The sequence below is a fragment of the Streptomyces sp. NPDC052020 genome, from assembly GCF_040680575.1.
Lineage (GTDB): Bacteria > Actinomycetota > Actinomycetes > Streptomycetales > Streptomycetaceae > Streptomyces.
This window is the reverse complement of record NZ_JBFAWY010000008.1, coordinates 222,766-278,184: the sequence shown is the minus strand read 5'-3', so window position 1 is coordinate 278,184 and position 55,419 is coordinate 222,766. Positions and strand designations below refer to the sequence as shown.

The 55,419-nt window shown below is 72.8% G+C and carries 41 protein-coding genes and 1 tRNA gene (1 of these 42 only partly in view); 23 read left to right on the top strand and 19 right to left on the bottom strand.

Annotated elements, in window-relative coordinates:
- Positions 1–245 precede the first annotated feature (245 nt).
- The 7 genes from AB0L74_RS11455 to AB0L74_RS11425 all read left to right on the top strand — a co-directional run bounded on the left by AB0L74_RS11455 (position 246) and on the right by AB0L74_RS11425 (position 9,567).
- A complete protein-coding gene (locus tag AB0L74_RS11455) occupies positions 246–2,525 on the top strand; it encodes an FdhF/YdeP family oxidoreductase (protein WP_365648886.1) in 2,280 nt (759 codons plus the stop codon).
- 54 nt (positions 2,526–2,579) lie between these two features.
- Positions 2,580–3,068 (top strand): hotdog fold thioesterase, encoded by a 489-nt coding sequence (locus AB0L74_RS11450; protein ID WP_365648883.1) that lies wholly within the window; start codon positions 2,580–2,582, stop codon positions 3,066–3,068.
- A gap of 759 nt (positions 3,069–3,827) precedes the next feature.
- Entirely contained in the window at positions 3,828–5,060 is a 1,233-nt protein-coding gene (locus AB0L74_RS11445; RefSeq protein WP_365648880.1) for a branched-chain amino acid ABC transporter substrate-binding protein, read from the top strand.
- Positions 5,061–5,172: 112 nt separating this feature from the next.
- Positions 5,173–6,105 (top strand): branched-chain amino acid ABC transporter permease, encoded by a 933-nt coding sequence (locus AB0L74_RS11440; protein ID WP_365648877.1) that lies wholly within the window; start codon positions 5,173–5,175, stop codon positions 6,103–6,105.
- A 5-nt stretch (positions 6,106–6,110) separates the two neighbouring features.
- Positions 6,111–7,937 carry a branched-chain amino acid ABC transporter permease gene (locus AB0L74_RS11435; RefSeq protein ID WP_365648874.1) on the top strand — a complete coding sequence of 609 codons (1,827 nt, stop codon included), beginning with the start codon at positions 6,111–6,113 and terminating at the stop codon, positions 7,935–7,937.
- Between the two features lie 5 nt (positions 7,938–7,942).
- Entirely contained in the window at positions 7,943–8,854 is a 912-nt protein-coding gene (locus AB0L74_RS11430) for an ABC transporter ATP-binding protein (RefSeq protein WP_365648870.1), read from the top strand.
- A complete protein-coding gene (locus tag AB0L74_RS11425; RefSeq protein WP_365648867.1) occupies positions 8,851–9,567 on the top strand; it encodes an ABC transporter ATP-binding protein in 717 nt (238 codons plus the stop codon). Before AB0L74_RS11430 ends, AB0L74_RS11425 begins: the two co-directional genes overlap by 4 nt.
- A gap of 57 nt (positions 9,568–9,624) precedes the next feature.
- On the opposite strand, the gene AB0L74_RS11420 is transcribed toward AB0L74_RS11425, so the two are convergent.
- A complete protein-coding gene (locus tag AB0L74_RS11420; RefSeq protein ID WP_365648865.1) occupies positions 9,625–10,281 on the bottom strand; it encodes a response regulator in 657 nt (218 codons plus the stop codon).
- 105 nt (positions 10,282–10,386) lie between these two features.
- Between AB0L74_RS11420 and AB0L74_RS11415 the strand changes: the two genes are divergently transcribed.
- Positions 10,387–10,459: transfer RNA gene (locus AB0L74_RS11415), tRNA-Leu, on the top strand.
- Positions 10,460–10,542: 83 nt separating this feature from the next.
- On the opposite strand, the gene pyk is transcribed toward AB0L74_RS11415, so the two are convergent.
- The gene (gene pyk / locus AB0L74_RS11410; RefSeq protein ID WP_365648862.1) at positions 10,543–11,970 is read right to left on the bottom strand and encodes a pyruvate kinase; all 1,428 of its coding nucleotides are present in this window, start codon (positions 11,968–11,970) and stop codon (positions 10,543–10,545) included.
- A gap of 352 nt (positions 11,971–12,322) precedes the next feature.
- Here pyk and AB0L74_RS11405 point away from each other — a divergent pair, with 352 nt between their 5' ends.
- Complete coding sequence (locus AB0L74_RS11405; protein ID WP_365648921.1) at positions 12,323–14,125, top strand: 5'-nucleotidase C-terminal domain-containing protein; 1,803 nt, start codon at positions 12,323–12,325, stop codon at positions 14,123–14,125.
- Positions 14,126–14,229: 104 nt separating this feature from the next.
- On the opposite strand, the gene AB0L74_RS11400 is transcribed toward AB0L74_RS11405, so the two are convergent.
- Both AB0L74_RS11400 and AB0L74_RS11395 read right to left on the bottom strand, forming a co-directional pair.
- Positions 14,230–15,660 carry a SidA/IucD/PvdA family monooxygenase gene (locus tag AB0L74_RS11400; RefSeq protein ID WP_365648859.1) on the bottom strand — a complete coding sequence of 477 codons (1,431 nt, stop codon included), beginning with the start codon at positions 15,658–15,660 and terminating at the stop codon, positions 14,230–14,232.
- Positions 15,657–17,015: an aminotransferase class V-fold PLP-dependent enzyme gene (locus AB0L74_RS11395; protein ID WP_365648856.1), complete on the bottom strand. Its 1,359-nt coding sequence runs from the start codon at positions 17,013–17,015 to the stop codon at positions 15,657–15,659. The genes AB0L74_RS11400 and AB0L74_RS11395 overlap by 4 nt, the downstream gene beginning before the upstream one ends.
- A gap of 346 nt (positions 17,016–17,361) precedes the next feature.
- Here AB0L74_RS11395 and AB0L74_RS11390 point away from each other — a divergent pair, with 346 nt between their 5' ends.
- Positions 17,362–18,174: an alpha/beta hydrolase gene (locus AB0L74_RS11390; RefSeq protein WP_365648853.1), complete on the top strand. Its 813-nt coding sequence runs from the start codon at positions 17,362–17,364 to the stop codon at positions 18,172–18,174.
- Complete coding sequence (locus AB0L74_RS11385) at positions 18,171–19,460, top strand: SpoIIE family protein phosphatase (RefSeq protein ID WP_365648850.1); 1,290 nt, start codon at positions 18,171–18,173, stop codon at positions 19,458–19,460. Before AB0L74_RS11390 ends, AB0L74_RS11385 begins: the two co-directional genes overlap by 4 nt.
- 82 nt (positions 19,461–19,542) lie before the next feature.
- On the opposite strand, the gene pepN is transcribed toward AB0L74_RS11385, so the two are convergent.
- Entirely contained in the window at positions 19,543–22,035 is a 2,493-nt protein-coding gene (gene pepN / locus AB0L74_RS11380) for an aminopeptidase N (RefSeq protein WP_365648847.1), read from the bottom strand.
- Between the two features lie 242 nt (positions 22,036–22,277).
- Entirely contained in the window at positions 22,278–22,628 is a 351-nt protein-coding gene (locus tag AB0L74_RS11375; RefSeq protein ID WP_365648844.1) for a chorismate mutase, read from the bottom strand.
- A 297-nt stretch (positions 22,629–22,925) separates the two neighbouring features.
- Here AB0L74_RS11375 and AB0L74_RS11370 point away from each other — a divergent pair, with 297 nt between their 5' ends.
- The 4 genes from AB0L74_RS11370 (at position 22,926) to AB0L74_RS11355 (ending at position 29,886) form a co-directional block, all read left to right on the top strand.
- On the top strand, positions 22,926–23,822 hold the full coding sequence (locus tag AB0L74_RS11370; protein WP_365648841.1) for a hypothetical protein: 897 nt from the start codon (positions 22,926–22,928) through the stop codon (positions 23,820–23,822).
- A gap of 162 nt (positions 23,823–23,984) precedes the next feature.
- Positions 23,985–29,102, top strand: coding sequence for a caspase family protein (locus AB0L74_RS11365; protein ID WP_365648838.1), 5,118 nt, complete (start codon positions 23,985–23,987; stop codon positions 29,100–29,102).
- A complete protein-coding gene (locus AB0L74_RS11360; RefSeq protein ID WP_365648835.1) occupies positions 29,099–29,437 on the top strand; it encodes a hypothetical protein in 339 nt (112 codons plus the stop codon). The genes AB0L74_RS11365 and AB0L74_RS11360 overlap by 4 nt, the downstream gene beginning before the upstream one ends.
- A complete protein-coding gene (locus tag AB0L74_RS11355) occupies positions 29,434–29,886 on the top strand; it encodes a hypothetical protein (protein ID WP_365648832.1) in 453 nt (150 codons plus the stop codon). Before AB0L74_RS11360 ends, AB0L74_RS11355 begins: the two co-directional genes overlap by 4 nt.
- A 133-nt stretch (positions 29,887–30,019) precedes the next feature.
- On the opposite strand, the gene AB0L74_RS11350 is transcribed toward AB0L74_RS11355, so the two are convergent.
- The 3 genes from AB0L74_RS11350 to AB0L74_RS11340 all read right to left on the bottom strand — a co-directional run bounded on the left by AB0L74_RS11350 (position 30,020) and on the right by AB0L74_RS11340 (position 37,186).
- Positions 30,020–31,483 (bottom strand): glutamate synthase subunit beta, encoded by a 1,464-nt coding sequence (locus AB0L74_RS11350; RefSeq protein ID WP_365648829.1) that lies wholly within the window; start codon positions 31,481–31,483, stop codon positions 30,020–30,022.
- On the bottom strand, positions 31,476–36,071 hold the full coding sequence (gene gltB, locus AB0L74_RS11345) for a glutamate synthase large subunit (protein WP_365648826.1): 4,596 nt from the start codon (positions 36,069–36,071) through the stop codon (positions 31,476–31,478). The genes AB0L74_RS11350 and gltB overlap by 8 nt, the downstream gene beginning before the upstream one ends.
- 383 nt (positions 36,072–36,454) lie before the next feature.
- Positions 36,455–37,186 (bottom strand): VIT1/CCC1 transporter family protein, encoded by a 732-nt coding sequence (locus AB0L74_RS11340; protein ID WP_365648823.1) that lies wholly within the window; start codon positions 37,184–37,186, stop codon positions 36,455–36,457.
- A 304-nt stretch (positions 37,187–37,490) separates the two neighbouring features.
- Between AB0L74_RS11340 and AB0L74_RS11335 the strand changes: the two genes are divergently transcribed.
- Genes AB0L74_RS11335 through AB0L74_RS11305 form a run of 7 tightly spaced genes read left to right on the top strand, consistent with a single transcriptional unit; the run spans position 37,491 to position 45,581 of the window.
- A complete protein-coding gene (locus tag AB0L74_RS11335) occupies positions 37,491–38,636 on the top strand; it encodes an ADP-ribosylglycohydrolase family protein (RefSeq protein WP_365648820.1) in 1,146 nt (381 codons plus the stop codon).
- On the top strand, positions 38,633–39,997 hold the full coding sequence (locus tag AB0L74_RS11330) for an ADP-ribosylglycohydrolase family protein (RefSeq protein ID WP_365648817.1): 1,365 nt from the start codon (positions 38,633–38,635) through the stop codon (positions 39,995–39,997). Before AB0L74_RS11335 ends, AB0L74_RS11330 begins: the two co-directional genes overlap by 4 nt.
- A gap of 8 nt (positions 39,998–40,005) precedes the next feature.
- Positions 40,006–41,205: an ADP-ribosylglycohydrolase family protein gene (locus AB0L74_RS11325; protein WP_365648814.1), complete on the top strand. Its 1,200-nt coding sequence runs from the start codon at positions 40,006–40,008 to the stop codon at positions 41,203–41,205.
- Positions 41,193–42,560, top strand: a complete 1,368-nt coding sequence (locus tag AB0L74_RS11320) for an ADP-ribosylglycohydrolase family protein (protein WP_365648811.1) — start codon at positions 41,193–41,195, stop codon at positions 42,558–42,560. Before AB0L74_RS11325 ends, AB0L74_RS11320 begins: the two co-directional genes overlap by 13 nt.
- Positions 42,557–43,450 (top strand): ribokinase, encoded by an 894-nt coding sequence (rbsK, locus tag AB0L74_RS11315; RefSeq protein WP_365648808.1) that lies wholly within the window; start codon positions 42,557–42,559, stop codon positions 43,448–43,450. The genes AB0L74_RS11320 and rbsK overlap by 4 nt, the downstream gene beginning before the upstream one ends.
- Entirely contained in the window at positions 43,447–44,664 is a 1,218-nt protein-coding gene (locus tag AB0L74_RS11310) for a CoA transferase (RefSeq protein ID WP_365648805.1), read from the top strand. The genes rbsK and AB0L74_RS11310 overlap by 4 nt, the downstream gene beginning before the upstream one ends.
- On the top strand, positions 44,661–45,581 hold the full coding sequence (locus AB0L74_RS11305) for a CoA ester lyase (protein WP_365648802.1): 921 nt from the start codon (positions 44,661–44,663) through the stop codon (positions 45,579–45,581). The genes AB0L74_RS11310 and AB0L74_RS11305 overlap by 4 nt, the downstream gene beginning before the upstream one ends.
- A gap of 67 nt (positions 45,582–45,648) precedes the next feature.
- On the opposite strand, the gene lgt is transcribed toward AB0L74_RS11305, so the two are convergent.
- From lgt to hisI, 10 genes are all read right to left on the bottom strand, one after another.
- Positions 45,649–46,623 carry a prolipoprotein diacylglyceryl transferase gene (gene lgt / locus AB0L74_RS11300; RefSeq protein ID WP_365648799.1) on the bottom strand — a complete coding sequence of 325 codons (975 nt, stop codon included), beginning with the start codon at positions 46,621–46,623 and terminating at the stop codon, positions 45,649–45,651.
- A 102-nt stretch (positions 46,624–46,725) separates the two neighbouring features.
- Positions 46,726–47,493 carry a thioredoxin domain-containing protein gene (locus AB0L74_RS11295; protein ID WP_365648797.1) on the bottom strand — a complete coding sequence of 256 codons (768 nt, stop codon included), beginning with the start codon at positions 47,491–47,493 and terminating at the stop codon, positions 46,726–46,728.
- An 88-nt stretch (positions 47,494–47,581) separates the two neighbouring features.
- On the bottom strand, positions 47,582–48,397 hold the full coding sequence (trpA, locus tag AB0L74_RS11290; protein ID WP_365648795.1) for a tryptophan synthase subunit alpha: 816 nt from the start codon (positions 48,395–48,397) through the stop codon (positions 47,582–47,584).
- On the bottom strand, positions 48,394–49,680 hold the full coding sequence (trpB, locus tag AB0L74_RS11285) for a tryptophan synthase subunit beta (RefSeq protein ID WP_365648793.1): 1,287 nt from the start codon (positions 49,678–49,680) through the stop codon (positions 48,394–48,396). Before trpB ends, trpA begins: the two co-directional genes overlap by 4 nt.
- 325 nt (positions 49,681–50,005) lie before the next feature.
- The gene (trpC, locus tag AB0L74_RS11280; protein ID WP_365648791.1) at positions 50,006–50,815 is read right to left on the bottom strand and encodes an indole-3-glycerol phosphate synthase TrpC; all 810 of its coding nucleotides are present in this window, start codon (positions 50,813–50,815) and stop codon (positions 50,006–50,008) included.
- A 170-nt stretch (positions 50,816–50,985) separates the two neighbouring features.
- On the bottom strand, positions 50,986–51,450 hold the full coding sequence (locus AB0L74_RS11275; RefSeq protein ID WP_365648789.1) for a DUF2752 domain-containing protein: 465 nt from the start codon (positions 51,448–51,450) through the stop codon (positions 50,986–50,988).
- Positions 51,451–51,666: 216 nt separating this feature from the next.
- Complete coding sequence (locus AB0L74_RS11270) at positions 51,667–51,933, bottom strand: HGxxPAAW family protein (protein WP_365648786.1); 267 nt, start codon at positions 51,931–51,933, stop codon at positions 51,667–51,669.
- Positions 51,934–52,177: 244 nt separating this feature from the next.
- A complete protein-coding gene (locus AB0L74_RS11265; RefSeq protein ID WP_365648784.1) occupies positions 52,178–52,816 on the bottom strand; it encodes a TIGR02234 family membrane protein in 639 nt (212 codons plus the stop codon).
- Between the two features lie 41 nt (positions 52,817–52,857).
- On the bottom strand, positions 52,858–54,351 hold the full coding sequence (locus tag AB0L74_RS11260; RefSeq protein ID WP_365648782.1) for an anthranilate synthase component I: 1,494 nt from the start codon (positions 54,349–54,351) through the stop codon (positions 52,858–52,860).
- Between the two features lie 11 nt (positions 54,352–54,362).
- A complete protein-coding gene (hisI, locus tag AB0L74_RS11255) occupies positions 54,363–54,761 on the bottom strand; it encodes a phosphoribosyl-AMP cyclohydrolase (RefSeq protein ID WP_365648780.1) in 399 nt (132 codons plus the stop codon).
- A gap of 82 nt (positions 54,762–54,843) precedes the next feature.
- On the opposite strand from hisI, the gene AB0L74_RS11250 reads away from it, so the two are divergent.
- Positions 54,844–55,419, top strand: partial view of a TIGR03085 family metal-binding protein gene (locus tag AB0L74_RS11250; RefSeq protein ID WP_365648778.1) — the 5' portion only. It continues 60 nt past the right edge of the window; only the first 576 of its 636 coding nucleotides appear in the window; its start codon is at positions 54,844–54,846; its stop codon lies off the right edge, out of view.

The window sequence follows — 55,419 nt, the reverse complement described above, 5'->3', positions numbered from 1 at the left end:
TCCGCCTGGTCAGCGTCGGCCACACCTATGTCGAGGCATGGTGCCGGCGCTCCGAGGCGCGGCGGACCTTCCGGCTCGACCGGGTCGCCGAGAGGCTCTGCGAGCCGGAGCACCGGGCGGGGCGGCCCGGCCCCCGGACCCCCGGCGGCCCGCGAGCCTCGCTCACGCCCGGCCCGCCGCGTCGTCACCGGCGCGTGGGAGGATCGGAGACGTACCTCACACGTGTACACGAAGGAGAGCGCGCGATGGCCACCAAGCCGCCCAAGGGCGATCCGGTTCAGGACGCGCCGCAGGTCGCCGGGCCGAAGCATGCCGCGGCGGGGCTGCCGGCCATCGGTCACACGCTCCGTGCCGCCCAGCGGCAGATGGGCGTCAAGCGCACCGCGCTGACCCTGCTGAGCGTCAACCAGAAGGACGGCTTCGACTGCCCCGGCTGCGCCTGGCCGGAGCCGGAGCACCGGCACACGGCGGAGTTCTGCGAGAACGGCGCCAAGGCCGTGGCCGAGGAGGCCACCCTGCGCCGCGTCACCCCCGAGTTCTTCGCGGCGCACTCCGTCACCGACCTCGCCGGCCGCAGCGGCTACTGGCTGGGCCAGCAGGGCCGCCTCACCCACCCCATGTACCTGCCCGAGGGGGCCGACCACTACGAGCCGGTCACCTGGGAGCGCGCCTTCGACATCGTCGCCGAGGAGATCGCCGCCCTCGGCTCCCCCGACGAGGCCGTCTTCTACACCTCCGGGCGCACCGGCAACGAGGCCGCCTTCCTCTACCAGCTCTTCGCGCGCGAGCTCGGCACCAACAACCTGCCCGACTGCTCGAACATGTGCCACGAGTCGTCCGGCTCCGCCCTGTCGGAGACGATCGGCATCGGCAAGGGCAGCGTCCTGCTGGAGGACCTGTACCGGGCCGATCTGATCATCGTCGCCGGGCAGAATCCGGGCACCAACCACCCGCGCATGCTCTCCGCCCTGGAGAAGGCCAAGGCGAACGGCGCGCGGATCATCAGCGTCAACCCGCTGCCCGAGGCGGGCCTGGAGCGCTTCAAGAACCCGCAGACCCCCAGGGGCCTCACCGCCGGCTCGGCCCTCACCGACCTGTTCCTCCAGATCCGCATCGGCGGCGACCAGGCCCTCTTCCGCCTCCTCAACAAGCTGATCATCGACACGGAGGGCGCGGTCGACGATGCCTTCGTCCGCGAGCACACCCACGGCTTCGAGGAGTTCGCCGCGGCGGCCCGCGCCGCCGACTGGGACGAGACGCTCGCGGCGACCGGTCTCACGCGCGGGGAGATCGAACAGGCCCTGCGCATGGTGCTGGCCTCCGAGCGCACCATCGTGTGCTGGGCGATGGGCCTGACCCAGCACAAGCACTCCGTCCCCACCATCCGCGAGGTCGTCAACTTCCTGCTGCTGCGCGGCAGCATCGGCCGTCCGGGCGCGGGCGTGTGCCCGGTGCGCGGCCACTCCAACGTGCAGGGCGACCGCACGATGGGCATCGTCGAGCGCCCTCCGGCCGCCTTCCTGGACGCTCTGGAGCGGGAGTTCGGCTTCGCCCCGCCGCGCGAGCACGGCTACGACGTCGTACGGGCCATCCGCGCGCTGCGGGACGGGGCGGCGAAGGTGTTCTTCGCCATGGGCGGCAACTTCGTCGCGGCCTCTCCCGACACCCAGGTCACCGAGGCGGCCATGCGGCGCGCGCGGCTGACCGTGCACGTGTCGACGAAACTGAACCGCTCGCACGCCGTCACGGGCGCGCGTGCGCTGATCCTCCCCACCCTCGGCCGCACCGAGCGCGACCTCCAGGCGAGCGGCGAGCAGTTCGTGACCGTGGAGGACTCCATGGGCATGGTGCACGCCTCGCGCGGCCGGCTCGACCCGGCGAGCCCGCACCTGCTGTCCGAGCCGGCCATCGTGTGCCGGCTGGCCCGCCGGGTGCTCGGCGAGGGCAGCAGGGTGCCGTGGGAGGAGTTCGAGAAGGACTACGCGGCGATCCGTGACCGCATCGCGCGCGTGATCCCCGGGTTCGAGGACTTCAACGCGCGTGTGGCCCGCCCCGGAGGTTTCGCGCTCCCGCACGCCCCGCGCGACGAGCGGCGCTTCCCCACGGCCACCGGCAAGGCCAACTTCACCGCCGCGCCGGTGGAGTACCCCGCACTGCCGGAGGGGCGGCTGCTGCTGCAGACCCTGCGCTCCCACGACCAGTACAACACCACCATCTACGGCCTGGACGACCGCTACCGCGGCATCAAGAACGGCCGCCGGGTCGTCCTGGTCCATCCCGAGGACGCCCGGAAGCTGGGCGTCCGCGACGGCTCCTACGTCGACCTGGTCAGCGAGTGGCAGGACGGGGCGGAGCGGCGGGCGCCCGGTTTCCGGGTCGTGCACTACCCGACCGCCCGGGGCTGTGCCGCCGCCTACTACCCGGAGACCAACGTCCTGGTCCCGCTGGACGCCACCGCGGACACGAGCAACACCCCGGCCAGCAAGTCCGTCATCGTCCGTCTGGAACAATCGGCGACCGACTGAGCGTTTGCTCAGCCGACGCAGAGCCGAACGACCACGACGAACGGAGCCGGGCCCATGGGCGAGCAGCAGCATGTGACGTTCCCGCGGGAGGTCATCGACGAGTACGCCGCGCTCGGCGTCGACCTGCCCGCCCTGTTCTCCGCCGGCCACCTGGGGACCCGGATGGGCGTCCGGATAGTCGAGGCGTCCGCCGAGCGGGTCGTCGGCACCATGCCGGTGGAGGGCAACACCCAGCCCTACGGGCTGCTGCACGGCGGTGCGTCCGCGGTGCTGGCCGAGACGCTCGGCTCGGTCGGCTCGATGCTGCACGGCGGCAGTTCCAAGATCGCCGTAGGGGTCGACCTCAACTGCACCCATCACCGCGGCGTCCGCTCGGGCCTGGTCACCGGCGTCGCCACGCCCGTCCACCGGGGCCGCACCACGGCGACGTACGAGATCGTCATCAGCGACGAGGAAGGGCGCCGGGTGTGCAGCGCCCGGCTGACCTGCCTGCTGCGGGACGTCAGCCCCGGCGACGCCGCCCGCGTCACCGCCGCGGGCTGACCGGCTCGCGCGCCGGCGGGGGCCATCGCCCCTCCCGGCCGCCCGGCACCCCGGCGTCGGGGCGCGGGAGGCACCCTGACCGGCCGGCTGGCCGGGGCGGCGACGCGAGGCACCGGCCGCCCCGGACCCGCCCGGCGAGGAGTGGTGCGCCCGCCTCGTCTCCCACCGGGCGCACGAGACGATCGAGGGCCACCCCGGGGCGCGGGCCGCCCGGCCCCGCGCCGGATGCCCGGCGGCCCCGGCGCCCGCCCCGCCTTTCCGGGTGAGGACAGGCCCTGCCCACAAGATCGATTTCACCGCCCCGGGCGACGGCAGGCGGAAAAATGCCGCGGAATGCGGGACTCCCTTTCACGGAAGTAACCCTGTGTAATGTGCGCGCAATACAAGCGCACAGTTTCATCCCCGGCCCACGCTGCGCACAGCACCTCTCCGACGCCCCGCAGGTCGCCCGCGGCAACGAATCCAGGTCATTACCAAAACGCCCCAGACGCCTGAACCACCCCCCGCGAATCCTGCGGGTTCTCACCATACGGACAGGGCGAATCGGCCTGAATTCCGCCCTTCTCCCCCGGCAGTACCGCTCTTCATAACGCCGTGTCATAACAAGAGCGTCACAGCCTCTCACAGACTCTCCTCCACGTTCCCCACACCCGCTTAGAGTCACCGCCAGTCACCGCGCCGTCGGATTGTCACTTCCGCCCAGCGCTCGACTCGGCCGTTTCCACCGGGAAGCGGCTGTGCCAGGGGAAAGGACTGATCGTGCGTCAACGTTCGCTCATCGCCATCACCGCCGCGCTGGCGGCGGGAGCACTCACCCTCACCGCCTGCGGCTCGCGTGACGACGACGGTGGCGGCTCGGACTCCGGCAACGGCGGCACCAAGGTCGTCATCGGCGTCGACGCCCCGATGACCGGCGACCTGTCCGCGATGGGCCTCGGCATCAAGAACTCGGTGGACCTCGCCACCAAGATCGCCAACAAGAAGAAGTACGTCGAGGGGGTCACCTTCGAGATACAGGCCCTCGACGACCAGGGCCAGCCGTCGGCCGGCCAGCAGAACGCCACCAAGTTCGTCGCGGACAAGGACGTCCTCGGCGTCGTCGGCCCGCTGAACTCCTCCGTCGGCGAATCCATGCAGAAGGTCTTCGACGACGCCAAGCTGGTCCAGGTCTCCCCGGCCAACACCGGGCCTTCCCTCACCCAGGGTCCCGACTGGCGCACCAAGAAGGTCCGCCAGTACAAGTCCTACTTCCGCACCGCCACCACCGACGCCGTCCAGGGCCCGTTCGCCGCCCAGTACGTCTACAACGACTACAAGAAGAAGAAGGTCTTCGTCATCGACGACAAGAAGACCTACGGCGCCGGACTCGCCGCCACCTTCACCGACGAGTTCAAGAAGCTCGGCGGCAAGGTCGTCGGCACCGAGCACATCAACCCCGACAGCAAGGACTTCTCCGCCGTCGCGACCAAGGTCAAGAATTCCGGCGCCGACGTCGTCTATTACGGCGGTGAATACCCGCAGGCAGGGCCCCTCAGCAAGCAGATCAAGGAAGCCGGGGCCAAGATTCCGCTCGTCGGCGGTGACGGGATCAAGGACCCCGCCTTCATCGAGCTCGCCGGCCCCGCCAGCGAGGGCGACCTCGCCACTCTCGTCGGCGCGCCCGTCCAGGGCATCGCCTCCGCCAAGCAGTTCGTCGCCGACTACAAGGCGGAAGGCTACAAGGAGGACTACGCCGCGTACGGCGGCTACTCCTACGACTCCGCCTGGGCCATCATCGAGGCCGTCAAGAAGGTCGTCGAGGACAACGGCGGAAAGCTCCCCTCCGACGCCCGCGCCAAGATCACCGAGGCCATGCAGAACATCTCCTTCGACGGAGTGACCGGCAAGGTCTCCTTCGACGAGTTCGGTGACGCCACCAACAAGCAGCTCACCGTCTACGCCGTCAAGAACGGCGACTTCACCGCCGTCGACTCCGGTACCTACACCGGCTGATCACACCGCACCACTGCCCACGAGCCGCGCGGGGCGCTGTTCCACAGGCGCCCCGCGCGGACTCGCATCCGGCCACATCCGTCGAACATCCGAAAGTCTCGGAGGACATGCGGTGAACGAACTGCCGCAGCAGCTGGTCAACGGCCTGCTCCTGGGATCCATGTACGGGCTGGTCGCCATCGGCTACACCATGGTCTACGGCATCGTCCAGCTCATCAACTTCGCCCACGGCGAGATCTTCATGACCGGAGCCTTCGGCGCCCTCACGGTCTACGTGTACATCCTGCCCGACGGAACCACGATGTGGGTCGCCCTGCCGCTCATGCTCCTGGGCGCCATCGTCGTCGCGGTGACGGTCGCCGTCGGAGCGGAACGATTCGCCTACCGGCCGCTGCGCGGCGCTCCCCGCCTGGCCCCCCTGATCACCGCCATCGGCCTCTCCCTCGCCCTCCAGCAGGCCGTGTGGGCGTGGTACCCCGAGGCGAAGTCCGCCCGCAGCTTCCCCCAGATCGACGGCGGCCCCTTCCACATCGGCAGCGTCACCATCCAGACCGGCGACATCTTCCTCCTCGTCGCCGCGCCCGTCAGCATGGCCGTCCTCGCCTACTTCGTCATGAAGACCCGCACCGGACGCGGTATGCAGGCCACCGCCCAGGATCCGGACACCGCCAAACTCATGGGCGTCAACACCGACCGCATCATCGTCATCGCCTTCGCCCTCGGTGCCGTCTTCGCCGCCGTCGGAGCCCTCGCCAACGGCCTCAAGTACGGCCAGATCGACTTCCGCATGGGCTTCATCCTCGGCCTCAAGGCCTTCACCGCGGCCGTCCTCGGCGGCATCGGCAACATCTACGGCGCCATGATCGGCGGCGTCGTGCTCGGCATCGCCGAAACCCTCGCCACCGCCTACGTCGCCGACATCCCCGGCATGGACCAGTTCGGCAGCCAGTCCTGGGCCGACGTCTGGGCCTTCATCCTCCTCATCCTCGTACTGCTGCTGCGGCCCCAGGGCCTGCTCGGCGAACGCGTTGCGGACAGGGCGTGACACCGATGACCACACAGACCACCCCGCAGAAGACCTCCGGCACCCCCGCCGCCGCCCCGGCCACCGGCCTCATCGGCATACCCCCGCGCCTCGGGCGCGCCCTGGCGACCGGCGGCGGACTCCTCACCGTCCTGTCCACCTTCCTCGCCTGGACCTGGACCAGCGCCTTCCCGGGCGACCTCACCGTCTACGGCTACCCCGGCGGCCTCCAGGTCCTCGTCCTCATCGGCGGCGCCCTGACCACCCTGCTCGGGCTCGCCTCCTACGGAGTCAAGGGGCTGCGCCGGCTCACCCCCGCCGGCGCCGACCCCGCCGTCAGGTTCGCCGCCCTCGGCGCCTTCGCCACCACCTGGTACACCGTCCTCGCCATCAGCTACCAGCTCGGCGGCCTGGTCAACGTCGAACCCGGCGGCTGGATCGCCGCCGCCGCCACCCTCCTCGCCCTCCTGGGCGCGCTCGCGCTCCCCTGCCCCAAGCCCCAGCCCGACCCCATCGACCCCGACAGCACCCCCTGGGAACAGGTCAGGCACCGCCTCGCCCACACCGGGCACACCGTCAAGGCGGCCTTCGCCGCGCCCGCCCCCCGCCCGGTCCCCGCCCTGCCCTCCTACGCCGAGATCCTGATCATCGTCGGGATCATGGCCCTGGCCCTGACCGTCTTCACCTACGGCATCGGCACCGAGTACGACGAAGCCTTCGTCGGCTTCCTCATCACCGCCGGCCTCGGCTTCGCCGCCCTGCACAAGGCCGGCCTCATCGCCCACGCCTCCCAGATCACCGCGCGCCACCAGAACATCACCCTCTGCGGCGCCTTCGTCGCCGCCGCCCTCTTCCCCTTCACCCAGACCGACGACCAGTACGCCACCATCGGCGTCTACATCCTCATCTTCGCCACCGTCGCCCTGGGCCTGAACATCGTCGTCGGCCTCGCCGGCCTCCTCGACCTCGGATACGTCGCCTTCCTCGGCGTCGGCGCCTACGCCGCCTCCCTCGTCTCCGGCTCCCCCAGCTCGCCCCTCGACCTGCACCTCCCCTTCTGGGCCACCGTCCTCGTCGGCGCCGCCGCCTCCCTCGTCTTCGGCGTCCTCATCGGGGCCCCCACCCTCCGCCTGCGGGGCGACTACCTCGCCATCGTCACCCTCGGCTTCGGCGAGATCTTCCGCATCACCGTCAACAACCTCGACGGCACCTCCGGACCCGACGTCACCAACGGCTCCAACGGCATCTCCGCCATCCCCAACCTCAAGATCTTCGGATGGGACCTGGGAGCCGAGCACACCGTCGCCGGCTTCACCATCGGCCGGTTCGCCAACTACTTCTTCCTCATGCTGCTGATCACCGCCGTCGTCGTCCTCGTCTTCCGGCGCAGCGGTGACTCCCGTATCGGCCGCGCCTGGGTCGCCATCCGCGAAGACGAGACCGCCGCCCTCGCCATGGGCATCAACGGTTTCCGCGTCAAACTCATCGCCTTCGCCGTCGGCGCCTCCCTGGCCGGGCTGGCCGGCACCGTCCAGGCGCACGTCACCTACACCGTGACCCCGGAGCAGTACCTGTTCGCCGGCGCGATCCCGCCCAACTCCGCCTTCCTCCTCGCCGCCGTCGTCCTCGGCGGCATGGGCACCATCGGCGGCCCCCTCATCGGCGCCGCGCTGCTCTTCCTCATTCCCAACAAGCTTCAGTTCCTCGGCGACTACCAGCTCTTCGCCTTCGGACTCGCCCTCATCCTCCTCATGCGCTTCCGGCCCGAAGGGCTCATCCCCAACCGCCGCCGCCAACTCGAATTCCACGAAGAAGCCGACGCGCCCGCGGTCCTCGGCAAGACAGGGGCCTGACCACCATGACCACCGACACCACCACCAAGGGCGCCCCGGGCGGCGCCACCCCCGGCGAGACCGTCCTCGACGCCCGCGGCGTCACCATGCGCTTCGGCGGGCTCACCGCCGTACGAAGCGTCGACCTCACCGTCAACAGCGGGGAGATCGTCGGGCTCATCGGCCCCAACGGCGCCGGCAAGACCACCTTCTTCAACTGCCTCACCGGCCTGTACGTCCCCACCGAAGGCGAAGTCCGCTACAAGGGCCAGGTCCTCCCGCCCACATCCTTCAAGGTCACCGCCGCCGGAATCGCCCGCACCTTCCAGAACATCCGCCTGTTCTCCAACATGACCGTCCTGGAGAACGTTCTCGTCGGTCGCCACACCCGCACCAAGGAAGGATTCTGGTCCGCCGTCCTGCGCGGCCCCGGATTCCACCGGGCGGAGGCCACCTCACGAGCACGCGCCACCGAGCTCCTCGCGTTCGTCGGACTCGCCCACAAGGCCGACCACCTCGCGCGAAATCTCCCCTACGGAGAACAACGCAAGCTCGAAATCGCCCGCGCGCTCGCCAGCGAGCCCGGGCTGCTGCTCCTCGACGAACCCACCGCCGGCATGAACCCGCAGGAGACCCGGGCCACCGAGGAACTCGTCTTCGCCATCCGCGACCAGGGCATCGCCGTCCTCGTCATCGAGCACGACATGCGCTTCATCTTCAACCTGTGCGACCGCGTCGCCGTCCTCGTCCAGGGCGAGAAACTCATCGAGGGCGACAGCGCCACCGTCCAGGGCGACGAGCGCGTCGTCGCCGCCTACCTCGGCGAGCCCTTCGAGAACGCGCCCGGCGCCGAAGAACTCGCCGAGGTCGAAGCCGCCGAGGCACACGCCGGCGCCACCGCGACCGACACCGCGGCCAGCAAGGAGAACGACCGATGACCGCCCTCCTGGAAGTCGAGGACCTCCGCGTCGCCTACGGCAAGATCGAAGCCGTCAAGGGCATCTCGTTCACCGTCGACGCCGGCCAGGTCGTCACCCTCATCGGCACCAACGGCGCCGGGAAGACCACCACCCTCCGCACGCTCTCCGGCCTCCTCAAGCCGGTGGGCGGCCAGGTCAGGTTCAACGGGAAATCCCTCAAGAGGGTCCCCGCCCATCACATCGTCTCGCTCGGGCTCGCCCACTCCCCCGAAGGCCGCCATATCTTCCCCCGCATGAGCATCGAGGACAATCTCCGCCTCGGCGCCTTCCTCCGCGACGACAAACCCGGCATCGAAGAAGACATCCAGCGGGCCTACGACCTCTTCCCCATTCTGGGGGAACGCAGAAAGCAGGCCGCGGGCACCCTCTCCGGCGGCGAACAGCAAATGCTCGCCATGGGCCGTGCCCTCATGTCGCAGCCCAAGCTGCTTATGCTCGACGAGCCCTCCATGGGCCTCTCGCCGATCATGATGCAGAAAATCATGGCCACCATCGCCGAGCTCAAGGCGCAGGGCACCACCATTCTGCTCGTCGAGCAGAACGCCCAGGCCGCCCTCTCCCTCGCCGACCGGGGATACGTCATGGAAATCGGCAGAATCGTCCTCTCCGGAACCGGACAGGAACTCCTCCACGACGAATCGGTCCGCAAGGCCTACCTCGGCGAGGACTGACCCCGCACACAGGGCGAGGCCCGCGCCCCAGAAGGGACGCGGGCCTCGCCACGCGTCTCAGTCCTTGGACGCCTTCTTCTCCTCGGCGTCCTCGATGACCGCCTGCGCCACCTGCTGCATCGACATCCGGCGGTCCATCGACGTCTTCTGGATCCAGCGGAACGCCGCCGGCTCGGTCAGGCCGTACTCCGTCTGGAGAATCGACTTCGCGCGGTCCACCAGCTTCCGCGTCTCCAGCCGCTGGCTGAGGTCCGCGACCTCCTTCTCCAGCTCCTTCAGCTCCGTGAACCGCGATACGGCCATCTCGATCGCCGGTACCACGTCACTCTTGCTGAACGGCTTCACCAGATACGCCATGGCACCCGCGTCCCGGGCCCGCTCCACCAGATCGCGCTGCGAGAACGCGGTGAGCATCAGCACCGGGGCGATGCGCTCCTCCGCGATCTTCTCCGCCGCGGAGATACCGTCCAGCTTCGGCATCTTCACGTCCAGGATCACCAGGTCCGGGCGGTGCTCACGGGCCAGCTCGACGGCCTGCTCGCCGTCACCGGCCTCACCGACGACGGTGTACCCCTCCTCCTCCAGCATCTCTTTGAGATCGAGCCGGATCAGGGCCTCGTCCTCGGCGATGACGACACGGGTCGTCAGCGGAGGAACGTGCGACTTGTCGTCGTCGGGCACGTCGACGGGCTGGGGCGACTCGGGGGCGGTCACGTGGCGCTCCTTGTTCCGGGGCAGGCGGTACTGCTCCCAAGAGCGTACCCAGCTGCGGTAAGGTGGGGGCACGGCGGGTGACCGTCGTCCTTCGTTTTGAAGGGGGCCCCGGTAGCCCAGCGGTAGAGGCAATGGTCTCAAACACCATACAGCGTCGGTTCGAATCCGACCCGGGGTACTTTTCCTCCGGTTCCAAGGTCACCGCCCGCAAGCGGTGACCTCCTTTTCTTGAACCCCGTTTTTCTCCGCGGCGTGTCGCCGTCAGGACTTCTCCCCGATGCGGTGCACCCGCACCAGATTCGTCGTCCCGGACACCCCGGGCGGCGAACCGGCCGTGATCACGACCAGATCGCCCTCGCGGCAGCGGCCGTTCTCGGTGAGGAGCTCGTCGACCTGCTCCACCATCGCGTCGGTCGAGTCGACGTGCGGCCCCAGGTACGTCTCCACGCCCCAGGTCAGGCTGAGCTGGGAGCGGGTCGCCGGGGCGGGGGTGAAGGCGAGGAGCGGGATCGGGGAGCGGTAGCGGGACAGCCGGCGGGCGGTGTCTCCGGACTGGGTGAAGGCGACCAGGAACCTGGCGCCGAGGAAGTCGCCCATCTCGGCGGCGGCGCGGGCGACGGCACCGCCCTGGGTACGGGGTTTGTTGCGTTCGGTCAGCGGCGGCAGGCCCCGGGCGAGGATGTCCTCCTCGGCGGCCTCCACGATCCGGGCCATGGTCCGCACGGTGTCGATGGGGTATTTGCCGACGCTGGTCTCCCCGGAGAGCATGACCGCGTCGGTGCCGTCGATGACGGCGTTGGCGACATCGGAGGCTTCCGCTCGGGTGGGCCGCGAGTTGTCGATCATGCTGTCGAGCATCTGCGTGGCGACGATGACCGGTTTGGCGTTGCGCTTGGCGAGTTTGATGGCGCGCTTTTGAACGAGAGGGACTTGTTCGAGGGGCATTTCGACGCCCAGGTCACCGCGGGCGACCATGATGCCGTCGAAGGCGGCGACGATGTCTTCAAGGTGATCGACGGCCTGGGGCTTTTCGATTTTGGCGATGACGGGGAGGCGGCGTCCTTCTTCGTCCATGATGCGGTGCACGTCCTGGATGTCGCGTGCGGTGCGGACGAAGGAGAGGGCGATGACGTCGAAGCCGGTGTGCAGGGCCCAGCGGAGGTCTTCCTCGTCCTTCTTGGACAGGGCGGGGACGGAGACGGCGACGCCGGGGAGGTTGAGGCCCTTGTGGTCCGAGACGACGCCCGGTTCGGTGACGGTGGTGTGGACGCGCGGGCCGTCGATCCCGGTGACCTCAAGACAGACTTTGCCGTCGTCGACGAGGATGCGCTCGCCGGGGCGGACGTCGTCGGCGAGCCCCGCGTAGGTGGTGCCACAGAGGTGGCGGTCGCCCTCGGTGCCCTCTTCGACGGTGATGGTGAAGGGGTCACCGCGTTCGAGGAGTACGGGGCCTTCGGCGAAGCGGCCGAGTCTGATCTTCGGGCCTTGCAGGTCGGCGAGGATGCCGATGCTGCGGCCGGTTTCGTCGGCGGCTTCGCGTACGCGGCGATAGCGCTGCTCGTGTTCGGCGTGGGTGCCGTGGCTGAGGTTGAAGCGGGCGACGTCCATTCCGGCGTCGACGAGTGCCTTGATCTGGTCGTAAGAGTCGGCGGCGGGACCAAGAGTGCATACGATCTTTGCTCGGCGCATGAGGCGAGCCTATGACTTACCGGCGGGTAGAGAATTGGCGATGCGTGACCGCTCAACGGCCTTTGAGTGAAGTGGTTTTGACAAGCGTTAATTGTGCGGCGCAGCGCTCTGATGAGCGTTCCGTGACGCCTTTCTCCGTTCATGTTTTCGCCTGATCGGTTCCTGTCATGATCGGTCGAACGTGTGACTGTTGTGCCGGTATGTCCTTGTATACCGCTGTTCGCGGGGATTGGGGGGCCATCGGTCACCAGATCGCAACCTGGAGGACCTGTTGCCCCCGGTCCGGGCGGGCCAGAATCTACGCGCGTTATCTACGCGCGTCGTGACACATGTTCACCGAGGGGAAGCACGCATGCCGTTGAACCGCCGGAAGTTTCTGAAGAAGTCCGCCGTGACCGGCGCGGGAGTCGCGTTGACCGGTGCGGCGGCGGCTCCGGCGGCCGGGGCCGCCGAGCGGCGTGGCGGGCGCGGGCCGAAGCGGTACGCGCTGACGGTGATGGGGACGACCGATCTGCACGGGCATGTCTTCAACTGGGACTACTTCAAGGACGCGGAGTACTCCGACCCCCAGGGCAACGCCCAGGGGCTGGCGCGTATATCGACGCTGGTGGATCAGGTGCGCGCGGAGAAGGGGCGGCGGAACACGCTGCTGCTGGACGCGGGTGACACGATCCAGGGGACCCCGCTGACGTACTACTACGCGAAGGTGGACCCGATCACGGCCGAGGGCGGGCCGGTGCATCCGATGGCGCAGGCGATGAACGCGATCGGGTACGACGCGGTGGCGCTGGGGAACCACGAGTTCAATTACGGCATCGAGACGCTCCGGAAGTTCGAGGAGCAGTGCCGTTTCCCGCTGCTGGGGGCGAACGCGGTCGACGCGAAGACACTGAAGCCCGCATTCCCGCCCTATTTCATGAAGACCTTCCGGGTGAAGGGCGCTCCCCCGGTGAAGGTGGCGGTGCTGGGTCTGACGAATCCGGGGATCGCGATCTGGGACAAGGCGTATGTGCAGGGGAAGCTGGCGTTTCCGGGGCTGGAGGAGCAGGCGGCGAAGTGGGTGCCGAAGCTGAGGTCGATGGGCGCGGACGTGGTGGTGGTCTCGGCGCATTCCGGGTCGTCGGGGACGTCGTCATACGGTGATCAGTTGCCATACGTGGAGAACGCGGCGGCGAACGTGGCGCGGCAGGTGCCGGGGATCGACGCGATTCTGGTGGGCCACGCGCACGCGGAGATCGAGGAACTGCGCGTCGTCAACGAGCAGACGGGGAAGGCCGTGGTGCTGTCCGAACCACTGTGCTACGCCGAGCGCCTGGCACTGTTCGACTTCGATCTGGCATTCGAGCGGGGCCGGTGGCGGGTGGAGTCGGTGAAGGCGTCGCTGCGGGATTCGCGCACGGTGGCCGACGATCCGCGGATCACGAAGTTGCTCGCGGACGAGCACCGGAAGGTGGTGTCGTATGTCAATCAGGTTGTCGGTACGGCGACGGCGACGCTGACGACGGCGGAGGCGCGGTACAAGGACGCGCCGATCATCGATTTGATCAACACGGTGCAGGAGGACGTGGTCCGGCAGGCGCTGGCGGGTACGGAGTACGCGTCGCTGCCGGTGCTGTCGCAGGCGTCGCCGTTTTCGCGTACGTCTCAGATCCCGGCGGGCGAGGTGACCATCCGGGATCTGTCGAGTCTGTATGTGTACGACAACACGCTGGTGGCGAAGGTGATGTCGGGGGCGCAGATCCGGGCGTACCTGGAGTACTCGGCGGAGTATTTCGTGCAGACGGCGGCCGGTACGCCGGTGGACGTGGCGAAGCTGACGAATGCGAACGGCCGGCCGGACTACAACTTCGACTACGTGTCGGGGCTGCGGTACGACATCGATATCGCGCGGCCGGCCGGTGCGCGGATCCGGAATCTGACTTTCGGCGGTGCTCCGCTGGACGACGCGCAGCGGTTCGTGCTGGCGGTGAACAATTACCGGGCCAATGGCGGGGGCGCGTTCCCGCATGTGGCGTCGGCGAAGGAGGTGTGGTCGGAGTCGACGGAGATCCGCACGCGGATCGCGGAGTGGGCGACCGCGAAGGGTGTGCTGGACCCGGCGGACTTCGCGTCGGCGGACTGGCGGCTGACGCGGGAGGGCACGCCGGTGTTCTAGGCAGCGGAGGGCGGGACCGGCTCGTCGGTGAGCGGGCGGGGCGGCGGTCGTGTGGGAGCGGGTCCGGCTTCCACGGGGCCGCCGCCCTTGTGCGACCGCCGGTCTCACCGCTGGTCGACGAGTGGGATGAGGGTGGGTGCCGGTTGCCGGGTGGGCGGGATGTGGGGGTGGTGGTGGGGCTGGAGGCCGAAGGTGGTGAAGGCGGTGCGGGCGGGCAGGGGGTAGGGCTCCTTGCCGGTGAGGGTGTTGAGGATGGTGGCGCTGCGCCAGGCGGCGAGCCCCAGATCGGGGGTGCCGACCCCGTGGGTGTGGATCTCGGCGTTCTGGACGTAGACCTGGCAGCCGGAGGCGGTGATGCGGGGGTCGAGGGCGAGCCGGAAGTGCGCGTCGACGCGGGGCCGTCCGCTGCTGTCGCGGCACAGGTAGGGGTCGAGGCCGGCGAGGAGTCCGTCGAGGGGGCGCTGCCGGTAGCCGGTGGCGAGGACGACGGCGTCGGTGGTGAGGCGGGTGCGGGTGTGCTGCTGGACGTGTTCGAGGTGGAGCTCGATCCGGGTGGCGGCGAAGCGGCCGGCGGTGCGGACGTGGACGCCCGGGGTGAGGACGGCGTCGGGCCAGCCGCCGTGCAGGGTGCGGCGGTAGAGCTCGTCATGGATGGCGGCGAGGGTGTCGGTGTCGATGCCCTTGTGGAGTTGCCACTGGGCGGGGACGAGCCGGTCGCGGACGGATTCGTCGAGGCCGTGGAAGTAGCGGGTGTAGTCGGGGGTGAAGTGTTCGAGGCCGAGTTTGGAGTACTCCATGGGGGCGAAGGCCCCGGTGCGGCCGAGCCAGTGGACGCGTTCGCGGCCGGCGGGGCGGTGGCGGAGCAGGTCGAGGAAGATCTCGGCGCCCGACTGGCCGGTGCCGATGACGGTGATGTGGCCGGCGGCGAGCAGGGTGTCGCGGTGGTGGAGATAGTCGGCGGCGTGGACGACGGGGACGCCGGGGGTGTCGGCGAGGGGTCTGAGCGGGTCGGGGATGTGGGGTTCGGTGCCGATGCCGAGGACGACGTTGCGGGTGTGGGTGCGGCCGTGGGCTTCCGGCTGCCCGTCGGGGCCGAGCCGGGTGTGGTCGACCTCGAAGACGTCGCGTTCGGGGTTCCAGCGGACGGCGTCGACGTGGTGGCCGAAGTGGAGGGCGGGGAGGCTGTCGGCGACCCAGCGGCAGTAGGCGTCGTATTCGGTGCGGCGGATGTGGAAGCGCTCGGCGAAGTAGAAGGGGAAGAGGCGTTCGCGGGTCTTGAGGTAGTTGAGGAAGGTCCAGGGGCTGGCGGGGTCGGCGAGGGTGACGAGGTCGGCGAGGAAGGGGACCTGGATGGTGCTGTCGTCGATGAGGAGGCCGGGGTGCCAGCGGAAGGCGGGGCTCCGGTCGTAGAAGGCGGTGTCGAGTTCGGCGAGGGGGTGGGCGAGGGCGGCGAGGGACAGGTTGAAGGGGCCGATGCCGATGCCGACGAGGTCGCGGGGGGCGGCGGGCTCGCGGTACGGGAAGTGGGGGGTCATCGGGGGGTGTGTCCTTCTACGAGGGTGAGCAGGGCGGTCAGGTCGCCGGGGCCGGTGGCCGGGTTGAGGAAGGTGGCCTTGAGCCAGAGGCGTCCGTCGATGCGGGCGCGGCCGAGGACGGCGTGTCCGCGGGTGAGCAGGGCGCGGCGTACGGCGGCGACGGTGTCGTCGGTGGCGCCGGCGGGGCGGAAGAGGACGGTGCTGATGGTGGGTGGGGCGTGGAGGTCGAAGCGGGGGTGGTGGTGGACGAGGGCGGCGAATTCCCGGGCGCGGGCGCAGACCTGGTCGATGAGGGCGCCGAGGCCGCTGCGGCCGAGCGTTTTGAGGGTGACGGCGATCTTGAGGATGTCGGGGCGGCGGGTGGTGCGCAGGGAGCGGCCGAGGAGGTCGGGGAAGCCGGCGGTGGTGTCGTCGTCGGCGTTGAGGTAGTCGGCGTGGTGGTTCAGCGGGGCGAGGTCGGCGGGGTCCTTGACGGTGAGGAGTCCGGCGGCGGCGGGTTGCCAGCCGAGTTTGTGCAGGTCCAGGGCGATGGTGTCGGCGGCGTGGAGGCCGGTCAGTTTGGCGCGGTGCCGCCTGCTGAACAGGAGGGTTCCGCCGTAGGCGGCGTCGATGTGGAGGCGGGCGCGGTGGGCGGCGCAGCGGGCGGCGATCTCGGGGAGGGGGTCGATGAGTCCGGCGTCGGTGGTGCCGGCGGTGGCGGTGACCAGGTGGGGGCCGGGGAGCCGGGTGAGGGCCTCGTCGAGGGCGACCGGGTCGAGGGTGCCGGCGGGGGCGGGGACGACGGCGGGTTCGGGCAGGCCCAGCAGCCAGGCGGCCCGGGCCAGGGAGTGGTGGGCGTTGGCTCCGCGGATCACCTGGACGCTGCCGCCGCGGGCTTCGCGGGCGAGGAGGAGGGCGAGGTGGTTGGACTCGGTGCCGCCGGTGGTGACGAGGGCGTCGGCGGCTCCGGCTTCCTGGGCGAGCGCGCGGGTGACGAGGGTTTCCAGGGCGGAGGCGGCGGGGGCCTGGTCCCAGGAGTCGAGGGAGGGGTTGAGGGCGGTGGCGGCCAGGTCGGCGGCGGTGGCGACGGCGAGGGGCGGGCCGTGCAGATGGGCGGTGCACAGGGGGTGGGCGGGGTCGGCGGCGCCTTCGGCGAGCACGGTGACGAGACTGCGCAGGGCGTCGGGGTCGCCGGTCTCGGGCAGGATGTCGCCGGCCGCCTCCCGGACGCGCCGGGCGACCGCCTCGGGTCCGCCCGCGGGCAGCGGGGCGCCACGGGCACGGGTACCGGCGCGGAGGGCGTCGAGGACGGTGTCGAGGAGGGGGCGCAGGGCGTGGGGGCCGTCGGGGCCCGAGGCCAGGGGCGGCGTGCTCATGGGTGTTCCTCCAAGCGCGCGGCGGGGACGTCCGGCCGGGATGCTCCCAGCTTGTACGCGGGTGGGCGGATACACCCGGACAGGTCAGCGATCACAACCCGAAAGGGTGTACTGCCGTGCACTGCCGTGTGAGGCGCGCGTGCCGGGGGCGGCGGGGAACCCGGTGACGCGGTGGCGTGGGCGGGCGCGACCGGTGAGGCCGGCGGGCGGGGACCGTGTCCCCGGGACCCCCGGGTCCCCGGCGTCGGCGGACAGTGGGGCCGGCGGTGCCCCGGGACCGCCGCCGTCACCGGGCCGGCGTGATCGCTTACGGCGCCGCAACGGGGGGGATGCGAAAATTGTCCGTATGGACGTGCGACGCAGAAACCGTGTGACGGTGACTGGCCCGGAAGACGGTCCGGCGGTGATGCTGGCGCACGGGTTCGGGTGCGACCAGAACATGTGGCGCCTGGTGGTTCCGGCGCTGGAGCGGGATTTCCGGGTTGTCCTCTTCGACCACGTCGGCGCAGGCCGGTCGGACCTGTCCTCGTGGAGCGAGGAGCGGTACGCCTCGCTGGACGGCTACGCGGAGGACGTGCTGGAGATATGCGAGGAGCTGGCCCTGGGGCCGGTGGTCTTCGTGGGGCATTCGGTGAGCGCCATGATCGGCGTGCTGGCCGCCGCCGCCGAGCCGGAGCGCTTCTCGGGACTGGTCCTGCTCACGCCCTCGCCCTGCTACATCGACGATCCGGCGGCCGGCTACCGGGGCGGGTTCAGCGCCGAGGACATCGACGAGCTGCTGGAGTCGCTGGAGGCGAACTATCTGGGCTGGTCGGCCACGATGGCCCCGGTCATCATGGGCAACCCGGACCGGCCCGAGCTGGGCGAGGAGCTGACCAACAGCTTCTGCCGGACCGATCCGGACATCGCCCGGGTCTTCGCCCGGGCCACGTTCCTGTCGGACAACCGCGCCGACCTGGCGAAGGTGCGCCTGCCGACCCTGGTCGCGCAGTGCTCCAGCGACGCGATCGCTCCGCGGGAGGTGGGCGCTTTCGTGCACGCGGAGATCCCCGGCAGCGAGCTGGTCACCCTGGCCGCGACGGGGCACTGCCCCCAGCTCAGCGCCCCGGAGGCGACCGCCGCGGCCATCGCGTCGTTCGCCGCCGGAGTGAGCCGGTGAGGGACGGGACCGGTGACGGCCGCGAGGGCGAGCCGGAGGCCGCCGGTGAGCCCGCGCTCTTCTCCGCCCTGCTGGAGGACAGCGCCGAGGATCTGTACGAGAACGCGCCCTGCGGCTATCTCTCCACCCTGCTGGACGGGCAGATCGCCAAGGTCAACCGGACCCTGCTGGACTGGCTCGGCTACCGGCGCGAGGATCTGGTCGGCCGCATGCGGTTCGCCGATCTCCTCACCGTCGGCGGCCAGCTGTACCACGAGACGCACTTCGCTCCCCTGCTGCGCATGCAGGGTGAGCTGAGCGGCATCGCCCTGGAGCTGAAGACGGCCGACGGCAGCCGGCTGCCGGTCCTGGTGACCTCCGTCCTCAAGACCGGGAGCGACGGCGAGCCGCTGCTGATCCGCACCACCGTCTTCGACGCCCGCGACCGCCGCGCCTACGAGCGGGAACTGCTGCGCGCCCGGCAGGAGGCCGACCGCGAACGCGAGCGCCTCCAGCGTCTGGCGACCACGCTCCAGCGGACCCTGCTGCCGCCCGTGCTGGAGGACGTGCCCGGCCTGGACGTGGCCGCGTATTACCACATCGCCTCCGTCGACGAGGTCGGCGGTGACTTCTACGATCTGTTCCCCCTGTCCGCCGACGCGTGGGGACTGTTCCTCGGCGACGTGTGCGGCAAGGGCGCCGCCGCGGCGGCCGTCACCTCGCTCACCCGCTACACCCTGCGGGCGGCCGCCGTCTACGACCGGGATCCGGCCGCCGTCCTCGGCAACCTCAACACCGTCCTCAACCAGGATCAGAACAGCGCGGATCCACGGTTCTGCACGGTCGTCTTCGGCCTGCTCACCCCCGACGCCGCCGCGGGCGGCTTCCACATCACCCTGGCCAGCGGCGGTCACCCGCCCGCCGTGCTGATGGGCGCCGACGGAAGCGCGCGTTACCTGCCCACTCCGGGCGGGCAGCTCATCGGTGTCCTGCCCGACGCCCACATCGCCACCACCACGCTCCGCCTCGGACCGGGCGACACCCTGCTCCTCTACACCGACGGCCTCACCGAGGCCCGCACCGACCGGTCCGGCGGACGCTACGGCGACGACGCGCTGCTGGACTTCGCGCGCGCCCTGGCCCCCACCACCGCGTCCGCCACCGTGGAGGCCCTGAGCGACCTGCTCACCGCCCTGGGCGGTGGCGTGGACGACGACACGGCCGTCCTGGCCATCACCGTGCCCCGCGACCCGGTGGCGGGCGGCGGTACGGCGGGACGGGCGGGGCGGACGCCGGGCGCCCGGTGAGGCGGGCGCCCGTTCCCGCACCGAGGCCGGCGGCGCGGCGGGCGTGCCGTGCCGCGGCCCGCGGCGGTCCGCGGGGCGGGCGCTACGCCTGGCGGACGCGCAGGGCCCGCGCGAGGTCGTCGAGCTGGTCGGCGAGCTTGCGGCGCAGCGCCGGGACGGGGCCGGCGTCGCGCAGGCACTCCTCGCCCAGCCGCAGCGTCTCGGCGTCGACGGCGTGGGCGGGGAAGGCCCAGCGGCCGGCGGCGTCGGCGATGGCGGGGCCGCGGCGGGCGGCGACGGCGACCGCGTCGGTGTAGTAGCGCGGCACGTAGGCGCGGACCAGGTCGGCCTGCTCGGGCTGCCAGAAGCCCTGGGCGGTGGCGGTGAACAGGTAATTGGACAGGTCGTCGCCGGTGAACATCTCCGCCCAGGCGCGGCGCTTGGCCTCGGGGTCGGGCAGGGCGGCGCGGCAGCGGGCGGCGCCTTCCTGGCCGCTGGCGCTCGGGTCCTGGACGAGTTCGGCGTCGATGACGGCGTCGTCGATGGCGCCGAGGACGGCGAGGCGGCCGAGGACGCGCCAGCGCAGCTCGGGGTCGAGTTCGGGGCCGCCGGGGACGGTGCCTTCGGAGAACCAGGCGCTGATGGTGTCGGGCTGGGCGGCGACGTCGATGAAGTGGCGTACGGCGATCAGGCGCAGCCCGGGGTGGTCGCCGTCCTCGGTGCGGCGGATGAGGTCGCGGCACAGGGCGGTGAGGGTGGCCAGGGCCGCGGGCCGCTGTTCCGGGGTGAGGTAGCGGTCGGCGATGTGGCTGGTGGCGAAGGCGAGGACGCCTTCGACGAGGTCGAGGTCGGTCTCGTGCGGGAGGTGGGTGCGGGCGGCGTCCAGGTACTCGGCCGGCGCCAGTTCGCCGTCGCGGACGGCGTCGCGCAGGGCGTTCCAGACGACGGCGCGGGTGAGGGGGTCGGGCAGGCCGGAGAGGTGGGCGCGGACGGTGGCGAAGGATTCGGGGTCGAAGCGGACCTTGGTGTAGGTGAGGTCGCCGTCGTTGAGGAGGAGCAGCGCGGGGCGCTTGCCGATGGAACGGGGTTCGGTCTGCGGGACGTCCAGGTCGAGGCGTTCGCGCAGGGTGAGGCGTCCCTCGTCGCCGAGGTCGCGGTCGTAGAGGCCGACGGCGATGCGGTGGGGGCGGCTGCCGGTGTGGCCGACGGTGAGGGCGCAGGTGCCGTTCGCGCCGGGGGTGACGGTGGGGGTCAGGGTGTCGACGCCGGTGGTGCGCAGCCAGGCGTCGGCCCAGGCGTGGACGTCGCGGTCGGTGGCGCTGGCGAGGGAGTCGATGAAGTCGGCGAGGGTGGCGTTGGCGAACCGGTGGCGGGCGAAGTGGGTGTTGATGCCGGCCAGGAAGTCCTTCTCGCCGAGCCAGGTGACGAGCTGGCGCAGGGCGGAGGCGCCCTTGGCGTAGGAGATGCCGTCGAAGTTGAGGAGGGCGGAGGCGGTGTCCTCGACGTTCTCGGGGGCGACGGGGTGGGTGGAGGGGCGCTGGTCGGCGTCGTAGCCCCAGGCCTTGCGGGCGACGCCGAACTCGGTCCAGGGGCCGGTGAAGCGGGTGGCTTCGGCGGTGATCTGATAGCCCATGTACTCGGCGAAGGACTCGTTCAGCCAGATGTCGTCCCACCACTTCAGGGTGACGAGGTCGCCGAACCACATGTGGGCCATCTCGTGGGCGATGACCATGGCGCGGGTCTGCCGTTCGGCGTCGGTGACGGCGGAGCGGTAGACGAATTCGTCGCGGAAGGTGACGAGGCCGGGGTTCTCCATGGCGCCGGCGTTGAACTCGGGGACGAACGCCTGGTCGTAGGAGTCGAAGGGGTAGGGCTCGTCGAACTTCTCGTGGTAGCGGTCGAAGCAGGCGCGGGTGACGTCGAGGAGTTCCTCGGCGTCGGCGTCGAGGTGGCGCGCGAGGGAGCGGCGGCAGTGGATGCCGAAGGGCAGGCCGCGGTGCTCGGTGCGGACGGAGTGCCAGGGTCCGGCGGCGACGGCGACGAGGTAGGTCGAGATCAGGGGGGTGGCGGCGGCCCGCCAGACGCCCTCGCCGGTGTGTTCGGTGACCCCGTTGGCGAGGACGTTCCAGCCGGCGGGGGCCTTGACGGTCAGGTCGAAGACGGCCTTGAGGTCGGGCTGGTCGAAGGCGGCGAAGACGCGCTGGACGTCGTCCATGAACATCTGGGTGTAGACGTAGGTCTCGCCGTCGGCGGGGTCGGTGAAGCGGTGCATGCCCTCGCCGGTGCGGGAGTAGCGCATGGCGGCGTCGACGCGCAGTTCGTGGGCGCCGGGGGTGAGGTTCTTCAGCGGCAGCCGGTTCCCGTCCAGGGTCTGCGGGTCCAGCGGCTGTCCGTCCAGGGTGACGGAGCGCAGCTCGGCGGGCTTGACCTCGACGAAGGTGTCCGTGGCGTCCTGACCGTCGCGGACGGTGAACCGGATGGCGGTGCGGGAGTCGAAGGTCTCGTCGCCACCGGTCAGGTCGAGTTCGATCGCGTAGTGGTGGACGTCGAGGAGCTGGGCACGGGTCTGCGCTTCGTCGCGCGTCAGTACGGACATGCTGCACATGCTGCCTGATACGGCTGGGCGGGCACAGGGGCGGACGGGTAACACGGGCGGGGTCCGGTCTCCCCGCGGGCCACCGCGTTCCCCGGGCGTGCGCCCCCCGGGGCCGGTGCCCCCGCCGTGCGGGCGGGGCGGCGGGACCGGGGCACAGCCCGTATGCCGGGCCGCGGGCCGCCGCCCCGCCCGCCGCGGGGATGCCCCGGGGCGGCCCCGGGGCATCCCCGGGCCGTCCCGGGTCAGCCGGCCTCAAGAGCGCGCCCGTTGCCGGTGTCCTCGGCGATGCGCTCGTGGTGGCGGATCACCTCGGCGATGATGAAGTTCAGGAACTTCTCCGCGAACGCCGGATCCAGCTTGGCGCTCTCGGCGAGCGCGCGCAGGCGCTCGATCTGCCGGGTCTCGCGGGTGGGGTCGGCGGGCGGCAGCTGGTGGCGGGCTTTGAGGTGGCCGACCTGCTGGGTGCACTTGAAGCGCTCGGCGAGCATGTGGACGACGGCCGCGTCGATGTTGTCGATGCTGTCGCGCAGCCGCGCCAGCTCCTCGCGGACGGCGGCGTCGACGTCACCGGTACCGGTGTTGCTGGTGGTCATGAGGGGTCAGCCTACGGGCGGACCGCGGACCGCGGCGGACCGTCTCATTCCCTGATGGCCTTCACCTTCGTGTCTTCGGCGGCCCGGACGGCCTTGGCGGCTTTGGCGGCCTCGGCGACGTACAGGGCCCCGGGGCCGCCGGGCGCCCCCCCGGCGGAGGGCCCCGCGCGCCGGTCACGGTCCGGATGGCCCCGGCCGCGCCGGGCCCGGTGGCGGCCGGTTTCCGGCCGGTGGGCGGGCCCCGGACGCGCCCGGCTCGTACAGTGGAGTCGGGTTCAGGCGTCTTGGGGGTCGGACGTGGCGAACGGCGGACCGGTCGAACACGGCTACCCGCACCTGGAGACGGTGCGGGCCGCCATCACCGCGCTGTACAGACGGCTGTCGTGCGACACCATCCGGACGTTCTCCACCAGCGTGGCCCCGGCCGACGTGGCGTTCTGCGACACCGACGACCTGTATCTGGGGGCGCAGCGGGTGGCCCGGGAGCTGGTGCGGCACTACCGTCTGCCGGACGCCCGGATGATCGTCGGCTTCCGGGAGATGACACACGCGGCCAACGTCGAACTGGCCGCCGGCCCGGAGTACTTCATCGAGCTGAACGACCGCTTCCGTACGCACCGCCGGGACATCGGCGCGGCTCTCGCGCACGAGGTGACGCACGTGTATCTGCACCGTCTGGGCCTGTCCTTCCCCGGGACGCGGGACAACGAGATCCTGACGGACACGGTGACGACGTACCTGGGCGCGGGATGGCTGCTGCTGGACGCCTACCGGGAGGACGCGGCCACGTCGCAGAAGCTCGGCTACCTGACGCCGGAGGAGTTCGGCTACGTCCTGGCCAAGCGGGCGCTGGTCTTCCACGAGGATCCGTCGGTGTGGTTCACCAGCCCGCAGGCGTACACGGCGTACGTCAAGGGCATGGCGCAGGCCCGCCGGGACGAGCAGCAGCCGCCGCTGACGGCGGCCGGCTGGGCGGGCCGCCGCCGCTACGCGCGGGACCGCCGCCATGCCCAGGACCGCCCCGGCACCGGTCCGGGGGCGGAGGTGCCGTACGCGTTCACACCCGACGGCCACGGTCCGCTGCGGGTGTCCTTCCCCTGCCCGACGTGCCGGCAGCGGATCAGGGTGCCGGTGCGCGGGCGGGTGCGGGCGCGGTGCGCGCTGTGCCGGACGGTGTGGGAGTGCGACACCTGAGGACCGGTCCGCCGGCCCGGCCCCTCTGACGCTTTCCGCCCGGCCGGCCTGGCACCGCACCCACCCGCGCCGCGGAAGTCCGCGGCACCGCACGAGTCCCGCACCGTGGCCCCCGCGCTCTGCGAAAATGGTGTGCTCGGGGTGTCGTACGAGGGGGGACGAGTGGAGTCCGGTCAGGCCGAGGCAGCTTCCCAGGGCAGGCGGCGCGCGCTGGTCGTCGGGGTCGGGCGCACGCCCGCCCTGGAGAGGGACGAGGAGCTGGCCCGGCGCTTCCCTCGCCTGGACGGCGCCCTGGAGGACGTCGAGCTGGTGGGCAGATCACTGCGCCAGTCCGGTTACGACGTGCGCCAGGTGCCGGATCCGGGCGGCGCCGAGCTGCTGGGGGTCCTCCAGGAGTTCTTCGAGGAGTGCGCACCGGGGGACACCGCCTTCCTCTACCTGTCCTGCCACGGCGCGGTGCTCGGCGAACGGGACTACCTGCTGCCCGCCGACGCGCAGCCGGGCCGGGCGACGCCGGACGGTGGCCGCTCCCTGCTGAAGCGCACGCTGATACCCGCCGACCCGGAAGGGCTGCTCGACGGCCTGCCCGGCTCGGTGACGACCGTGGTGTGCCTGGACACCTGCCGCTCCGAGGAGCCGGCGGCCGAGTCGGCGCAGGACCGCCGGACGGTACTCACGGCAGCCGAGGACGTCTACTGGCTGTACAGCTGCGCCCGGGGCGAGCGTTCCTACGCCGACGCACAGGAGGGCAGCTGGTTCGGCCGTGCGCTCGCCAAGGCGCTGGCCCCGACGACGCAGCCGATCACCTTCGCCGATCTCGTCCGCTACACCCGGGCGTCGGTACGCCGGACCGCGTCCGACGCGGGCCTGCCGCCCCCCACGGTCGACCGGTACGTCCCGCACGGCCGAAACGAGGAGGGGCCGGGTCCGGTGCTCTGCGAGGGCGCGCAGGAGGCGTACCGCTGGACGACGATGATCGACCGGTCCTGTCTGTGGCGGTACACCTCCGGTGGCGCGGCCGTGCACGACCGGGTCAAGAAGCGCCTGGGCGCGCTCGTGGAGCACATCGTCGACTCGCTGGCCACGGAGGGCGCTCATCGCGCCGATCCCTGGTCGGACCCCACCTACCCGGTTCGGGTCGTCGACCAGCTGGGGAATCTGGTGAAGCGGGCCCGCCTCGAAGGGCGTGACCTGCTGTCGCCGGCCGAGACGGCCGCCCTGCTCGCCGCGCCCGTGGTACACGAGGGGATCGTCGCCCACGCGCTGGAGGAGCTGCGCCGCACCGTGCCCGGGGGCATGGACGGCAAGGGTGCCGCCGGCACCGCCCTCGACGGCCACGACCGTCTGGTCAGGGACGCCGCCCGGGATGTCGCCCGCGCGCACTCCCAGGTGCGGCGCACCGCGGTGACACTGCGCCGGCGCGGTCTGAAGGAGCAGGCGGCGGCCGCCGATCACTGGCTGCGCCACCGCTTCATCGCTGAGTGGGACCTGCTGTGGGAGCGCACCGGCGCCTACCCCGTGGTGGACACGATCCTGGACCTGGTGGTGGACGCGGTCCTCGACGCGGCCTCGGACCCCTCGGCGGCACCGCCCCGGGACGCCGTCCGGCTCGCCGTCGACGGCCAGCTGCGCCAGGTCCTGGGACATCTGGCGGTCCACCCGAGCACCAGCCCGCGGATCAACGACGCGCGCGGCGGCGACGAGTGGAACCTGTACCCGCCGGTGCCCGGGAACCAGTGGCGGGCCCCCGACCTCGCACGTCTGCTGTGGACGGCCGGTCTGCTGGCCGCCGACCCGCGCCGGATGTCGAGCGTCCTGGTCGACCACCTCGGCGCGCACGAGCCTTTGGACCCCGCCGAAGTCGTGGCCGCGCTCTCCGCCGACTTCGGCTACGACGTGACGCCGCCGGGCGAGCGGGAGGACTGCTCCTACGAGCTCACCGTCCGCTTCCCCTGCCCTCATCCGGCGCTGCACGTGGCCGTCGAGGAGCTGGCGGCACGCGCCAACGGCACCGTGGCCGCCCTGCACACGGAGTGGCTCAGGCAGCGCACCGGGCCGCCGGCCTTGTTGCGCGGTCTGCCCGACCGTGTCACGGGCGGGCAGCTCGTGCCCCTGGACGACCGCTACAAGCAGCCCTTGGAGCGCTTCCGGCTGGCCGAGGACGAGATCCGGCCCCTGCTGATGGGCACCCAGCTGTACGGCGACCGGATGCTCGCGGTGCGGGAGCTGTACCAGAACGCCCTGGACGCCTGCCGGTACCGCGACATGCGCCGTCAGTACGGCGCGACGCAGGGCCGGCCGGCACCGGACTGGTCCGCGAAGATCACCTTCACCCAGGGCCGGGACGGCGACGGCAGACCGTACATCGAGTGCACGGACAACGGTTCCGGAATGAACCGCTCCAAGCTGACGTCGATGTTCGCCCGGGCCGGCAAGCGCTACGAGCAGGATCCCGAGTTCGTCCAGGAGCGCCGCAACTGGCGCCGTGCCGGACTCGGCGAGATGCCGCTCAACTCGCGCTTCGGCATCGGGGTGTTCAGTTACTTCATGCTGGCCGAGGAAGTGGTCGTCTGGACCAGCCCGGTGGACCGCTACGGCCGGGCGGTGCGGCTGGAGCCCCTGCGCGCCGACATCCAGTCCGGTTCGGGGCTGCTGCGGATCGGCGACGATCCGCAGGTCGGCCTGGACGGGGGCACCCGGGTGCGGCTGTACCTGGGTGAGGACGAGACGTGTCCGCCGTCCGTGGTGGAGACGCTGGAGTCCTTCCTTTGGGTGGCGGACTTCGAGGTGGAGGCGGTGGAACTGGACGCCGCCGGGGCGGTGGCGCGGCGGCGGCGCTGGGAGCCGGGGGTGCTCGTCACCCCCTCCGACAAGCCGTGGCACTACAGCCCCGCCCAGGGCTCAGGCGACATCTGGCTGGTCCAGGGGCGAGGGCAGTGGCTGCTGGACGGCGTGGTGATCGACACCGGGAGAGAACCGCACGGTTACGTCGTCAACCTCCGGGAGCGGCATCGTCCGGAGCCGAGCGTCGACCGCAACAAGCTCATCTCCTACGACCACGAGGCGGTGACCGCCGAACTGCTGGACGCCGTGCCCAGAGCGGCGGCGCAGTGGAACGAGGTGTCGCTCGGCTGGCTGTGGGAGCTGGCCGCCAAGTCGCTTCTGCTCGCCGTCAGGGTGCTCGACGCGCTGCCGCCCGAGGCCATGGCCCGCGTCGAACCGCCGTCGAGACCGTACGGCCGTGCCCACCTGCCGCGCGTCACACGGCTGTCGGTGGTGGGCTGCCTGCCGGCGGACGCCGGTTTCTGGGACAACGCCGGCAGCTGGCGCGGGGTCATCGGTGAGTCGGAGAGTGTCCTCCTGCGCAAGTGGCAGGCCACCCGGCTGGCAGCGCAACGGGAGGAACAGCCCTTCCTGCCTCCGGGGTACCCCGTCCCGCGCAGCATGGACGCGGCCCTGTTCCGGACCCGCGCCGACCCGAGCGGCTGGGAGACGGTGCTGCACGCCGCCCTGGGCACGGGCACCACGGTGGCGGAGCCCCTGAAGGCGCTGCGCCGCTATGCGATCGTCGGCTTCACGGTGCCCTCCATCGCGGACATCCGCGCTCTGCGGACCACGCGGCCCTCGGCGGCGGCGGTGGACCTGTACACGGCCTACCGTTCCGCGGTCCGTGCCTCCGGCATCCCCCACACGGGCGCCCCCGCCCCGCACGCGCCGCTGCTGCTGATCGCCGCGCGCCACCGGCTCACCCTCGGCCGGGCCGCCGCCCTGCTGGAGGAGCTGCGCGCGCTCGATCCCGAGTTGCCCGCCGCTCCCGAGCTGGGCGACGACCTGGCCGCCGAGGTCCCGACCCTGGAGGACGCCAGGTCGCTCGCGCGTCCGGAGAGGGAGACCGAGTTCTGGCCCGGTGCGCTGACCCTTGTCGACTTCCTCACCCGTCTCGACCCGGGGGGTTCGCTACGTGAGCTGCGGGCGCGCATCCACCGGTTCGCGCCCCTCGGTTTCTCCCTGCGTCAGGAGCCGGCCCCGGCCGCGCTGGACCACGGCCCGCTGCACCCGGCGGAACGCACCCTGTTCGCCCGCTCGTCCGATTTCGCGCGGCGCGGCAGGCGCTGGCGCGGCGACGACTTCACGGTCGCCGATCTCCTCCTGTCCGCGGCCGAGCTGGACGTGCGCCCCCGAGATCTGGCGGCGGGCGTCAACTGCCTCACCCCGGTGACGGGAGTGAGCGCCCCCACGCTGCCGCAGGAGGTGGCCGACTGGATCCCGTCGGCCCTGGCGACAGAGGTGCTGAGGGCGGCACGCGGCGGCGGGACCGTATCGCCCTGGCGGTTCGTCCGGGCCGTCACCCGAAGCAAGCGGCCCACCACACGGCCGCTTTCCGGGTTCGAGCTCGACGAAGCCCGGGAGGCCCTGCGCCGTCTGGACGCCTGCGGACTGCTCTCCCCCGCCTTCGAAGGCCGTATCGAGCAGACCATCCGGCAACTGGAAAGATGGCACCATCCGCTGACCCGGGTGGGCGGCTGGGACGAGGAGAGGGGCGTGACGCTGCCCGTCCTCGCCCGGATCAGCGCTTCCGAGCGGCGCACCGTGGGGGACGTCGCGGAGCAGTTGGCCGACCAGATCCTGCCGGTCCCGGTCACCCGGCCGGGACCGGAGGCCCTGCGGCTCCGGCCGACGACGGAGGACATCAGGGTGCTGACGGCGAACCCGGGGGAATTCCGCGGTGAACTGAAGATCCCCCCGTTGCTGGCGCACGCCCGCGACACCCGCCGCACCCTCGCCGCCTCGATCGAGCACCTGTCCCGGTTCGCCCCGCTCGGCGCTCCCTCGCTCCCGGTCTCACCCGGCAGTCCCGAGTTCGCGGCCCTCGAGGACTTCACCCCGGACCTGTTCGACTTCGCCGCCTTCGGCTCCGGTCTTCTCGGCCCCGGCCTCCTGGGCCCCCTCGAACTCGTCCGCACCGCGGGCCGCTTCGACTGGCCCCTCGGCAAGACGTACGACCGCTACGCCCGCCTGGCCTGCCTGGGGCTGGAGGTCACCGTGCGCCGTCCGACGCCCGGGGAGGCCGAGCTGGTCCCCGACTGGCAGGACCTGATCATCCTCACCGAGCAGCTCACCGGCCGCGCTCCCGCCCTGACCGGCACGGTCACCCGCGAGCACATCACGCTGTGCGCGGAGGAGACCGACCTGACCGAGACCGAGGTGCGCGTACGGCTCGGCCGCTACGCGCCCCTCTTCTCCTTCGAACTCCCTCCCGTGGAAGGAAGCGCCGCATGACCGCCCCCATCGCCTACGACCCCGACGCGGTCCACGCGGCCGTGCTCTCCTTCCGGTGGACCGTACGCCACGACGGCGACGACACCACGTACGAGGCCGCCGGGACCTGCCCCGTGTGCGGCTGCGCGATGACGCGCGTGTGGACCTTCGGGCAGCCACCGGTCCCCAAGGGCGGCTTCCTCGGCCGGCGCGGGGAGCCCGGGCCGGCCCCCTACTACACGGTGTGCCAGTGCCGCACGCTGCACATGAACCGGCCCGCGGACGAGCCCCGGGGCTGCGGCGCCCTGCTGGCCATCGCACCGCCACCGGAGCGGTCGACGGGAGCCGCGACGTGACGTCCGCACCCACCCCGGAGCAGCTGCGGGACGCCGACCGCCGCGCACGCGAGAGCGCCGCCCCCGACCGGCAGTTGCAGGCCGCACTGCGTCAGGCCGAGGGCTACCGCAACTTCCTGGCCTCCCTCACCGGACTGCTCACCGCCGTCTTCGTACTGAAAGGCCAGGAGGATCTGAGCAAGCTGGCCGACGGCCCGCGCTGGACGGTGATCACACTGCTGATCACCGGGTTCCTCGCCCTGATCACCGCCTCCTGGCTGGGAGTGGTGGCCGTGCACGGACGGCCCGGGGAGGAGGTCCTGCTGGAGGCGGGCCGGCTGCTGCGGTACGAGAAGAAGCGGACGCGGACGGTCTGGCTGCTGGTGGAGTGGGCCCGGTGGCTCGCCCTCGGGGGTGTCCTGGCGGTCACCGCGGCCGTCATCGTCACCTGGGTTTCGCCCGGCGCGTAGCCGGACATGCGGCGGCGCCTGCCCAATCGTCCGGTCGGGGACAGGGGCAGGCGCCGTCTGTGTTCCGTACGCCTTTGTACGGGACGTCTTCTTCGGCCGCCGGAGCGCCGCGGCGCTCCGTCAGCCGGGGCCGTCAGACCGCGAGGGCGCGGTCGGTCGGCCGGATCGGGGCCGGCAGGTCGCTGGCCCCGGTCAGGAAGCGGTCGACGCCGCGGGCGGCCGAGCGGCCCTCGGCGATCGCCCACACGATCAGGGACTGGCCGCGGCCGGCGTCGCCGGCGACGAACACGCCCGGAACGTTGGTCTGGAAATCGGCGTCGCGAGCGATGTTACCGCGTGCGTCGAGCTCCAGGCCGAACTGGTCGACCAGGCCGTTGTCCCGGTCGGTGCCGGTGAAGCCCATGGCGAGGGTGACGAGCTGGGCGGGGATCTTGCGCTCGGTGCCCTGCTTGGGGGTGAGCTTGCCGTCGACGAACTCGACCTCGGTCATGTGCAGCCACTGGACGTTGCCGTCCTCGTCGCCCTCGAAGTGGGTGGTGGAGACGGAGTAGACCCGCTCGCCGCCCTCCTCGTGGGCCGAGGTGACCTTGTAGAGCATGGGGAAGGTCGGCCAGGGCTGGGCGACCGGGTCCCGCTCCTCGTTCGGGCGGGGCATGATCTCCAGCTGGGTGACGGAGGCAGCGCCCTGCCGGTGGGCGGTGCCCACGCAGTCGGCGCCGGTGTCGCCGCCGCCGATGACGACGACGTGCTTGCCCTCGGCCGAGATCGGCGGGGTGACGTAGTCGCCCTCCTGGACCTTGTTGGCCAGCGGCAGGTACTCCATGGCCTGGTGGATGCCCTTGAGCTCGCGGCCCGGGACCGGCAGGTCGCGCGCGGTGGTGGCGCCCACGGCCAGCACGACGGCGTCGTACCGCTTCCTCAGGTCCGTCGCCTTCAGGTCGCGGCCGATCTCGACGCCGGTGCGGAAGCGGGTGCCCTCCGCGCGCATCTGCTCGATACGGCGGTTGATGTGCCGCTTCTCCATCTTGAACTCGGGGATGCCGTAGCGCAGGAGGCCGCCGACGCGGTCGGCGCGCTCGTAGACGGCGACGGTGTGACCGGCCCGGGTGAGCTGCTGGGCGGCGGCCAGGCCCGCCGGGCCCGAGCCGACGACGGCGACCGTCTTGCCGGACAGGCGCTCGGGGATCTGCGGGGCGACGTCCCCGGTCTCCCACGCCTTGTCGATGATGGAGACCTCGACGTTCTTGATGGTGACCGGCGGCTGGTTGATGCCGAGCACACACGCCGACTCGCACGGAGCCGGGCACAGGCGGCCGGTGAACTCCGGGAAGTTGTTGGTGGCGTGCAGGCGCTCCTGCGCGGCCGACCAGTCCTCGCGGTAGGCGTAGTCGTTCCACTCGGGGATCAGGTTCCCCAGCGGACAGCCGTTGTGGCAGAACGGGATGCCGCAGTCCATGCACCGGCTGGCCTGCTTGCTGATGATCGGCAGCAGGGAGCCGGGGACGTAGACCTCGTTCCAGTCCCTGACGCGCTCCTCGACGGGACGGGTCTTGGCGACCTCGCGGCCGTGGTTGAGAAAGCCCTTGGGATCAGCCATTGGTCGCCGCCTCCATCATCTTCTCGGTGATCTCGGTCTCGGAGAGACCGGCTCGCTCGGCGGCGTCCTTGGCGGCGAGCACTGCCTTGTACGTGCTGGGGATGATCTTGCTGAAGCGTTCCGCGGAGACGGCCCAGTCGGCGAGCAGCTTCTCGGCGACCGTGGAGCCGGTCTCCTCGGCGTGGCGGCGCACCACGTCGTGCAGCCACTGCTTGTCCGTGTCGTCCAGCGCCTCGATCGCGCCGAGGTTGCCGGCGTTGACGTTGTCCCGGTCGAGGTCGATGACGTACGCGACGCCGCCGGACATGCCGGCCGCGAAGTTGCGCCCGGTCTCGCCGAGGACGACCGCGTGGCCGCCGGTCATGTACTCGCAGCCGTGGTCGCCCACGCCCTCGGAGACGACCAGCGCGCCGGAGTTGCGGACGCAGAACCGCTCGCCGACCTTGCCGCGCAGGAACATCTCGCCGCCCGTGGCGCCGTAGGCGAGGGTGTTGCCCGCGATGACGCTGTACTCGGCGAGGTGGTCGGCGCCCCGGTCCGGGCGGACGATGATCCGGCCGCCGGACAGGCCCTTGCCGACGTAGTCGTTGGCGTCGCCCTCCAGGCGCAGCGTGACACCGCGCGGGACGAAGGCGCCGAAGGACTGGCCGGCGGAGCCGGTGAAGGTGATGTCGATGGTGTCGTCGGGCAGGCCCGCGCCGCCGAACTTCTTCGTCACCTCGTGGCCGAGCATGGTGCCGACCGTGCGGTTGATGTTGCGGATGGCGACCCGGGCGCGCACCGGCTGGGCCTCGGTCGCGTCGTTCGCGGCGAGCGCGTCCGCCGCGAGCCTGATCAGCTCGTTGTCGAGCGCCTTCTCCAGGCCGTGGTCCTGGGGGACCAGGGCGTGGCGGACGGCGCCCTCGGGCAGCTCGGGCACGTGGAACAGCGGCTCCAGGTCCAGGCCCTGCGCCTTCCAGTGGTTCACCGCGCGGGTCACGTCGAGGACCTCGGCGTGGCCGACGGCCTCCTCGATGGAGCGGAAGCCCAGCTCGGCCAGGAGCTCGCGGACCTCTTCGGCGATGTACCGGAAGAAGTTCACGACGTACTCGGCCTTGCCGGAGAACCGGTCCCGCAGGGTCGGGTTCTGGGTGGCGATGCCGACCGGACAGGTGTCCAGGTGGCAGACGCGCATCATGACGCAGCCGGAGACGACGAGCGGCGCGGTCGCGAAACCGAACTCCTCGGCGCCCAGCAGCGCGGCGATGACGACGTCGCGGCCGGTCTTGAGCTGGCCGTCGGTCTGGACGACGATCCGGTCGCGCAGGCCGTTGAGCAGCAGGGTCTGCTGGGTCTCGGCCAGGCCGAGCTCCCAGGGGCCGCCCGCGTGCTTCAGGGAGGTGAGCGGGGAGGCGCCCGTGCCGCCGTCGTGGCCGGAGATGAGGACGACGTCCGCGTGCGCCTTGGACACGCCCGCGGCGACCGTGCCGACGCCGACCTCGGAGACCAGCTTGACGTGGATCCGCGCCTGCGGGTTCGCGTTCTTCAGGTCGTGGATCAGCTGGGCCAGGTCCTCGATGGAGTAGATGTCGTGGTGCGGCGGCGGGGAGATGAGCCCCACGCCCGGCGTCGAGTGCCGGGTCTTGGCCACCCACGGGTACACCTTGTGGCCGGGCAGCTGGCCGCCCTCGCCGGGCTTGGCGCCCTGGGCCATCTTGATCTGGATGTCGTCGGCGTTGACCAGGTACTCGCTCGTCACACCGAAGCGGCCGGAGGCGACCTGCTTGATGGCGGAGCGGCGCGCCGGGTCGTACAGGCGCTCGGGGTCCTCGCCGCCCTCACCGGTGTTGGACTTGCCGCCCAGCTGGTTCATGGCGATGGCGAGGGTCTCGTGCGCCTCCTTGGAGATGGAGCCGTACGACATGGCGCCGGTGGAGAACCGCTTGACGATCTCCGAGACCGGCTCGACCTCCTCGACCGGGATCGGCTGGCGGTCCGACTTGAAGCCGAACAGGCCGCGCAGCGTCATCAGCCGCTCGGACTGCTCGTTCACGCGCTCGGTGTACTTCTTGAAGATGTCGTAGCGGCCGGAGCGCGTGGAGTGCTGGAGGCGGAAGACCGTCTCCGGGTCGAACAGGTGCGGCTCGCCCTCGCGGCGCCACTGGTACTCGCCGCCGATCTCCAGCGCGCGGTGCGCGGGCGCGATGCCGCTGGCCGGGTACGCCTTGGCGTGGCGGGCGGCGACCTCCTGGGCGATGACGTCGATGCCGACACCGCCGATCTTGGTGGCGGTGCCGTTGAAGTACTTCCCGACGAACGCCTCGTCCAGGCCGACGGCCTCGAAGACCTGGGCACCGCGGTAGGAGGCGACGGTCGAGATGCCCATCTTGGACATGACCTTCAGCACGCCCTTGCCGAGCGCGTAGATCAGGTTGCGGATGGCCTTCTCGGGCTCGATGCCCGGCAGGAAGGTGCCGGCGCGGACCAGGTCCTCGACGGTCTCCATCGCCAGGTACGGGTTGACGGCGGCGGCGCCGTAGCCGATGAGCAGGGCGACGTGGTGGACCTCGCGGACGTCGCCGGCCTCGACCAGCAGGCCCACCTGGGTGCGCTGCTTGGTGCGGATGAGGTGGTGGTGGACGGCCGCGGTGAGCAGCAGCGACGGGATCGGCGCGTGCTCGGCGTCGGAGTGCCGGTCGGACAGGACGATCAGGCGGGCGCCGTTGTCGATGGCCGCGTCGGCCTCGGCGCAGATCTCCTCGATGCGGGCGGCGAGGGCCTCGCCGCCGCCGTGCACCCGGTACAGGCCGGACAGGGTCGCGGCCTTGAAGCCGGGCATGTCGCCGTCGGCGTTGATGTGGATGAGCTTGGCCAGCTCGTCGTTGTCGATGACCGGGAAGGGCAGGACGACGGACCGGCAGGAGGCGGCGGTCGGGTCGAGCAGGTTGCCCTGCGGGCCCAGCGACGAGCGCAGGCTGGTCACGAGCTCTTCCCGGATCGCGTCCAGCGGCGGGTTGGTGACCTGCGCGAACAGCTGGGTGAAGTAGTCGAACAGCAGCCGCGGGCGCTCGGAGAGGGCCGCGATGGGCGAGTCGGTGCCCATCGAGCCGATCGGCTCGGCGCCGGTCTTGGCCATCGGCGCGAGGATGACGCGCAGCTCTTCCTCGGTGTAGCCGAAGGTCTGCTGGCGGCGGGTGACCGAGGCGTGGGTGTGCACGATGTGCTCGCGCTCGGGCAGGTCGCCCAGCTCGATCTCGCCGGCCTCCAGCCACTCGGCGTACGGCTTCTCCGCCGCGAGCTGGGCCTTGATCTCGTCGTCCTCGATGATGCGGTGCTCGGCGGTGTCGACGAGGAACATCCTGCCGGGCTGAAGACGGCCCTTGCGGACGACCCTGGCCGGGTCGATGTCGAGGACGCCGACCTCGGAGCCGAGGACGACGAGGCCGTCGTCGGTGACCCAGTAGCGGCCGGGGCGCAGGCCGTTGCGGTCCAGGACGGCGCCGACCTGGGTGCCGTCGGTGAAGGTGACGCAGGCCGGGCCGTCCCAGGGCTCCATCATCGTGGAGTGGTACTGGTAGAAGGCGCGCCGGGCCGGGTCCATGGAGTCGTGGTTCTCCCACGCCTCCGGGATCATCATCAGCACCGAGTGGGGCAGCGAACGCCCGCCCAGGTGCAGCAGTTCCAGCACCTCGTCGAAGGAGGCGGAGTCGGAGGCGTCGGGCGTGCAGATCGGGAAGATCCGGTCGATCCGCTCCTGGTCGCCGAAGAGGTCGGAGAGGATCTGCGACTCGCGGGCCGCCATCCAGTTGCGGTTGCCCTTGACCGTGTTGATCTCGCCGTTGTGCGCGACGAAGCGGTACGGGTGGGCCAGCGGCCACGACGGGAAGGTGTTGGTGGAGAACCGGGAGTGCACGAGCGCGATCGCGGAGGCGAAGCGGCGGTCGGACAGGTCCGGGAAGAAGGGCTCCAGCTGGCCGGTGGTCAGCATGCCCTTGTAGACGATGGTCCGCGCGGACAGCGACGGGAAGTAGACGCCCGCCTCGCGCTCGGCGCGCTTGCGCAGCACGAACGCCTTGCGGTCCAGGGCGATGCCGGTGCTCGTGCCGTCGCTGACGAAGAGCTGGCGGAAGACGGGCATCGTCGACCGGGCGGTGGCACCGAGGAGGTCGGGCGCGACGGGGACCTCGCGCCAGCCGAGGACGGTCAGGCCCTCACCGGCGGCGATCGTCTCGATCTGTGAGACGGCGTCCTCGGTGCCCTCCTCGGGGAGGAAGGCGATGCCGACGGCGTAGGCGCCGGCCTCGGGCAGCTCGAATCCGGCCACCTCACGCAGGAAGGCGTCCGGCACCTGGGACAGGATGCCCGCGCCGTCACCGGAGTCGGGCTCGGAGCCGGTGGCCCCGCGGTGCTCCAGGTTGCGCAGCACGGTGAGTGCCTGGTCGACCAGGGTGTGGGAGGCCTCGCCGGTCAGGGTGGCGACGAAGCCGACGCCGCAGGCGTCGTGCTCGTTGCGGGGGTCGTACATACCCTGCGCAGCAGGGCGAGCATCCATGAACGACCAGTTCCGGCCGTTCGTGGAGTGCTGGGACGGCTGGCGCGGCGTACGCATCGGCTCTCCCGTCGTCGTCAGGTGGCATGGTGCAGGTGCCGAGGGACGACGTTGGCCCTCTGCGTGAGATCGAAATTTCGTGCAGGTTACATGATGGAGCGATTCTCGGGAACCGGATACTCCGTTCCAACATGCGGACACCGCAGGGTCGCGGGCGGGTGCCGCGCCCGGCGGAACAGAGCGGGAGGGACCGGCGCGGACGGGATCGGTCGGATCGGTGCCCGGCGGCCCGGAGGCTGTCGGAGCGGGCACCGTCGCCCACCCCGCAGACGCACGGTGGGCCTCATTGCCCACAGTGCTTACGGCTCATGCCCGGCGGCCATGCGGCCGAAACCAGCAAGTAACGACTACTTATGCGGCCCCTCGCATAAGTCCGAGCCGCGCTATCCTACGGCCGTTCCGAACAAACTGCCCAGGGCGTACGTCACACCGGCCGCGGCGCCGCCGAGGACGAGCTGCCGCAGGCCGCTGAACCACCAGGTCCGCGCGGTCACCCTGGCCACCACCGCGCCGCACAGGAAGAGCCCGAGCAGCGCCAGCGCGACGGCGGGCCACAGCGCGGTCGCGCCGAGCAGGTAGGGCAGGACGGGCAGCAGGGCGCCCAGCGCGAAGGAGCCGAAGGACGACACGGCCGCGACCAGCGGCGAGGGCAGGTCGCCGGGGTCGATGCCCAGTTCCTCGCGGGCGTGGATCTCCAGCGCCTGCTCCGGGTCGCGGGAGAGCTGCCGGGCCACCTCGCGGGCGAGATCCGGCTCGACGCCCCGTGCCGCGTAGAGCGCGGCGAGCTCGGCCTCCTCGTCCTGGGGGTGCTTTCGGAGCTCCCGGCGCTCCACCTCCAGCTCCGCCTCGACGAGTTCGCGCTGCGAGGCGACGGAGGTGTACTCGCCGGCGGCCATGGAGAAGGCGCCGGCGGCCAGGCCCGCGAGCCCGCTGAGCACGATCGCCTGCCGGTCGGCCGCGCCGCCCGCGACACCGGTCATCAGGGCGAGATTGGAGACCAGGCCGTCCATCGCGCCGAAGACGGCGGGACGCAGCCAGCCGCCGTTCACGTCCCGGTGCGTGTGGTTGTCGCGGTGCGCCTCGTGCAGGACGGCTTCGGTCTCGACGATGGCCATGAGTTACCCCCAGGTGTCTTCCGCGGAGCTGCTCGCGGAGCTCCTCCCAATGCGCTTGGACGGAGGCGCTTGGACGGAGTCCAACTTTCGACAACAACAAATCTACGCCGTCCATTTCCCGCTCGCCAGCAAGGAAAGGCTGGGCTTACCTGCGGCTTTGCCGCATTTCGCTCATCCGTGGGATGGAGTGCACAGATGTCGACCGGGTGACGCTGAGGGCGCCGAGGCTGGGTGGGACACCGCACCGGGGAGAGTTCCGCAAAGGGCTCTGCGCCTTCCGGGGCGCCCCCTGAGAGGAGGCCGCATGGCATCGACCGCCTGCATTCCCTCGGTCCCGGCGCCCCAGGGCGCCGGCGGCCTCGGCGACCGGGCGCGCGGGGCGCTGCTCGGGCTGGCCGTCGGGGACGCCCTCGGGGCCCCGGCGGAGAACCTGAAGCCCTCCGAGATCCGCGCGCGCTGGGGCCGCATCACGGGATTCGTGACCGAGGAGCCGTCCGGCACCGACGACACCGAGTACACGATCTTCTCCGGTCTGCTGCTGGCCCGGCACGGCTCCGCCCTCACCCCCGCCCATGTCGAGGCGGCCTGGCACGAGTGGATCGCGGACCGCGACGAGGGCCCCTTCCGGGGTGCGGGCTTCAGCGAGCGCGGCACGCTGGAGAACCTGCGCCGGGGCCTGGCGGCCCCCATCTCCGCCCAGCACCGCCACGCCTGGAGCGACGGCCTGGCCATGCGCGCCGCGCCCTACGGCGTGTTCGCGGCGGGCCGCCCCGCGGAGGCGGCCCGCCTGGTGGCGATCGACGGCTCGGTCAGCCACGACGGCGAGGGCATCCACGGCGGCCAGGCGGTGGCGGCGGGCGTCGCCGCGGCCATGGCGGGAGCACCGGTCACCGCGGTCGTCGCCGCCGCGCTGGCCGTCGTCCCGGACGACTCCTGGACGGCGCGCTGTCTGCGCCGGGCCGTGACGGCGGCCCACCGCGGCGAACGCGCCGTCCGTTCGGCGGTGGTCGTCGGCGGCTATCCGTGGACGGACCTGGCCCCCGAGGCCGTCGCCCTCGCCTTCGGGGCGTACGCGGCGGCCGACGGCGACTTCCGGGGCGCCGTCCTGACGGCCGTGAACATGGGGCGCGACGCCGACACGACCGCCGCGGTGGCGGGCGCCCTGGCCGGGGCGACACGGGGCGAGTCCGCCATCCCGGCGGAGTGGGCCGCCGCGATCGGCCCGGCACGCGGCAGCTGTCTGCCGGCGATGGCCGGGCGCCATGTGCTGGAGGTGGCGGACCTGCTGACGCGCGGGGAGCCCGCCGGGCCGGGCGCCCCGGCCCCCGGCGGCGTCCCCCTCGCGGAGGCGCCACCCGGCCCGGGACCGTCACCGGCACCGGCCGCCGCCGCGTCCGTGGACGCCCCGGCCGGCGGCCGCCGCGCCGGCGCGGCGGAGGCACGGCCGTGACCCGGGCCCGCCCGGCGGGCGAGGAACCGGCCACGACGGCGTACGCCGCCCCGCCCGGCCCGCCGGAACGGCCACCGGCCGCCGGTAACGGCCACCACCCCGGCCCCGACGCCCCGGCCCCGGCCGACTCCCCCGGCACCGCCGCACCGGCCTTGGCCCCCGCCCCGGCCGCCCCCCTGCACCCCACAACACCAGCCCCGCCCCCGGCCCCGGCCGGGCCCCCCGCCCCCCGCCAGGACAGCCCCCGCCCCCGCCGCGTCGAGGGGCTCCTCCTCGGTCTCGCCGCCGGTGACGCGGCGGGCTGGCCGGCCGCCCGGCACCGGGCCGCGCGGATGCCGGAGTGGACCCGGCGCCTGACCCGCGAGCTGGACACCTTCGCCGAGCGGAACGCGACCACGACCCTCCCCGTGCCCATCGCCCTCAACCAGCCGCCGGAACCGCTGCGCCTGGGCCCGTCGGACGACGCGGAGTGGGCGGTGTTCGCGGCGGAGGCGGTGCTGCGGGCCGGGGACGACACCGCGCTCGGGGACCTGAGCCGGGAGCGCCGCATGCGGGCCGCCATCGACCTGACCTGGAACGCGGTCGCCAGCGAGGTCGCGGCGGCGGCCGAACGCGCCCCCGAGGTGGAGTCCGCCGTGCTGCCGCTGCGCGCCCGCATCTCCGTGCGGGCGGGCCTCGGCAACCTCGCCACCGGTCTGCGCCCGCCCGCCACCGGCCACGACAACCCGCACTACTTCGACGACGCGGCCTGCGTCCGCGCCTGCGTGCTGGCCGTCGCCCACCCCGGTGACCCCCGGGGCGCGGCCGGCCTCGCCGAGTTCGACGCCCGCTACACCCAGGACGGCGACGGCGTGCACGGCGCCCGGGCGATGGCGGCGGCCCTCGCCTGCGCCCTCGCCGGGGCGGACGTACGGGCCTGTGTGACGGCCGCGCTCGCCGAACTGCCCGAGGAGACGGAGATCGGCCGCAACGCCCGGCAGGCACTGGCCCTCGCGGAGGAGGCCGGGTCCGCCTTCGCCCTGGTGCCTCTGCTGGAGCACCAGATCGTGGACCACGTCTACAGCTACGGCATCGCCGCCGCCGAGACGGTCCCGGTCGCCCTCGCCCTGGCCACCGCCGCCCGCGGCCGGATCGCGCGGGCGGTCCCGGCGGCGGCGTGCCTGTCCCGGGTCGCCGACTCCGCCCCGGCGCTGGCCGGCGCCCTGACCGGCGCCCTCGGCGGCGGCGCCGCGATCCCCGCGTCCTGGCGGGACGCCTGCCGCACCCTCTCCGGCTGCGCCCTGCCCCGGCTCACCGGCACGGACCTGGTGGAACTCGCCGGACTCCTGGAAGCCGCACAGCCGGCCCATCCCGGAGGATGATGCGGCCCATGACACCCACAAAAGGACAAACCAGGACAGCGCTTCTGGAGGAGCGGATCACCGGCGCCCTGGTCGGCGCGGCCGTCGGCGACGCGCTCGGCGGTCCCGTCGAGGGCTACTCCCCCGAGCAGATCCTCGAACGCCACGGCGGCCGCGTCCACGGCGTGGTCGGCCCCTGGCACGGCGACGCCTGGCGCACCGCCCGCCCGGTCGCGCCGTACCACAAGGGCGACGGCCACGTCACCGACGACACCTTGATGACCCACGCCCTGGTCCGGGTCTACACCACCGTCCGCGACCACCTGGACGCCTACGCGATCGCCGGCCACCTCGTGCCGGACCTGATGACGAACCCGCGCTGGATCCCCGAGCTGGAGGCCGAGGCCCTCCCCCTCCAGCGGATCTTCCTCGCGGAGAAGTGGCTGGTGGCCCGGCTCCACTACGGCCACGCCGACCCGCGCGAGGCCGGCGTCGGCAACATCGTCAACTGCGGTGCCGCGATGTACATGGCGCCGGTCGGCCTGGTCAACGCGGCCCACCCGGCGGGCGCGTACGCCGAGGCGCTCGACATCGCGGGCGCCCACCAGTCGTCGTACGGCCGGGAGGCGGCCGGCGTCTTCGCGGCCGCGGTCGCGGCGGCGTGCGCGCCCGGGGCCACCCCGGACTCGGTGGTCGCGGCCTGCCTGTCCCTGGCGAAGGACGGCACCCGGACGGCGATCGAGCGGGTCTGCGAGACGGCCGCCGGCCACTCGGACTTCGAGTCCGCGCTGGCCCCGCTGCGGGCGGCGGTCGCCCCGTACGACACGGTGGGCCCCGACTACCGTGCCCCGTCCCTGAACGCGCGCCGCCCGTCCCGGCTGCACGCCGTCGAGGAACTGCCCGTCGCCCTCGGCATGCTGGTGGTCTCCGGCGGCGACTACCGGCACGCGGTGCTCGGCGCGGTGAACTACGGCCGCGACTGCGACTCCATCGCCACGATGGCGGGGGCGCTGTGCGGCGCCCTGGGCGCCCCGGTCCCGCGGGAGTGGGCGAAGACGGTCGCGGAGGCGAGCCGACTGGACCTGTGGCAGCCGGCCGCCGCCCTCACCGAGGTGACCCGGGAGGTCTTCGCCCGGGACGTGGACCGGCGGCGCGCCCACGAGCGGGCGTTCGCCGGGCTCGGCGCCGGGCCCGCGGCGCGGGACGGGGGCCCGGCGTGCTCCGACTGACCTGGGTCCAGCCCGAGGACCTGATCGGCCACGAACTGCGCCAGGCGGCCCTGGACGGCCGGGAGCCGTCGGCGGTGGCGGCGCGCTGGCGGGCGGCGGGCGGCTGCGACGCCCCGGCGCGGGCGGGCGCGTCGCCCGGACCGGTCTCCCGCCGTCTGCGCCTGCTGGCCGAGGACCTCCTGGACGAACTGGCGGAGCTGCCCAGCGCGCTGGCGCAGGACGAGCCGACGGACCTGGACCGGATCAGGGCCCGGTGCCCGCGGTGGCCGGCCCGCTGTGAGCCCGCCTTCTCCCCCCCGCTCCGCCCCCGCCTGGAAGCCGCCTGGCTGGGGCGGGCCGTGGGCTGCCTGCTCGGCAAACCCGTCGAGAAACTCCCCCTCGACGGCATCCGCAGCCTCGCCCGGGCCACCGGGAACTGGCCGCTGGCCACGTACTTCACCGCCCGCGGCGTCCCCGCGGAGCTCGCCGCGCGCCACCCCTGGAACCGCCGCTCGGCGGCGACCTCCCTGGCCGAGTGCATCGACGGCATGCCCGAGGACGACGACCTCAACTACCCGCTGCTCAACCTGCTGCTCCTCCAGCGGCACGGCCGGGCCTTCACCACCGCCGACGTGGCCCGCGTCTGGCTGGACGAACTGCCCGCCGGCCGCGCCTTCACCGCCGAACGCGTCGCCTACCGCAACCTGCTCTGCGGCCTGGAGCCCCCGCACACCGCCCGCCACCGCAACCCCTTCCGCGAGTGGATCGGCGCCCTGATCCGCGCCGACCTGCACGGCTGGACCAACCCCGGCGACCCGGCGGCCGCGGCCGAACAGGCCCACCGCGACGCGGTGCTCACCCACACCGCCAACGGCGTGTACGCGGCGATGTTCGCGGCGGCCGTCATCGCCACCGCCGCCACCGGCTCGCACGACGTCCACGCCTGCCTGCGCACCGGTCTCACCGTCGTCCCGCCCGAATCCCGCCTGGCCCGCGCCGTCCGCCACGCCGTCCGGCTCGCCGAGACCCACGACGACTTCGACGACGTGGCCGACGCGCTCCACGCCGCCCACTCCCCCGCCCACCACTGGGTCCACGCCGTCCCCAACACCGCGCTGATCGCCGCCGCCCTCACCCACGCCGACGGCGACTTCACCGGTTCCATCTGCCGCGCCGTCTCGGGCGGCTGGGACACCGACTCCAACGGCGCGACGGCCGGCAGCGTCGCCGGCCTGCTGGCCGGCTCCCCCGCCGCCCTCCCCGACCGCTGGACCGCCCCCCTCAAGAACCGGCTGTCCACCTCCGTCGCCGACTTCGACGGCGCCGGCTTCGACGCCCTCGCCCACCTCACCCACCGGGAGGCCACCCGCCCATGACCGACATCGTCGTGCTCGGCAGCACGAACATGGACCTCGTCGCCTACGTCGAGAAGGCCCCGCAGCGCGGAGAGACGGTGACGGGACGGGAGTTCCGTACGATCCCCGGCGGCAAGGGCGCCAACCAGGCCATCGCCGCGGCCCGCGCGGGCGGCGCGGTGTCGGTGATCGGCGCGGTCGGCAACGACGCCTTCGGCTCCCGGCTGCGCGCCTGCCTGGAGGAGTCCGGCGTGCGCACCGACCACCTGCGCACCACCGAGGGCCCCTCCGGCACCGCGCACATCGTCGTGGACGACGAGGGCGGCAACGCGATCGTGGTGGTGCCCGGCGCGAACGGCACCGTCGACCGCCTCCTGCCCGGCGACGAGACCCTCATCGCGTCCGCCGGCTGCCTGCTGCTCCAGCTGGAGATCCCCCTCACGGCGGTCGTCGCGGGCGCCCGGACCGCCCGCGCCCACGGGGTCCGTACGATCCTCACCCCCGCCCCCGCCCGTCCCCTGCCGCCCGAACTCCTGGACGCCACCGACCTGCTGCTCCCCAACGAGCACGAGGCCGCCGCGCTCACCGGCCTGACCGACCCCCGGCAGGCGGCGACGGCGCTGCTGGAGCGGGTGCCCGAGGTGGTCGTCACGCTGGGCGCGGCGGGCAGCCTGTACGCGGCGCGCGGCGCCGAGCCGCTGACCGTCCCCGCGCCCCGGGTCACCGCCGTGGACTCCACCGGCGCCGGCGACACCTTCGCCGGCGCGCTCGCGGTGGCGCTCGGCGAGGGCCGCCCCGTGCGCGAGGCGCTGGCGTGGGCGGCCGCGGCGGCCTCCCTGTCCGTGCAGCGTCCCGGCGCGTCGGCGTCGATGCCCAGCCGTTCCGAGATCGAGGCGAGGTACACGTCGTGAGCCCCACCAGCCCCCCGGCGCGCACGCGCCCCGCGCCCCTGACCGGCCTGCGGGTCCTCGACCTCGCCACCCTGTTCGCCGGTCCGCTCGCCGCCACCATGCTCGGCGACTTCGGCGCCGAGGTCGTCAAGGTCGAGCACCCCGCCAAACCCGACCCGTCCCGCGGCCACGGCCCGTCGAAGAACGGCGTGGGCCTGTGGTGGAAGCTGCTGGGCCGCAACAAGCGCGCCATCACCCTGGACCTGTCCAAGCCCGGGGGCCGCAGGACCCTGCTCCGTCTCGCCGCGACCGCCGACGTGATCGTGGAAAACTTCCGGCCGGGCACGCTGGAGCGGTGGGACCTCGGCTGGGAGGAGCTGTCCGCCGTCAATCCGCGGCTGGTGCTCACCCGGGTCACCGGCTTCGGCCAGTTCGGCCCGTACGCGCACCGGCCCGGCTTCGGCACCCTCGCCGAGGCGATGAGCGGCTTCGCCGCGATCACCGGCGAACCGGACGGGCCGCCGACCCTGCCGCCGTTCGGCCTCGCCGACTCCATCGCCGCCCTGGCCACCGCGTACGCCGTGATGACCGCGCTCGCCGCCCGGGAGCGCACCGGTGAGGGGCAGGTCGTCGACATGGCCATCATCGAGCCGATCCTCACCGTGCTGGGGCCGCAGCCGATCTGGTACGACCAGCTCGGCCACGTCCAGCCGCGCACCGGCAACCGCTCGCAGAACAACGCCCCGCGCAACACCTACCGCACCGCCGACGGCGACTGGGTCGCCGTCTCGACCTCCGCCCAGTCGGTCGCCGAACGCGTGATGCGGCTGGTGGGCCGGCCCGAGCTGATCGACGAGCCGTGGTTCGCCACCGGCGCCGGGCGGGCGGGCCACGCCGGCGTCCTGGACGAGGCGGTCGGCGGCTGGATCGCCCGCCACACCCGCGCCGACGTCCTGGCCGCCTTCGAGCGGGCCGAGGCGGCGGTGGCCCCGGTGCAGGACGTCCGGGACGTGATGACCGACCCGCAGTACCGGGCGCTGGGCACCCTGGCCACCGTCGACGACCCGGAGCTGGGCCCGCTGCGGATGCAGAACGTCCTCTTCCGGCTCTCCGCCACCCCGGGCGCGATCCGCTGGGCGGGCCGCCCGCACGGCGCGGACACCGAGGAGGTCCTCGCCGAGCTGGGCCTGACCCGCACCGACGTCAAGGCGCTGCGCGAGGAGGGCGCCGTATGAGCCGTACGACGACCGCGGTGAAACCCCCGGGCGCCGGCCCGTGGTCCGCCGATCGCCGTGCCGCGCCCGCCGCCGCCCCGGACCGTCCGCAGGCCACCCCGCTGACCTGGCTGTACGCACCCGGCGACCGCCCGCAGGTGGTGGCCAAGGCGCTGGCGGCGGGCGCCGACGTGGTGGTGGTCGACCTGGAGGACGCGGTCGCCCGGGACCGCAAGGGGTACGCCCGCGCGGCCACCGCCGAACTCCTCGGCGAGGCCCAGCCGGTGCCGGTCCACGTCCGGGTGAACGCCCTGGACGGGCCGCTGGCGCGGGCGGACCTGGAGGCACTGGCCGGTCTGCCCGGCCTGTCCGGGCTGCGGCTGCCGAAGGTGACCTGCCCGGAGCAGATCACCGCCGTCGCCGAGGCCACCGCCCGACCCGGCGGGGGCGGCCCGCCGCTGTACGCGCTCCTGGAGTCGGCGCTGGGCGTGGAGCGGGCGTACCCGATCGCCTGCGCCCACCCCGCCCTGCACGGCATCGGGCTCGGCGAGGCGGACCTGCGGGCGGACCTGGGGGTGCGGGAGGAGACCGGCCTGGACTGGTCCCGTTCCCGGGTGGTCGTGGCGGCGCGGGCGGCGGGCCTGGCCCCGCCCGCGCAGTCGGTCCATCCCGACACCCGGGACCTGGAGGGCCTGGCGGCCTCCTGCGCCCGCGGCCGGGCGCTCGGCTTCCTGGGCCGCGCCGCGATCCATCCCCGTCAGCTGCCGATCATCGAGCGTGCCTATCTGCCCACCGAGCGGGAGCTGGAGGAGGCGGCGACGATCGTGGAGGCGGCGGCGGCCCGGCCGGGCGCCCAGGCGCTCGCGGACGGCCGTTTCGTCGACGCGGCCGTGGTGGCGGCGGCCCGGCGCACCCTGTCGCTGGCCCGCCGCCCCTGATGACGCGCCGAGGGCGCCCGGACAGCTCCCGGGCGCCCTCGGCGACGTACGGTGTGCGGGCCGGCCGTCAGCTCTTCCCGGCCGGGTCGGCCCCGCCTGGTGTCGTGCCCTCCCCGCCCTTGCCGGCGCTCGCGGAGGCACCGGAGGACGCGGAGGAACCGGCGGAACCGGCTCGGGCGCCGGTCTCGCCGGCCTCGTCGTTCTCCTCGCCGTCACCGGAGGGCCCGGCGCCCGGCTCGACCACGGGCTCCCGGCCAGGCCGCTTGCGCGCCGAGACGACGATGTACGTCACGGCCAGCAGGAACACCAGCAGCGCGGTCCAGTTGTTCAGCCGCAGACCGAGGATGTGGTGGGCGTCGTCGACGCGCATGTACTCGATCCAGAAGCGGCCCGCGCAGTACGCGGCGACGTACAGCGCGAACGCCCGTCCGTGTCCCAGCCGGAAGCGGCGGTCGGCCCAGATCACCAGCAGCGCGACGCCGACGCACCACAGCGACTCGTACAGGAACGTCGGATGGTACGTGCCGGGCTCCCGGCCGTCCGCCGACGAGGTGATCTTCAGTGCCCACGGCAGGTCGGTGGCCCGCCCGTACAGCTCCTGGTTGAACCAGTTGCCCCAGCGGCCGATGGCCTGCGCGAAGGCGATGCCGGGCGCGACGGCGTCGGCGTAGGCGGGCATCGGGATGCCCCGCCGCCGGCAGCCGATCCACGCGCCCAGCGCGCCGAGCGCGATCGCGCCCCAGATGCCGAGTCCGCCCTCCCAGACCTTGAAGGCGTCCACCCAGTCGCGGCCCTCGCTGAAGTACAGCTCGTAGTCCGTGATCACGTGGTAGAGCCGGCCGCCGACCAGGCCGAAGGGAACGGCCCAGACCGCGATGTCGGCCACCGTCCCGGACCGCCCGCCCCGGGCGATCCAGCGCTTGTTGCCGAGCCATACGGCAACGAAGACGCCGATGATGATGCAGAACGCGTAGCCGCGCAGCGGAACGGGGCCGAGATACAGCACCCCGCGCGACGGGCTGGGAATGTAGGCAAGTTCCATGGCAGGGTCGACGCTACCGTGCCGGGCGGGACCCGCGGCGGGCAGCCCGGCTACGGGTCCATAACGGGCGGGCGTCGCCGGCGGCTCGTCCCTGGTGCGGCACTAGTTCGCGTCCCGCACCATCTGCTTCAGCTTCGCCGGTGTCATCGAGCGGTCCTGGTAGATGTTGCGGCCGTCCAGCAGCACGGTCGGGGTGCCGGTGTAGTCGCTGGTGCGGAAGGTCTCGTTGGACTTGTCGACCCAGCTGCCGTGGGTACCGTCCTCCACGCACCGGCGGAACGCCGGCGTGTCGAGGCCGTCGACCTTCCCGGCCAGCTCGATCAGCCTGCCGTTCTCGCCGAACGCGTCGTCGGTCTCCGGGGGCTGGTTGTCGTACAGCACGTCGTGGTACGGGGTGAACTTCCCGGCGTCCTGGGCGCAGGCCGCGGCGTTGGCCGCCTTGCGGGAGCCGCTGCCGCCCATGCCTCCGTCGATGATCGTCGCCAGGCGGTACTCGACCTTGAGCTGCCCGGCGTCGGTCAGTTCGTGGATCGTCGAGCGGTAGGTCTGCTCGAAGCCCTTGCAGGCCGGGCAGCGGAAGTCCTCCCAGATGGTGAGCGTCGATCCGGCGCCCGCCGCGCCGACCGGGATGGCGAGGCTGTCCTCGCCCTGGGCGCCGGAGGGGGCGACGACGGGGCCCGCCGTGTCGCCGTCGTCCTTGCCCGCGTTGGCGGCGATCACGCCGATGACCGCCGCGAGCCCGAGGACGCAGACCACGCTCGCCCCCACGATCAGCGCGCGCCGTCGCTTCTCCGCGCTCTTCTGCTTCTCGCGCTCCATCGCCAGCCGCTGTCGGGCGGCGCGCTTTCCGTCACGGTTCTTCTCGCTCACACCTCGCAGAACGAACCGGGGAGGCGCACCGCGCCTCCCCGGTCCCAGGTCCACCCGTACGGGGGACCCGTGCGTCGTGCGGGCCCCGTTACGCCTGTCCGCGCACGCCGCGGGCGAGTTCGCCCGCCAGCGCGCGGACCGCCTCGACGCCGGCCGCGTGGTCCGGGGCGTCCAGCATCCGCTTGACGAAGGCGGAGCCGACGATCACGCCGTCGGCGAAGCCGGCGACCTCACGGGCCTGGGCGGCGTTGGAGACGCCGAGCCCGACGCAGACCGGCAGGTCGGTGGTGGCGCGGGTGCGCCGCACCAGATCCTGGGCCTGCGAGCCGACCGACTCGCGGGTGCCGGTGACGCCCATGAGGGAGGCGGCGTAGACGAAGCCGCTGCCCGCCGCGGTGATCTCGGCGAGCCGCTCGTCCTTGCTGCTGGGCGCGACCACGAAGACCGTGGCGAGCCCGTGCTTGTCGGCGTGCTCGCGCCACAGCGCCGACTCCTGCACCGGCAGGTCGGGCAGGATGCACCCGGCGCCGCCCGCCTCGGCGAGCTCGGCGGTGAAGCGCTCCACGCCGTAGCGGTCGATGGGGTTCCAGTACGTCATGACGAGGACCGGCTTGCCGGTGGCCGCGTGCGCCTCGCGGACGGTGCGCATCACGTCGGCGATCCTCAGACCGCCGCGCAGGGCGATGTCGTCGGCGGTCTGGATGACCGGGCCGTCCAGGACCGGGTCGCTGTGCGGCAGGCCGACCTCGACGACGTCGGCGCCGCCCTCGAAGGCGGCCTTGACGGCCTCGATGCCGCCGTCCACGGTCGGGAACCCGGCCGGGAGGTAGGCGATGAGGGCGGAGCGGCCCTCGGCCTTCGCCGCCGCGAGGGTGTCGTTCAGCAGTTGCACGTTCCCGCTCACTTGGCGTCCCCCTCGATCTCGGCGGCGGCGCCGGCCTCGTCGGCGGCGACCTCGGCGTCGGTGTCGTACAGCCCGAAGTAGCGGGCGGCGGTGTCCATGTCCTTGTCGCCGCGGCCGGAGAGGTTGACCACGATCAGCCCGTCCTTGCCCAGCTCCTTGCCGACCTCCAGGGCGCCGGCCAGCGCGTGGGCGCTCTCGATGGCCGGGATGATGCCCTCGGTGCGCGACAGCAGGAGCAGCGCCCGCATGGCCGCGTCGTCGGTGACCGCGCGGTACTCGCCGCGGCCGGAGTCCTTGAGGTAGGAGTGCTCCGGGCCGATGCCGGGGTAGTCCAGACCGGCCGAGATGGAGTACGGCTCGGTGATCTGGCCCTCGTCGTCCTGGAGGACGTAGGAGCGGGAGCCGTGCAGGATGCCGGGCTCGCCCGCGGTGAGGGTGGCCGCGTGCTCGCCGGTCTCGACGCCGTGCCCGGCGGGCTCGCAGCCGATGAGGCGGACGGAGGCGTCCGGGATGAACGCGTGGAAGAGGCCGATGGCGTTGGAGCCGCCGCCCACGCAGGCGATCGCGGCGTCGGGCAGGCGCCCGGCGCGCTCCAGGAGCTGGCGGCGGGCCTCGACGCCGATGACCCGGTGGAAGTCGCGGACCATGGCCGGGAAGGGGTGGGGGCCGGCGACGGTACCGAAGAGGTAGTGGGTGTGGTCGACGTTGGCGACCCAGTCGCGGAACGCCTCGTTGATGGCGTCCTTCAGCGTGCGGCTGCCGGACTTCACGGCGATGACCTCGGCGCCGAGCATGCGCATGCGGGCCACGTTGAGGGCCTGGCGCCGGGTGTCGACCTCGCCCATGTAGATGGTGCAGTCGAGGCCGAAGAGCGCGCAGGCGGTCGCCGTCGCCACGCCGTGCTGGCCGGCGCCGGTCTCCGCGATGACACGGGTCTTGCCCATCCGCTTGGTGAGCAGCGCCTGGCCGAGCACGTTGTTGATCTTGTGGGAGCCGGTGTGGTTGAGGTCCTCGCGCTTGAGGAAGACCCGGGCGCCGCCGGCGTGCTCGGCGAACCGGGGCACCTCGGTCAGGGCGCTGGGGCGGCCGGTGTAGTGGACCAGCAGGTCGTCGAGCTCGCGGGCGAACTCGGGGTCGGCCTTGGCCTTGTCGTACTCGACGGCGACCTCGTCGACGGCGGCGACGAGCGCCTCCGGGATGAACTTGCCGCCGAACGCGCCGAAGTAGCCCTCGGCGCTGGGGACCCGGCCTTCGGGGTCGGGAACGAAGAACTCGCTGGGCATGGTGAGACCTCACGGTGAGTGTGCGGACACGGTTCGCCGTGGGGGCGGGGTGGTCAGGCGGCCGTGGTCCGGCCGTGACGCGTCGGCGCGCTCACGCGGCCGGGCCGCGTGTCGCGCAGATCCCCGCGCCCCTCGCGGGGGCGCACCATCGCCGTCCGTTGACCTGTCCGGGCTCGTCGCCGATGACGTAGCGGACCCGTCGGCCGTGCACGCGGCGCGCGGGCGCGCGGCAGCCACGGGGGCGGCAGCCGCGCGCGAGGCGGGCGTACCGGTCCGTGGTCGTCGGGGGGGCCGTCGGTGTCATCGGGGCAAGCCTACCGGGGTGTCAGCCGCGTCCGTGCCGCAGCGCGGGGTGTTCGCCCGCCGCCACCAGGTCGGCGACGGCCGCCTTCGGGTCGCGGCCGGTGACGAGGGACTCGCCGACCAGCACGGCGTCGGCCCCGGCGTTGGCGTAGGCGATCAGGTCGTGCGGGCCGCGGACGCCGGACTCGGCGACCTTGACGATGTGGTCCGGGATCTCCGGGGCGAGGCGTTCGAAGGTGCCGCGGTCGACCTCGAGGGTCTTCAGGTCGCGGGCGTTGACGCCGATCACCTTGGCGCCCGCGTCGACGGCGCGGTCGACCTCGTCCTCGTCGTGCACCTCGACGAGCGGGGTGAGGCCGATGGACTCGGCGCGCTCGATGAGCGATTCCAGGGCCGGCTGGTCCAGGGCGGCGACGATCAGCAGCGCCAGGTCGGCGCCGTGCGCCCGGGCCTCCCAGAGCTGGTACGACGTGACGATGAAGTCCTTGCGCAGTACGGGGATGTCCACGCGTGCGCGGACCGCCTCCAGGTCCGCGAGCGAGCCGCCGAAGCGCCGCTGCTCGGTGAGGACGGAGATGACGGCCGCGCCGCCCGCCTCGTAGTCGGCGGCGAGCCCGGCCGGGTCGGCGATGGCGGCCAGCGCGCCCTTGGACGGGCTGGAGCGCTTGACCTCGCAGATCACCTTGACGCCGTCGCCGCGCAGCGCGGCCCGGCCGTCCTTGGGTGCGGGAGCCTTGGCCGCGCGCTCCTTGAGCTCGTCGAGGCTGACGCGCGCCTGCCGCTCCGCGAGGTCGGCACGGACTCCGTCGATGATCTCGTCGAGCACACTCACGCGAGCGGCCCCCTTCCAACGGTTGGCTTCAAGCGGTCGCTTCCGCCCGGGTCCGCCGCGTCGGGCGGGGGTCGGAGCGGACCGATGGTCCCTGTGATGGTATCCGCTGGCCGGGGAAGGCCCCGCATCCGGTGGATGCCGGTCCCACTACCTGGACACTCGCCGGATGATCAAGGATGGAGCCAGCCACCGAACGGCAGGTTCCGGACAACGGTGAACACCAGCAGCAGGGCCCCCAGCGTCCACGCGTGCCACGGCGCGGGGTCGAGGCGCGGGGGGCGGCCGCGCGCGGCGCGGACCACCCAGACGGTCCACAGCACGGCGAAGCCCGCGTAGCCGAGGACCGCGGGCGCGTTGGCCTGGAGCGCGGTGAGGACGTCCCCGTGGACGACGGCGTGGGCGCTGCGCAGGCCGCCGCAGCCGGGGCAGTACAGCCCGGTCAGGCGCAGCAGCGGGCAGGCCGGGTAGTGGCCGGGCTCGTTGGGGTCCACCGTCCCCACGTACGCGAAGGCTCCGGCGACGGCCGCGAGCACCGCGGCCGGCAGGGCGAGGCGGACGGCGGCGCGGGAGGGGGCCGGCGGGGCCGGCGTCGTGCGGGGGGTGGGGTTCCGGGTGTCGGCGTCCACGCCTCGCATTGTGCCCCGCGCGGGGCGGCGGCGCGCTCACAGGGGGGCACGCGCGGGTGAGAGGGGGACGGCCGTGGCCTCGGCGGGCGCACGCGCGTGAGGCTTCGCACACGCGTGAGGGGCGGTTCCGGCACCCTGACGGGCCGGCCGCCCCTCCACGAAGCCGCACCCGGCTCCGGTACGCGGCCCGCCGGTCGGCGGGCCCGTACGGATGCCGTACGGAGATCAGCCCTCGACGCCCGCCGGCTGGCGCTTGTCGGCCTGCTTCTTGTCCGTGGCCAGGTGCACCGGGTGGGTGTCCTTCGGCTGGCCGAGGCCCATCCCGCGCATGATGGCGCCGACGATGCCGCCGAGGAGCACGACCGCCATGCCGGCCCAGAAGCCCACGGGCTGGGCCATCACCGTGAACGCGCCCGCGACGCAGAAACCGATGAAGGCGATGATGACACCGGTCCAGGCGGCCGGGGTGTGACCGTGGCTGCTGCCCGCCATTGCTTGCTCCTCGTTGCTCTGTGCGTGTCCGAGCGGGACGCTCGTGCGCCCATTGTCCCGCACGCGCGCGCGTGGAGTGATCGGGGGTGCTCCCCCGGCACGCGTGACGCGCGGGAAGGCCGGGCCTTCGGTGCCGCACGCGACCACCGGGGGCCCGGACACCGCGCGGGGACGAGTGCCCAGACGGGCGTGGGTGAACCTCTGGCGGACCGGACCGGACCGGAGAGGCCGGACCGGGGCCGGGTCAGGCGCCGGTCGGGTCCTCGCCCCGGTCGAGGGCCTTCCAGATCTCCTCGGGGCGGTCGGGGTCGGCGGCGGCGGTACGGCGCGGGCGGGGGGCGCCGGAGCGCTCGTAGCGGCCGGACATCGAGGGCCACAGCCGGCCGTAGCGCAGGGCGAGCAGTCCGGCCAGCAGGATCAGGACGCCGCCCGCGGCGGCGACGTAGGGCCAGGCGGTGTGGGTGAGCGCGTCCACGGTGGCGGAGGTGTCACCGGCCGCGCGGGCGGCCTGCTCGTCGAGGGCGGAGCCGTCACAGGCGCCGGTCAGGGCCGCCGCGACGGTGCCCGAGCCGCACAGCGCCAGCAGGCCCGCGACCGCCGTCCGTCCGGCGCGGCGGACCGCGAAGACGGCGACGAGCGCGGCGAGCCCCACTATGGCGAGCGCCGCGGGCACGCCCGTGACGTCGCTGCCCTTGGCGGTCAGCGGGAAGGCGCCGCCGGCCACCGACACGGTGCCCTGAGCCCACTCCTGCCGGGTGGCCAGCAGCGCCACGGCCGCGCCCAGCGCGCCGCACAGCAGCGCGAGGGCGAGGCTCCGGCGGCCGGCCCGGGCGGGTCGTGCGGCTTCGGTACGGGGGTGCGGTGCGGCAGTCACGTACTCCACTATCGCCTGAACCCCGGGCGAACCGTCACCCGGGGTTCGGCTCAGCCCCTTCCCAGCCGGTTCGCCGTGTGCACGGCCCGCAGCACCGCCGCCGCCTTGTTGCGGCACTCGGTGTCCTCCGCGACCGGGTCGGAGTCGGCGACGACACCGGCGCCCGCCTGGACGTAGGCGGTGCCGTCGCGCAGCAGCGCGGTGCGGATCGCGATGGCGGTGTCGGAGTCGCCCGCGAAGTCCAGGTAGCCGACGCAGCCGCCGTACAGGCCGCGCCGGGACGGCTCCAGTTCGTCGATGATCCGCAGCGCGCGCGGCTTGGGCGCCCCGGAGAGGGTGCCGGCCGGGAAGCAGGCGGTCAGCACGTCGAAGGCGGTCCGGCCGGGCGCGACGCGGCCGGTGACCGTGGAGACGATGTGCATGACGTGCGAGTAGCGCTCGATGGACATGAAGTCGACGACCTCGACCGAGCCGGGCTCGCAGACCCGCCCCAGGTCGTTGCGGCCCAGGTCGACGAGCATGAGGTGCTCGGCGCGCTCCTTGGGGTCGGCGAGGAGTTCCTCGGCGAGGGCCTGGTCCTCCCGCGGGGTGGCGCCGCGGGGCCGGGTGCCGGCGATGGGGTGGAGCATGGCCCGCCCGTCCTCGACCTTGACCAGCGCCTCGGGGGACGAGCCGACGACGTCGAAGCCGTCGAAGCGGAACAGGTACATGTACGGGGAGGGGTTGGTGGCCCGCAGCACCCGGTACACGTCCAGGGCGCTCGCCGTGCACGGCGTCTCGAAGCGCTGGGAGGGAACCACCTGGAAGGCTTCCCCGGCGCGGATGCGTTCCTTGATGTCCTCGACGGCCGCCTGGTAGTCGGGGCCGCCCCACCGCGCGGTGTACTCCGGCAGCTCCGAGGGCGGCAGCGCGGCCGGGGGCTGGGCGACCGCGCGGGTCAGGTCGGCCTCCATGGCGTCCAGGCGGGCGACCGCGTCGGCGTACGCCTCGTCGACACCGGTGTCGAGGTCGTTGTGGTTGATCGCGTTGGCGATCAGCCAGACGGCGCCCTCCCAGTGGTCCATGACGGCGAGATCGCTGGTCAGGAGCATGGTGAGCTCGGGGATGCGGAGATCGTCCCGGTCCCCGGGGCCGACCTTCTCCAGACGGCGCACGATGTCATAGCCGAGATAGCCGACCATGCCGCCGGTGAACGGCGGCAGTCCCAGGTCGTGCGCCAGGTCGCGGGGGGTGTGCAGGGCCTCCACGGTGGCGCGCAGGGCGGCGAGCGGATCACCGGCCGCGGGGACGCCGACGGGCGGCGTGCCGAGCCAGTGGGCCTCGCCGTCCCGTTCCGTCAGCGTCGCCGCCGACCGCACGCCCACGAAGGAGTACCGGGACCAGGAGCGCCCGTTCTCCGCGGACTCCAGCAGGAAGGTGCCGGGGCGCTCGGCGGCCAGCTTGCGGTAGAGCGCGACCGGGGTGTCGCCGTCGGCGAGGAGCTTGCGGGTGACCGGGATGACCCGGCGGTCGGCCGCCAGCTTGCGGAACGTTTCGAGGTCCATGGCGGCCGACCCTACTGATCCGGGGCCGCGGCGCCGGAACCGGCGCCGTCCTTGAGCAGCACGTCGGCGTCGAAGCAGGTGCGGGCGCCGGTGTGGCAGGCGGCGCCGACCTGGTCGACCTTGACGAGGACGGTGTCGGCGTCGCAGTCCAGGGCGACGGACTTCACCCACTGGAAGTGACCGGAGGTGTCGCCCTTGACCCAGTACTCCCGGCGGCTGCGCGACCAGTAGGTGCAGCGGCCGGTGGTGAGCGTGCGATGCAGCGCCTCGTCGTCCATCCAGCCGAGCATCAGCACCTCACCGGTGTCGTACTGCTGGGCGATGGCGGGCAGGAGGCCGTCGGGGCTGCGCTTGAGCCGCGCGGCGATCTCCGGGTCGAGGCGGCTGGGCCGGGGGGACGGGTTGGTCATGCCGACCATTGTGCCGCGCGTGGCGGGTGCGCTCCGGCCGCGTTCACTGTGCGGACGCGCCGCCCCGCCGTAGGCTGACTCCATGTCGACATTCGCCAAGCGTGAACGGCTTCTGCTGGCCGACCTGCTGGAGACGGCCGGGCCGGACGCCCCCACCCTCTGCGAAGGCTGGCGGACCCGTGACCTCGCCGCGCACGTGGTGGTCCGCGAGCGCCGGCCCGACGCGGCCGGGGGCACCCTGATCAAGCAGCTGGCGACGCGGCTGGACCGCGTGATGGAGGAGTACTCCGCGAAGCCGTACGAGGAGCTGATCCAGCTCATCCGCACCGGCCCGCCGCGTTTCTCGCCCTTCTCCCTCAAACAGGTCGACGAGGCGGCCAACACCGTCGAGTTCTACGTCCACGCCGAGGACGTCCGCCGCGCCCAGCCGGACTGGACGCCCCGCGAACTGGACCCGGTCTTCCAGGACGCCCTGTGGTCCCGCCTGGAGCGCACCGCCCGCCTGGTCGGCCGCGGCGTCCCGACCGGTCTGGTGCTGCGCCGCCCGAACGGGCAGACGGCGGTCGCCCACCGCGGCACCCCGGTGGTGACGGCGACCGGCGATCCGTCCGAACTGCTGCTGTTCGCCTTCGGCCGGCAGAGCGCGGCCACGGTGGAC

What these genes read in the sequence shown, in the direction of transcription:
- AB0L74_RS11455 (WP_365648886.1), top strand. Translation starts at nt 246, where the DNA reads ATGGCCACCAAGCCGCCCAAGGGCGATCCGGTTCAGGACGCGCCGCAG.
- AB0L74_RS11450 (WP_365648883.1), top strand. Translation starts at nt 2,580, where the DNA reads ATGGGCGAGCAGCAGCATGTGACGTTCCCGCGGGAGGTCATCGACGAG.
- AB0L74_RS11435 (WP_365648874.1), top strand. Translation starts at nt 6,111, where the DNA reads ATGACCACACAGACCACCCCGCAGAAGACCTCCGGCACCCCCGCCGCC.
- AB0L74_RS11430 (WP_365648870.1), top strand. Translation starts at nt 7,943, where the DNA reads ATGACCACCGACACCACCACCAAGGGCGCCCCGGGCGGCGCCACCCCC.
- AB0L74_RS11425 (WP_365648867.1), top strand. Translation starts at nt 8,851, where the DNA reads ATGACCGCCCTCCTGGAAGTCGAGGACCTCCGCGTCGCCTACGGCAAG.
- pyk (WP_365648862.1), bottom strand. Translation starts at nt 11,970, where the DNA reads ATGCGCCGAGCAAAGATCGTATGCACTCTTGGTCCCGCCGCCGACTCT.
- AB0L74_RS11405 (WP_365648921.1), top strand. Translation starts at nt 12,323, where the DNA reads ATGCCGTTGAACCGCCGGAAGTTTCTGAAGAAGTCCGCCGTGACCGGC.
- AB0L74_RS11400 (WP_365648859.1), bottom strand. Translation starts at nt 15,660, where the DNA reads ATGACCCCCCACTTCCCGTACCGCGAGCCCGCCGCCCCCCGCGACCTC.
- AB0L74_RS11395 (WP_365648856.1), bottom strand. Translation starts at nt 17,015, where the DNA reads ATGAGCACGCCGCCCCTGGCCTCGGGCCCCGACGGCCCCCACGCCCTG.
- AB0L74_RS11390 (WP_365648853.1), top strand. Translation starts at nt 17,362, where the DNA reads ATGGACGTGCGACGCAGAAACCGTGTGACGGTGACTGGCCCGGAAGAC.
- pepN (WP_365648847.1), bottom strand. Translation starts at nt 22,035, where the DNA reads ATGTCCGTACTGACGCGCGACGAAGCGCAGACCCGTGCCCAGCTCCTC.
- AB0L74_RS11375 (WP_365648844.1), bottom strand. Translation starts at nt 22,628, where the DNA reads ATGACCACCAGCAACACCGGTACCGGTGACGTCGACGCCGCCGTCCGC.
- AB0L74_RS11360 (WP_365648835.1), top strand. Translation starts at nt 29,099, where the DNA reads ATGACCGCCCCCATCGCCTACGACCCCGACGCGGTCCACGCGGCCGTG.
- AB0L74_RS11350 (WP_365648829.1), bottom strand. Translation starts at nt 31,483, where the DNA reads ATGGCTGATCCCAAGGGCTTTCTCAACCACGGCCGCGAGGTCGCCAAG.
- gltB (WP_365648826.1), bottom strand. Translation starts at nt 36,071, where the DNA reads ATGCGTACGCCGCGCCAGCCGTCCCAGCACTCCACGAACGGCCGGAAC.
- AB0L74_RS11340 (WP_365648823.1), bottom strand. Translation starts at nt 37,186, where the DNA reads ATGGCCATCGTCGAGACCGAAGCCGTCCTGCACGAGGCGCACCGCGAC.
- AB0L74_RS11335 (WP_365648820.1), top strand. Translation starts at nt 37,491, where the DNA reads ATGGCATCGACCGCCTGCATTCCCTCGGTCCCGGCGCCCCAGGGCGCC.
- AB0L74_RS11325 (WP_365648814.1), top strand. Translation starts at nt 40,006, where the DNA reads ATGACACCCACAAAAGGACAAACCAGGACAGCGCTTCTGGAGGAGCGG.
- rbsK (WP_365648808.1), top strand. Translation starts at nt 42,557, where the DNA reads ATGACCGACATCGTCGTGCTCGGCAGCACGAACATGGACCTCGTCGCC.
- AB0L74_RS11305 (WP_365648802.1), top strand. Translation starts at nt 44,661, where the DNA reads ATGAGCCGTACGACGACCGCGGTGAAACCCCCGGGCGCCGGCCCGTGG.
- lgt (WP_365648799.1), bottom strand. Translation starts at nt 46,623, where the DNA reads ATGGAACTTGCCTACATTCCCAGCCCGTCGCGCGGGGTGCTGTATCTC.
- trpB (WP_365648793.1), bottom strand. Translation starts at nt 49,680, where the DNA reads ATGCCCAGCGAGTTCTTCGTTCCCGACCCCGAAGGCCGGGTCCCCAGC.
- AB0L74_RS11275 (WP_365648789.1), bottom strand. Translation starts at nt 51,450, where the DNA reads ATGCGAGGCGTGGACGCCGACACCCGGAACCCCACCCCCCGCACGACG.
- AB0L74_RS11270 (WP_365648786.1), bottom strand. Translation starts at nt 51,933, where the DNA reads ATGGCGGGCAGCAGCCACGGTCACACCCCGGCCGCCTGGACCGGTGTC.
- AB0L74_RS11260 (WP_365648782.1), bottom strand. Translation starts at nt 54,351, where the DNA reads ATGGACCTCGAAACGTTCCGCAAGCTGGCGGCCGACCGCCGGGTCATC.
- hisI (WP_365648780.1), bottom strand. Translation starts at nt 54,761, where the DNA reads ATGACCAACCCGTCCCCCCGGCCCAGCCGCCTCGACCCGGAGATCGCC.